The sequence below is a fragment of the Gordonia sp. VNK1 genome (assembly GCF_040049135.1).
Classification (GTDB): Bacteria; Actinomycetota; Actinomycetes; order Mycobacteriales; family Mycobacteriaceae; genus Gordonia; species Gordonia oleivorans.
The window spans coordinates 76385-133560 of the sequence record NZ_JBDZDJ010000007.1 but is presented as its reverse complement, the minus strand read 5'-3'; the positions used below and the strand labels follow the sequence as shown (position 1 = coordinate 133560).

General features: G+C 66.4%; 54 protein-coding genes and 1 pseudogene (2 of these 55 running past the window's edge). 21 read left to right on the top strand and 34 right to left on the bottom strand.

Annotated elements, in window-relative coordinates; genetic code table 11:
* A protein-coding gene (locus ABLE94_RS11070; protein ID WP_348808744.1) for a cadherin-like domain-containing protein crosses the window boundary here: on the top strand, nt 1-737 show its final stretch. The gene continues 2986 nt to the left of window position 1, outside the view; only the last 737 of its 3723 coding nucleotides appear in the window; its start codon lies off the left edge, out of view; the stop codon is at nt 735-737.
* 109 nt (nt 738-846) lie between these two features.
* A complete protein-coding gene (locus ABLE94_RS11065) occupies nt 847-1161 on the top strand; it encodes a hypothetical protein (protein WP_348804734.1) in 315 nt (104 codons plus the stop codon).
* A gap of 11 nt (nt 1162-1172) precedes the next feature.
* Here the strand turns inward: ABLE94_RS11065 and ABLE94_RS11060 are convergent, their stop codons facing one another.
* From ABLE94_RS11060 to cysD, 3 genes are read right to left on the bottom strand one after another with little or no spacing between them, the layout of a single operon-like run.
* Complete coding sequence (locus ABLE94_RS11060; RefSeq protein WP_348808743.1) at nt 1173-1931, bottom strand: 3'(2'),5'-bisphosphate nucleotidase CysQ; 759 nt, start codon at nt 1929-1931, stop codon at nt 1173-1175.
* A gap of 21 nt (nt 1932-1952) precedes the next feature.
* A complete protein-coding gene (gene cysC, locus ABLE94_RS11055; RefSeq protein ID WP_348804732.1) occupies nt 1953-3833 on the bottom strand; it encodes an adenylyl-sulfate kinase in 1881 nt (626 codons plus the stop codon).
* Nucleotides 3833-4768: a sulfate adenylyltransferase subunit CysD gene (cysD, locus tag ABLE94_RS11050; RefSeq protein ID WP_348804731.1), complete on the bottom strand. Its 936-nt coding sequence runs from the start codon at nt 4766-4768 to the stop codon at nt 3833-3835. Before cysD ends, cysC begins: the two co-directional genes overlap by 1 nt.
* 135 nt (nt 4769-4903) lie before the next feature.
* Between cysD and ABLE94_RS11045 the strand changes: the two genes are divergently transcribed.
* Genes ABLE94_RS11045 through ABLE94_RS11025 form a run of 5 tightly spaced genes read left to right on the top strand, consistent with a single transcriptional unit; the run spans nt 4904 to nt 9975 of the window.
* Nucleotides 4904-5731 carry an IclR family transcriptional regulator gene (locus ABLE94_RS11045; RefSeq protein ID WP_425476185.1) on the top strand — a complete coding sequence of 276 codons (828 nt, stop codon included), beginning with the start codon at nt 4904-4906 and terminating at the stop codon, nt 5729-5731.
* A gap of 56 nt (nt 5732-5787) precedes the next feature.
* Complete coding sequence (locus ABLE94_RS11040) at nt 5788-6705, top strand: enoyl-CoA hydratase (protein ID WP_348804729.1); 918 nt, start codon at nt 5788-5790, stop codon at nt 6703-6705.
* Nucleotide 6706: 1 nt separating this feature from the next.
* Nucleotides 6707-7873 carry an acyl-CoA dehydrogenase family protein gene (locus ABLE94_RS11035; protein WP_348804728.1) on the top strand — a complete coding sequence of 389 codons (1167 nt, stop codon included), beginning with the start codon at nt 6707-6709 and terminating at the stop codon, nt 7871-7873.
* A gap of 3 nt (nt 7874-7876) precedes the next feature.
* Entirely contained in the window at nt 7877-8848 is a 972-nt protein-coding gene (locus ABLE94_RS11030; protein WP_348808742.1) for an acyl-CoA dehydrogenase family protein, read from the top strand.
* Nucleotides 8845-9975 (top strand): acyl-CoA dehydrogenase family protein, encoded by a 1131-nt coding sequence (locus tag ABLE94_RS11025; RefSeq protein ID WP_348804726.1) that lies wholly within the window; start codon nt 8845-8847, stop codon nt 9973-9975. Before ABLE94_RS11030 ends, ABLE94_RS11025 begins: the two co-directional genes overlap by 4 nt.
* A 56-nt stretch (nt 9976-10031) precedes the next feature.
* Here ABLE94_RS11025 and ABLE94_RS11020 read toward each other — a convergent pair whose 3' ends face one another.
* The gene (locus ABLE94_RS11020) at nt 10032-10661 is read right to left on the bottom strand and encodes a TMEM175 family protein (RefSeq protein ID WP_348804725.1); all 630 of its coding nucleotides are present in this window, start codon (nt 10659-10661) and stop codon (nt 10032-10034) included.
* A gap of 31 nt (nt 10662-10692) precedes the next feature.
* Nucleotides 10693-11493, bottom strand: coding sequence for a helix-turn-helix domain-containing protein (locus tag ABLE94_RS11015; RefSeq protein WP_348804724.1), 801 nt, complete (start codon nt 11491-11493; stop codon nt 10693-10695).
* Nucleotides 11494-11559: 66 nt separating this feature from the next.
* On the opposite strand from ABLE94_RS11015, the gene ABLE94_RS11010 reads away from it, so the two are divergent.
* Entirely contained in the window at nt 11560-11916 is a 357-nt protein-coding gene (locus ABLE94_RS11010; protein ID WP_348804723.1) for a hypothetical protein, read from the top strand.
* Here ABLE94_RS11010 and ABLE94_RS11005 read toward each other — a convergent pair.
* Genes ABLE94_RS11005 through hsaA form a run of 6 tightly spaced genes read right to left on the bottom strand, consistent with a single transcriptional unit; the run spans nt 11871 to nt 17756 of the window.
* On the bottom strand, nt 11871-13013 hold the full coding sequence (locus tag ABLE94_RS11005) for a sulfotransferase family protein (protein ID WP_348808741.1): 1143 nt from the start codon (nt 13011-13013) through the stop codon (nt 11871-11873). The two genes, ABLE94_RS11010 and ABLE94_RS11005, sit on opposite strands and share 46 nt — an antisense overlap.
* Nucleotides 13006-13797, bottom strand: a complete 792-nt coding sequence (locus ABLE94_RS11000) for an SDR family oxidoreductase (protein WP_348808740.1) — start codon at nt 13795-13797, stop codon at nt 13006-13008. The genes ABLE94_RS11005 and ABLE94_RS11000 overlap by 8 nt, the downstream gene beginning before the upstream one ends.
* Entirely contained in the window at nt 13794-15002 is a 1209-nt protein-coding gene (locus ABLE94_RS10995; RefSeq protein WP_348804720.1) for a hypothetical protein, read from the bottom strand. The genes ABLE94_RS11000 and ABLE94_RS10995 overlap by 4 nt, the downstream gene beginning before the upstream one ends.
* Nucleotides 14999-15571 carry a 3-hydroxy-9,10-secoandrosta-1,3,5(10)-triene-9,17-dione monooxygenase reductase subunit gene (gene hsaB / locus ABLE94_RS10990; protein WP_348804719.1) on the bottom strand — a complete coding sequence of 191 codons (573 nt, stop codon included), beginning with the start codon at nt 15569-15571 and terminating at the stop codon, nt 14999-15001. The genes ABLE94_RS10995 and hsaB overlap by 4 nt, the downstream gene beginning before the upstream one ends.
* Before the next feature lie 10 nt (nt 15572-15581).
* Nucleotides 15582-16493: an iron-dependent extradiol dioxygenase HsaC gene (gene hsaC, locus ABLE94_RS10985; protein WP_348804718.1), complete on the bottom strand. Its 912-nt coding sequence runs from the start codon at nt 16491-16493 to the stop codon at nt 15582-15584.
* Between the two features lie 51 nt (nt 16494-16544).
* Nucleotides 16545-17756 carry a 3-hydroxy-9,10-secoandrosta-1,3,5(10)-triene-9,17-dione monooxygenase oxygenase subunit gene (hsaA, locus tag ABLE94_RS10980; protein ID WP_348808739.1) on the bottom strand — a complete coding sequence of 404 codons (1212 nt, stop codon included), beginning with the start codon at nt 17754-17756 and terminating at the stop codon, nt 16545-16547.
* A 272-nt stretch (nt 17757-18028) separates the two neighbouring features.
* Here hsaA and ABLE94_RS10975 point away from each other — a divergent pair, with 272 nt between their 5' ends.
* Both ABLE94_RS10975 and ABLE94_RS10970 read left to right on the top strand, forming a co-directional pair.
* Entirely contained in the window at nt 18029-19252 is a 1224-nt protein-coding gene (locus ABLE94_RS10975; RefSeq protein WP_348808738.1) for a 3-ketosteroid-9-alpha-monooxygenase, oxygenase component, read from the top strand.
* Between the two features lie 4 nt (nt 19253-19256).
* Entirely contained in the window at nt 19257-19637 is a 381-nt protein-coding gene (locus tag ABLE94_RS10970; protein WP_348808737.1) for a hypothetical protein, read from the top strand.
* A gap of 24 nt (nt 19638-19661) precedes the next feature.
* On the opposite strand, the gene ABLE94_RS10965 is transcribed toward ABLE94_RS10970, so the two are convergent.
* The 5 genes from ABLE94_RS10965 to ABLE94_RS10945 form a co-directional block, all read right to left on the bottom strand.
* Nucleotides 19662-20267 (bottom strand): DUF4276 family protein, encoded by a 606-nt coding sequence (locus ABLE94_RS10965; RefSeq protein ID WP_348804714.1) that lies wholly within the window; start codon nt 20265-20267, stop codon nt 19662-19664.
* Nucleotides 20260-21459 carry an AAA family ATPase gene (locus ABLE94_RS10960; protein ID WP_348804713.1) on the bottom strand — a complete coding sequence of 400 codons (1200 nt, stop codon included), beginning with the start codon at nt 21457-21459 and terminating at the stop codon, nt 20260-20262. Before ABLE94_RS10960 ends, ABLE94_RS10965 begins: the two co-directional genes overlap by 8 nt.
* Nucleotides 21460-21621: 162 nt before the next feature.
* Nucleotides 21622-22644 carry a zinc-dependent alcohol dehydrogenase family protein gene (locus tag ABLE94_RS10955; RefSeq protein WP_348804712.1) on the bottom strand — a complete coding sequence of 341 codons (1023 nt, stop codon included), beginning with the start codon at nt 22642-22644 and terminating at the stop codon, nt 21622-21624.
* Between the two features lie 66 nt (nt 22645-22710).
* The gene (locus ABLE94_RS10950) at nt 22711-23253 is read right to left on the bottom strand and encodes a hypothetical protein (RefSeq protein WP_348808736.1); all 543 of its coding nucleotides are present in this window, start codon (nt 23251-23253) and stop codon (nt 22711-22713) included.
* Nucleotides 23250-24362 (bottom strand): TDT family transporter, encoded by a 1113-nt coding sequence (locus ABLE94_RS10945; protein ID WP_348804710.1) that lies wholly within the window; start codon nt 24360-24362, stop codon nt 23250-23252. The genes ABLE94_RS10950 and ABLE94_RS10945 overlap by 4 nt, the downstream gene beginning before the upstream one ends.
* A gap of 100 nt (nt 24363-24462) precedes the next feature.
* Here ABLE94_RS10945 and ABLE94_RS10940 point away from each other — a divergent pair, with 100 nt between their 5' ends.
* On the top strand, nt 24463-25395 hold the full coding sequence (locus tag ABLE94_RS10940) for a LysR family transcriptional regulator (RefSeq protein WP_348804884.1): 933 nt from the start codon (nt 24463-24465) through the stop codon (nt 25393-25395).
* 62 nt (nt 25396-25457) lie between these two features.
* Nucleotides 25458-26258, top strand: a complete 801-nt coding sequence (locus tag ABLE94_RS10935) for a VOC family protein (protein WP_348808735.1) — start codon at nt 25458-25460, stop codon at nt 26256-26258.
* Between the two features lie 113 nt (nt 26259-26371).
* Here the strand turns inward: ABLE94_RS10935 and dmpG are convergent, their stop codons facing one another.
* From dmpG to ABLE94_RS10920, 3 genes are read right to left on the bottom strand one after another with little or no spacing between them, the layout of a single operon-like run.
* Entirely contained in the window at nt 26372-27448 is a 1077-nt protein-coding gene (dmpG, locus tag ABLE94_RS10930) for a 4-hydroxy-2-oxovalerate aldolase (protein ID WP_348804708.1), read from the bottom strand.
* Nucleotides 27445-28347 (bottom strand): acetaldehyde dehydrogenase (acetylating), encoded by a 903-nt coding sequence (locus tag ABLE94_RS10925; protein WP_348808734.1) that lies wholly within the window; start codon nt 28345-28347, stop codon nt 27445-27447. Before ABLE94_RS10925 ends, dmpG begins: the two co-directional genes overlap by 4 nt.
* 19 nt (nt 28348-28366) lie before the next feature.
* Nucleotides 28367-29155, bottom strand: coding sequence for a 2-keto-4-pentenoate hydratase (locus ABLE94_RS10920; protein WP_348808733.1), 789 nt, complete (start codon nt 29153-29155; stop codon nt 28367-28369).
* A gap of 149 nt (nt 29156-29304) precedes the next feature.
* Between ABLE94_RS10920 and kstD the strand changes: the two genes are divergently transcribed.
* The 3 genes from kstD (at nt 29305) to ABLE94_RS10905 (ending at nt 32459) form a co-directional block, all read left to right on the top strand.
* Nucleotides 29305-30987, top strand: a complete 1683-nt coding sequence (gene kstD / locus ABLE94_RS10915) for a 3-oxosteroid 1-dehydrogenase (protein WP_348804705.1) — start codon at nt 29305-29307, stop codon at nt 30985-30987.
* A gap of 9 nt (nt 30988-30996) precedes the next feature.
* Nucleotides 30997-31905: an enoyl-CoA hydratase ChsH3 gene (chsH3, locus tag ABLE94_RS10910; RefSeq protein ID WP_348804704.1), complete on the top strand. Its 909-nt coding sequence runs from the start codon at nt 30997-30999 to the stop codon at nt 31903-31905.
* A gap of 122 nt (nt 31906-32027) precedes the next feature.
* On the top strand, nt 32028-32459 hold the full coding sequence (locus ABLE94_RS10905; protein ID WP_348804703.1) for a DUF6918 family protein: 432 nt from the start codon (nt 32028-32030) through the stop codon (nt 32457-32459).
* A gap of 110 nt (nt 32460-32569) precedes the next feature.
* On the opposite strand, the gene ABLE94_RS10900 is transcribed toward ABLE94_RS10905, so the two are convergent.
* Nucleotides 32570-32701, bottom strand: coding sequence for a hypothetical protein (locus ABLE94_RS10900; protein ID WP_348804702.1), 132 nt, complete (start codon nt 32699-32701; stop codon nt 32570-32572).
* Between the two features lie 173 nt (nt 32702-32874).
* On the opposite strand from ABLE94_RS10900, the gene ABLE94_RS10895 reads away from it, so the two are divergent.
* Both ABLE94_RS10895 and ABLE94_RS10890 read left to right on the top strand, forming a co-directional pair.
* Nucleotides 32875-34587: an MFS transporter gene (locus ABLE94_RS10895; RefSeq protein WP_348804883.1), complete on the top strand. Its 1713-nt coding sequence runs from the start codon at nt 32875-32877 to the stop codon at nt 34585-34587.
* Nucleotides 34588-34605: 18 nt separating this feature from the next.
* Nucleotides 34606-35886 (top strand): ArsB/NhaD family transporter, encoded by a 1281-nt coding sequence (locus tag ABLE94_RS10890; RefSeq protein ID WP_348804701.1) that lies wholly within the window; start codon nt 34606-34608, stop codon nt 35884-35886.
* 389 nt (nt 35887-36275) lie between these two features.
* On the opposite strand, the gene ABLE94_RS10885 is transcribed toward ABLE94_RS10890, so the two are convergent.
* From ABLE94_RS10885 to ABLE94_RS10855, 7 genes are read right to left on the bottom strand one after another with little or no spacing between them, the layout of a single operon-like run.
* A complete protein-coding gene (locus ABLE94_RS10885; RefSeq protein ID WP_348804700.1) occupies nt 36276-37937 on the bottom strand; it encodes an AMP-binding protein in 1662 nt (553 codons plus the stop codon).
* 41 nt (nt 37938-37978) lie between these two features.
* Entirely contained in the window at nt 37979-39154 is a 1176-nt protein-coding gene (locus ABLE94_RS10880) for a lipid-transfer protein (protein ID WP_348804699.1), read from the bottom strand.
* Complete coding sequence (locus ABLE94_RS10875; RefSeq protein ID WP_348804698.1) at nt 39154-39591, bottom strand: MaoC family dehydratase; 438 nt, start codon at nt 39589-39591, stop codon at nt 39154-39156. Before ABLE94_RS10875 ends, ABLE94_RS10880 begins: the two co-directional genes overlap by 1 nt.
* A complete protein-coding gene (locus ABLE94_RS10870; protein ID WP_348808732.1) occupies nt 39588-40619 on the bottom strand; it encodes a bifunctional MaoC family dehydratase N-terminal/OB-fold nucleic acid binding domain-containing protein in 1032 nt (343 codons plus the stop codon). The genes ABLE94_RS10875 and ABLE94_RS10870 overlap by 4 nt, the downstream gene beginning before the upstream one ends.
* Complete coding sequence (locus tag ABLE94_RS10865; RefSeq protein WP_348808810.1) at nt 40616-41779, bottom strand: acyl-CoA dehydrogenase family protein; 1164 nt, start codon at nt 41777-41779, stop codon at nt 40616-40618. Before ABLE94_RS10865 ends, ABLE94_RS10870 begins: the two co-directional genes overlap by 4 nt.
* Nucleotides 41779-42885 (bottom strand): acyl-CoA dehydrogenase family protein, encoded by a 1107-nt coding sequence (locus ABLE94_RS10860; RefSeq protein ID WP_348808731.1) that lies wholly within the window; start codon nt 42883-42885, stop codon nt 41779-41781. Before ABLE94_RS10860 ends, ABLE94_RS10865 begins: the two co-directional genes overlap by 1 nt.
* 56 nt (nt 42886-42941) lie before the next feature.
* Nucleotides 42942-45131: an acyl-CoA dehydrogenase family protein gene (locus ABLE94_RS10855; protein WP_348808730.1), complete on the bottom strand. Its 2190-nt coding sequence runs from the start codon at nt 45129-45131 to the stop codon at nt 42942-42944.
* A 128-nt stretch (nt 45132-45259) separates the two neighbouring features.
* Here ABLE94_RS10855 and kstR point away from each other — a divergent pair, with 128 nt between their 5' ends.
* The gene (gene kstR / locus ABLE94_RS10850; protein WP_348804693.1) at nt 45260-45910 is read left to right on the top strand and encodes a cholesterol catabolism transcriptional regulator KstR; all 651 of its coding nucleotides are present in this window, start codon (nt 45260-45262) and stop codon (nt 45908-45910) included.
* On the top strand, nt 45907-46053 hold the full coding sequence (locus ABLE94_RS10845; protein WP_348804692.1) for a DUF1059 domain-containing protein: 147 nt from the start codon (nt 45907-45909) through the stop codon (nt 46051-46053). The genes kstR and ABLE94_RS10845 overlap by 4 nt, the downstream gene beginning before the upstream one ends.
* A gap of 59 nt (nt 46054-46112) precedes the next feature.
* Here the strand turns inward: ABLE94_RS10845 and ABLE94_RS10840 are convergent, their stop codons facing one another.
* A complete protein-coding gene (locus ABLE94_RS10840; protein ID WP_348804882.1) occupies nt 46113-47111 on the bottom strand; it encodes an alpha/beta hydrolase in 999 nt (332 codons plus the stop codon).
* A 296-nt stretch (nt 47112-47407) separates the two neighbouring features.
* Between ABLE94_RS10840 and styD the strand changes: the two genes are divergently transcribed.
* Together styD and ABLE94_RS10830 are read left to right on the top strand one after the other, a co-directional pair.
* Nucleotides 47408-48895, top strand: a complete 1488-nt coding sequence (gene styD, locus ABLE94_RS10835; protein ID WP_348808729.1) for a phenylacetaldehyde dehydrogenase StyD — start codon at nt 47408-47410, stop codon at nt 48893-48895.
* 49 nt (nt 48896-48944) lie between these two features.
* Nucleotides 48945-50057 carry an NDMA-dependent alcohol dehydrogenase gene (locus tag ABLE94_RS10830; protein ID WP_348804690.1) on the top strand — a complete coding sequence of 371 codons (1113 nt, stop codon included), beginning with the start codon at nt 48945-48947 and terminating at the stop codon, nt 50055-50057.
* Nucleotides 50058-50407: 350 nt separating this feature from the next.
* Here ABLE94_RS10830 and ABLE94_RS10825 read toward each other — a convergent pair whose 3' ends face one another.
* The 6 genes and pseudogenes from ABLE94_RS10825 to paaC all read right to left on the bottom strand — a co-directional run.
* On the bottom strand, nt 50408-52618 hold the full coding sequence (locus tag ABLE94_RS10825; protein WP_348808728.1) for an HNH endonuclease signature motif containing protein: 2211 nt from the start codon (nt 52616-52618) through the stop codon (nt 50408-50410).
* A 435-nt stretch (nt 52619-53053) separates the two neighbouring features.
* The gene (locus tag ABLE94_RS10820) at nt 53054-53995 is read right to left on the bottom strand and encodes an AraC-like ligand-binding domain-containing protein (RefSeq protein ID WP_348808727.1); all 942 of its coding nucleotides are present in this window, start codon (nt 53993-53995) and stop codon (nt 53054-53056) included.
* Between the two features lie 18 nt (nt 53996-54013).
* Nucleotides 54014-55329: pseudogene (paaK, locus tag ABLE94_RS10815) on the bottom strand (phenylacetate--CoA ligase PaaK).
* A gap of 34 nt (nt 55330-55363) precedes the next feature.
* Nucleotides 55364-56467, bottom strand: coding sequence for a 1,2-phenylacetyl-CoA epoxidase subunit PaaE (gene paaE, locus ABLE94_RS10810; RefSeq protein ID WP_348808726.1), 1104 nt, complete (start codon nt 56465-56467; stop codon nt 55364-55366).
* A gap of 1 nt (nt 56468) precedes the next feature.
* Entirely contained in the window at nt 56469-56978 is a 510-nt protein-coding gene (paaD, locus tag ABLE94_RS10805) for a 1,2-phenylacetyl-CoA epoxidase subunit PaaD (RefSeq protein ID WP_348804686.1), read from the bottom strand.
* Nucleotide 56979: 1 nt separating this feature from the next.
* Nucleotides 56980-57176 carry the 3' end of a 1,2-phenylacetyl-CoA epoxidase subunit PaaC gene (gene paaC / locus ABLE94_RS10800; protein WP_348804685.1) on the bottom strand. It continues 721 nt past the right edge of the window, so the window shows 197 of its 918 coding nt (coding positions 722-918); its start codon lies beyond the right edge, outside the window; the stop codon is at nt 56980-56982.

Below are 57176 nucleotides of genomic sequence, written 5' to 3'. Positions count from 1 at the left end.
ACGAGATCATCCACACCTTCCCCGCCGGCAGCTTGCCGAGCGATGCAGCGATCAGCCCCGACGGCACCACCATCTTCGTCACCAACACCTACTCGAACACCGTCACTGCCATCGACACCACCACCAACCAGATCACACAAACGATTCCGGTCAGCGAGAATCCGTACGCGATAACGATCAGCCCCAACGGCACCACCGCCTACGTCACCGGCCCCAACAAGGTCACCGTGATCGACACCACCACTGGCCACGTCACCGCCACCATCCCCGTAAGCGGCTACCCCCGCGAGATTGCGATCAGCCCCGACGGCGCCACCGCATACGTCACCAACTACTACTCGAACACCGTCACCGTCATCGACACCACCACCAACCAGATCACCGACACCATCGCCGTCGGTGACGGTCCATTGGCAGTGACGATCAGCCCCGACGGCACCACCGTCTACGTCATCAATCCCGGCTCGAACACGATCACCTTTGTCCACAATCAGTTCACCGGAACGATCGATGCGACCGACGCCGACCGCGACACCCTCACCTACGCGATCACCACCGCCCCGACGCATGGCACCGCCACCGTCGACCCCGCCACCGGCGCCTGGACCTACACCAGCAACGACCCCCTCGCGATCACCGACGACACGTTCACCGTCACCGTCTCCGACGGCCACGGTGGCACCACGCAGCAGGTGATCACCATCGGCGATACCCCCGCCGCCGGCGACGAGGTCTGAGCCTGACGAATTGACGGCAGTGCACCACTCTGGCAATGTCCGGTCAAGACCTCATCGCGGATGTTGACAGGAGTACGTCATCATTTCACTCGACGCGCAGATCACCGACGTGACCCACGACCCGCAGGCGCAACCGTTCGCCGCGTTGGAATCCCAGCTCCGTGACGCACAGCTCTTCGTGCGACTGACCCCGGAATCGGCGACATCCGGTCGGATCGCCCTCATGACCTCCGCTGCCGGTGGCATCGAGAACCTGGTGCAGGCCTACACGAGCAGGGTCCGTCCCGGATATGTCTACGGAGAAATGGATTGGCAGGCCATCGTCGACATGGTCGACAACGCCCCGGTCCTGGCCGGAATCCACATCATCAACGACCGGGATGACTGGGTGATCATCCGTCGCTCCGACCTCGGGCTGGTATAGCCAACACGATCTCAGCCTGCCGACGTCACCGCAATGATCTTGTCCCGCAACTCCGGTCGGCAGATGACGAGATCCGGAAGGTAGGTGTCGTCACGGTTGTACACCAGCGGCGACCCATCGATCCGTCCGCACCACAGGCCTTTTGCCTCTGCGACGGCGACGGGCGCCGCCGAATCCCACTCGTATTGACCGCCGGCGTGCACGTAGGCGTCGGCCTCACCGCGCACGACGGCCATCGCCTTGGCGCCGGCCGAACCCATCTGCAGTACCGTGCCGCCGATCGCGTCGGCGACGGGTTGCGAAAAGGCCGGTGGCCGTGAGCCACTCACCACCACACGGGGCCACTCACCTCTGGGCGACGACGCCAACCCGTCGGTCGGTTCGATCACCGAGTCGTCGTCGACGTAGGTGATTCCCAACGCCGGCAGTGCCACCGCGCCGGCGATCAGCGTGCCACCGCCCTCGGCCGACCACAACGCCACGTGCACTGCCCAGTCGGTACGCCCGGGCACCCCATATTCGCGGGTGCCGTCGACGGGATCGACGATCCACACCCGATCGGCGTGCAGCCGCGACTTGTCGTCGGCGGATTCCTCCGACAGCACCGCGTCGTCGGGACGTCGATTGGCCAACTGCGCCATCAGGAACTCGTTGGAGCGCATGTCGCCCTCCTTGCCGAGTTGTTTGCCCGCCAGTCCGCCGACGCGGATCTGCAGCAGCAGTTCGCCTGCCGCGGTGGCGAGGTCACCCGCGAGTGCGCGGTCGTCCATCACATCTCCTCCAGATCGGTTTCAGAGTCCCAGGTTGCGCAGCACCGCGTCGGCGGCCTCGGCCGGGGCACCGTCGTCGGGGGTGACGACGATGTCGGCGTGTTCGGGCCGCTCATACGGTGAGTCGATTCCGGTGAACTGACTGATCTCACCGCGTCGCGCCTTCGCATACAACCCTTTCGGGTCGCGTCGTTCGCATTCTTCCAGCGCGGTGTCGACGAAGACCTCGAAGAACGGCAGGCCACGTTCGGTGTGGATCTCGCGGGCCCGGGTGCGTTCGTCGGTGAACGGCGAGATCAGCGAGACGATGGCCACCGCCCCGGAGTCGGCGAACAGTGCCGCCACCTCCGCGGTACGGCGAATGTTCTCGCGTCGGTCGTCGTCGCCGAACCCGAGGTCGGAGTTGAGCCCGTGCCGCAGATTGTCGCCGTCCATCAGGTACGCGGGGCGTCCCTCGGCGACGAAGCGTCGCTCGAGTTCGGACGCGAGAGACGACTTGCCCGAGCCGGACAGGCCGGTCAGCCAGATCGTCGCTCCCGCGTGCGGTCGGTGCTCGCGGGTGACCTTGGTGGTCTGCCAGACGATGTGACTGTCGTGGCTCACCGGTGCGGTGATCATGCCCGCGCCGACGGTCTTGTTGTTCGCGGTGTCGATGAGGATGAAGCTGCCGGTCTCCCGGTTGCGCCGGTACGAATCGAACATCACCGGCTGCTGCGTGCGCAGGGTGAGACGAGCGATCTCGTTGAGCCGCAGCGATGTTGCCGACTCATCGCGGTGCAGGGTGTTGACGTCGAGCCGGTAGGTCAGTCCGGTGATCTCCACGCGCGTCGAGCGGGTGCCGATCTGCATCTCGAACCGGCTGTGCTCACCCAGGGTGGTGTCGTCGGCGAACCAGCACACCATCGCGTCGATGTCGCGGCCGACGTACGGCCGGTTGTTGGGACGCGCCAACATGTCCCCGCGGACGATGTCGATCTCGTCGGCGAGCTCGATCGAACACGCCATGGACGCGAAGGCCTCGTCGACCTTGGTGCCGCCGGGTCCCCAGATATCGGTGATGGTGGTGGTGAAACCTCCTGGCAGCACCACGATCTCGTCGCCGCGCGCGAAGACGCCACCGGCGACCGTCCCCGCGTAGGCGCGGTGGTCGGCACCGTCGGCACGCTGCGGACGGATCACATACTGCACCGGCATCCGCGCGTCGATGAGGTTGCGATCCGACGCGATGTGCACATTCTCCAAGTGCGACAGCAGTGTTCGGCCCCCATACCAGTCCATCTCCGACGACGGATCCACCACGTTGTCGCCGCGCAGCGCCGAAATCGGGATGAAGGTCAGATCACCGACGTTCAGCTTCGCGGCGAAATCGACGAAATCCGAACAGATCTCGTTGAACCGATCACGTGACCAGTCGACGAGATCCATCTTGTTCACGCAGATCGTCAGGTGCGGGATGCCGAGCAACGACGACAGGAAGGCGTGCCGGCGGGTCTGCTCCAGCACCCCCTTGCGGGCGTCGATCAGGATGATCGCGAGGTCCGCGGTCGAGGCGCCGGTCACCATGTTGCGGGTGTACTGCACGTGCCCGGGAGTGTCGGCGATGATGAATTTCCTTCGCGGAGTTGAGAAGTACCGGTAGGCGACGTCGATGGTGATGCCCTGTTCCCGCTCGGCACGCAGGCCGTCGGTGAGCAAGGCGAGGTTCGCGTACTCGTCGCCACGTTCGGCGCTGGTGCGTTCGATGGACTCCAGCTGGTCAGTGAAGATCGATTTGGCGTCGTAGAGCAGCCGGCCGATCAGCGTGGACTTGCCGTCGTCGACCGAGCCCGCGGTGGCCAGACGCAGGAGTTCGCCTGAGGCGCCGATGATCTCAACGCCGCCGGTGGGCGCATCCGTACTCATCAGAAGTAGCCTTCCTTCTTGCGATCCTCCATGCCGGCCTCGGAGATCCGGTCGTCGGCGCGGGTGGCACCGCGTTCGGTGACCCGGGTGGCGGCCACCTCGTCGATCACCTTGGCCACGGTGTCGGCGTCGGAGAGCACACATCCGGTGCACGTCGCGTCACCGACCGTGCGGAACCGGACGCGTTCGGTGTTGGCTTGTTCGCCCGGCAACCGTTCGAGAAAACGGGTGTCCGCCAACAGCATTCCGTCACGCGGGATCACCTGCCGGTCGTGCGCGTAGTAGATCGAGGGCAGCTCGATGTGCTGTTCGGCGATGTACTGCCAGATGTCGAGTTCGGTCCAGTTGCTCAGCGGGAAGACCCGGATGTGTTCGCCCTTGTGGTGGCGTCCGTTGTACAGGTGCCACAGCTCCGGACGCTGGGCTCGCGGGTCCCAGGCGCCGAACTCGTCACGGAAACTGAAGACCCGTTCCTTGGCGCGCGCCTTCTCCTCGTCACGGCGCGCGCCGCCGAACACGGCATCGAAGCGGTTCTCCGCGATCCCCCGCAACAGAGCCGTGGTCTGCAATCGGTTGCGGCTGGCACCCGGTCCGGTCTGCTCCACCACCCGCCCGGAGTCGATGTCGTCCTGCACCGAACTGACGATCAACCGCACGCCGGTCTGCTCGACCACCTGGTCTCGATACTCGATGACCTCGTCGAAGTTGTGTCCGGTGTCGACGTGCATCAGTGGGAACGGGATGGGCGCCGGCCAGAAGGCCCGGCGCGCGAGGTGGAACATCACCACCGAGTCCTTGCCGCCGGAGAAGAGCAGCACCGGCCGCTCGAACGTGGCCGCCACCTCGCGGAAGATGTACACCGACTCCGCCTCGAGGGCATCGAGGTGACTCAGTTCGTAATGAATCCGGCCCGCTGACGCCGACGACCCTGCCACTCCAGACTCCCTTGACACATCGAATATTCGACACCCAGTATTGACTATGTGACGGACACGCTAGGCGAGCGACGTTCCGACGGTCAACCGCCGGACCGCAGGTCCCCATCGCCACCCACCGGACGCACCGTCGAGATCGTGACGGTGATCGCGGACGACGGCCCACTGACCCTCGCCGACATTGTCCGCCGAACCGGGCACTCGCGTGCGACAGCACACGCGGTCGTCAGCGAATTGGCAGCCCGCGGCTGGGTGAACCGATCGGGCGACGGCCACTTCACCGTCGGCCCCGCCCTCGGAGACCTCGCGATGTCGATCGCGCACGCCGATCCCGTGAGCCGGTTCGCACGGCCGGTTCTCGAAGACCTCGCCGCGGAGCTGGCCATGGATTGCTTCGTCGCCCGCCGCACCGGCGGCGAGGTGACCATCGTCGAGAGCGTCTCCACCACCGCGCCATCCCGGCATCACGAGTGGCCTGCCACGGGTGCGACGATGCCGCTGCGCCCACCCGTCTGCCGCGAGTTCGTCGCCTGGGAGACCCCCGAGGCACGCGCCGCCTGGATCGCCCGCGCCCCCGCCGCCCTCCGGACGCGGCTCGGCTTGGCCCTCGACGCGGTCCGCGCCCGGGGCGTCGCCATCGAGCGGATGACCGACGAGCACGTCACGCTGCTGACCGCACTCGATTCCCTCGACTCGACCGATCTACCTGCCGGAATGCGTCGTCAGATGGGCGAGATCCTGTCGCACCTCACCGCGATCGACTACCTGTCCGACGAGCTACTCGATGGCGCGGACGCGACGATCTCCGCGGTGACCGTGGGCGCCCCGGTCACCGACGCGGCCGGTTCGGTGATCGCGTCGGTCGTCGTCTGCCCCTCGGGGAACCTGACACCGCCCGAACTCCAGCGCGTCGTCGACGCGGCACAGGCCGCGGCCGGTCGATTGTCGGCACCCCGGGGTTGACCGCGGCTCGCGCATCGAACTACCAACCAAGCACTTGCTAGGTTACGCTCGTGGACATGAGCGATGCCGTCATCCCCGCGCCGTTGAGCCCGAACGATCTCGGACCGGACACCTCCCCCGTCGCCTACGAAACGGGAGGGCCCGACGACGCCGTCGCGTATGTGACGCTCAACCGGCCGGAGTACCGCAACGCGCAGAACTCGGTGATGACGTACTCGCTCGACGCGGCGTTCCGTAAGGCCGTCGACGACCCGTCGGTCAAGGTCATCGTGCTGCGGGCCAACGGCAAGCACTTCTCGGCCGGTCACGACATCGGCACCCCCGAACGCGACTTCGACACGTTCTACGAGAACGCGGCGGTCCTGCATTGGGACCACACCGACAAGACCGGGGCCGATCAGCGCCTGGCCCGGGAGATGGAGGTGTACATGGGGATGTGCCGCCGGTGGCGTGACATCCCCAAACCGATGATCGCCCAGGTGCACGGTGCCTGCATCGCCGGTGGCCTGATGCTCGCCTGGGTCTGCGATTTCATCGTCGCCTCCGACGATGCGTTCTTCTCCGATCCGGTGGCCCGCATGGGTATTCCCGGCGTCGAGTACTTCGCCCACGCATACGTCCTCGGCGCGCGTCGCGCCAAGGAGATCCTGTTCACCGGTGAACGGTTCACCGCCACCCAGGCCGCCGACTGGGGCATGGTGAATCACGTCGTCGAGCGGGATGGCCTGGCCGGCAAGGTGAACGGCATCGCCGAGAGGATCGTCGAGATGCCGATGCAGGGCCTGTTCCTGTCGAAGAAGGCCGTCAACATCTGCGAGGACCAGATGGGCATGCGCAATGCGATGGACTCGGTCTTCGGCTGGCATCACTTCGCCCATTCCGCGAATGCCGAGTCCTCCGGCGGGGATTCGCTGGGCGGCATGGACGCCAAGTCGATGAAGACCGCCGCCTCCCCCAACGGCAGCGGAGCCTGACATGGATTTCCTCTTCGACGACGCCGCCGACGCCTTTCGCGCCGAGGTGCGCGCCTGGCTGACCGATCACGTTCCCGCACAGCCCCTTCCGTCGATGGACACCGCCGAGGGTTTCGAGGCGCATCGGCAGTGGGAGGCGACGATGGCCGCCGACCGGATGTCGGTGGTCAGCTGGCCGGAGGAGTTCGGTGGCCGTGACGAACCGCTCCTGCACTGGCTGATCTTCGAGGAGGAGTACTACCGCTCCGGGGCGCCGGGCCGGGTCAGCCAGAACGGCATCTTCCTGTTGGCGCCCACCCTCTTCGAGCATGCGCATCCGGACCAGTTGGCGCGGATCATGCCGCGGATGGCCCGCGCCGACGACATCTGGGGACAGGCGTGGAGTGAGCCGGAGGCCGGGAGCGACCTGGCTTCGCTCCGGTCGACCGCCACCCGCACCGACGGCGGATGGTTGCTCAACGGGCAGAAGACGTGGAGTTCCCGATCGAGCTTCGCCGACTGGGCGTTCGGCCTGTTCCGCAGCGACAAGGCCGCGCAACGCCATAAAGGGTTGACCTACTTCATGTTCGATCTGCGCAGCCCCGGCGTCACGGTTCGTCCGATCGCGCAGCTCGACGGCGAACCCGGATTCGCCGAACTCTTCCTCGAGGATGTCTTCGTCCCCGACGACCCCGGCGCACCAGCCGAGTCCGGGGTGATCGGCGAGGTCGACAACGGATGGCGGGTGGCGATGAGCACCGCCGCCAACGAACGCGGCCTGTCGCTGCGGTCGCCGGGGAGATTCCTGGCCACCACCGACCGCCTGGTCGAGCTGTGGAAGACCCACCGCGACGAGGTCCCGTCCACCGCGGCCACCGACAAGGCGGTCGCCGACGCCTGGATCGGTTCCCGCGCATACGAACTCTCGACGTATCAGACGGTCAGTCGTCTCGCCGCCGGCGGGCAGCTCGGCATGGAGTCGTCGATCAACAAGGTGTTCTGGTCGCAGTGGGACATCGCCGCGCACGAGACCGCACTCGACCTGCAGGGCCCACTCGCCGAGGTCGACGACCCGTGGATCGACGGCTACCTGTTCTCCCTATCGGGTCCGATCTACGCCGGCACCAACGAGATTCAGCGCAATGTGATCGCGGAGCGGCTTCTCGGCCTACCGCGGGGAGATCGGTGAGACATGGACTTCCTGTTGTCCGACATCCATGACGACCTCGCGTCGAGCATCGACGGCCTGCTGACCAAGGCCGACAGTCCCGCGGTCGCGCGGGCCTGGGCCGCCGGGGATCGCGAACCGGCGAGGGCGGCATTCGGCCACCTCGCCGACGCCGGGGTGTTCGGCCTGATGATCGACGAGGGCAGCGGGGGTGCTGGTGCCGGCGCCGTCGAAATGGTCGTCGCTGCAGAGCAATTGGGACGTCACGCCGTCCCCGGCCCCCTGGCCGAAACCCTCGCCGTCGTCCCGACGTTGCTCGCCGGGATCGACGACGTCGAGATGCTCTCCGGGATCGCCGAAGGCCGCCTGGTGACCGTGGCGGCCGCACCGTGGGCGCCGATGGCCGCCGACGCGGACGCCGCACACACGATCTATCTGCTGGCCGACGCGACGTTCTCGACCGCCGAGACCGTCAGCACCCATCGGTCCGTGGACCCGGCGCGCACGGTCTCCGAAGTCCGCGCCCGCGACACCATCCAGAGCGGGGTGGCAGGCGCACGGGCAGTCGATCTCGGCGCGCTCGCCACCGCCGCCCAGCTACTCGGTCTGGGGCAGCGCATGCTGGCCATCGCATCGGAGTATGCGTTGGCCCGCAAGCAATTCGGCCGCACCATCGGTACCTTCCAGGCGGTCAAACATCACCTGGCCGACGTGGCGATCGCCGTGGAGATGGCCCGGCCGCTGGTCTACGGCGCCGCCGTGGGCATCGACGGTGGCGCACCCGAGCACACCGACGTCTCCCGCGACGTCTCGGCCGCCAAGGTGGCCGCCTCCGACGCCGCATACCTCGCCTCGCGCAACGCATTACAGGTGCTCGGTGCGATCGGCTACACCGTCGAACACGATCTCTCGATCTACCTGACCAAGACCCGCGCCCTCGTCGGCGCGTGGGGTACGCCGGCACAACACCGGTCCCGCATCCTGGAGACGCTATGAGCACCACCGTCGACCAACCCGCTGTCAACAATCCTGCTGGAGCGGAGCCGATCTCCGCCGAGGATCGTGAGGCGCTACGCGAGTCGGTCGCCTCCCTGCTCGCGCAGCGCTCCGATTCCGCGGCGGTGCGACGGGCGATGACGCGGACACCGCGAATCGACCAGACACTCTGGCAGACACTGAGTTCCGAGATCGGTGTGGCCGCCCTACCGATCGCGGAGAACGTCGGTGGCGCCGGTGCCACCTTCGTCGAGACCGGTATCGTCCTCGAGGAACTCGGTGCGACACTGGCGATGGTCCCGGTGTTCACCGCGGCGCTGGCCACCGCCGTCCTACACGCCACCGGCGATGATGATGCGGCACAACGACTGCTGCCCGGGATCGCCTCCGGCGAGCAGATCGTCGCCACCTGCTGGGCCGGGCCGTCCGGCTGGTCGGGATCGCCGGGCGTGCGCGCCGAGGCCGGATTGCTTTCGGGCACCGCCCACTACGTCATCGACGGTGAGTGCGCCGATCACTTCCTGGTATTGGCCTCCACCGACTCGGGTATCACCGTCCACGACGTCGACGCGCACGCCGAGGGCGTCACCGTCGCCGCCTTGCCGACCGTCGACCCCACCCGGCCGCTGGCGTCGGTCACATTCGACGAGGTGCCGGCGACCACGATTTCGGCCGGCTCGGGCACCGTCGACCGGGTACGTGCGGCCGCGCGGGCATTGCTGTCCGCCGAGCAGGTCGGCGGCGCCGCGCGGGCGCTTGCGATGACCGTCGACTACAGCCGGGAACGATCCCAGTTCGGTCGGGTCATCGGGTCCTTCCAGGCCCTCAAGCATCGGATGGCCGACATGTACATGCTGGTGGAGACGGCTCTGTCGATGTCGCGGGCGGCGATCGACGCGGTGGCCGCCGACGCTCCGGACGCCCCCGATCTGGCCGCCGCCGCACATGTCTACTGTTCGGAGGCGTTCTCGTCGGTGACCGGTGAGGCGATCCAACTGCACGGCGGCATCGGCATCACCTGGGAGCACGACATCGGCCTGTACTTCAAACGCGCCCACGGTAGTTCGCAATTGTTCGGGCGGCCCCACGAGGTGGTGGGCGAGTTGGTGGCCGAGCTGCGTCGCTGAGCGGGATGATCGGACGACGTCACCCAGACGATCACGCAAGCCCGAGCCCGAGAACACTACCGCCGCGCGTGCGCCACCCGCGTCGTCACCGCGTTCGCGGGTCCGGCGAGGAACAACAGCAGCAATGACCACAGGCCCACGTTCGGAACGAGTGCGGTGACCGCGAATGCCACCGTCAGCATCACGATCGTCCCGAGGTCCGGTGGCGCCGAACGCCACGCATCTCCCTCCGGTGAGGTCTCCATCAACCGCGGGTGCCGTCGACCCCACAGCGACATCGCGATGAGGGTGGCGATCGACACCCACAGCACCACGATGTACATGAGATTCGCACCCTTCAGCTCATGTCCGCTGATCAGCGCCGTCGCGAAGGGCAACACCACGATGGTGAACATCCACACGAAGTGCAGGTCGAAGATCACCCGGTCATAGGCCCGGAAGTACTCCATCATCCGGTGGTGGTTGCGCCACAGTACCCAGATCACCGCGAAACTGATGAGGAATCCGACCACCTCGTCGGAGTGGTCGCGGTACACCTGCCCGACCGTCTCCCCCGCGGTGAGATCGCCGACGACGTCGACCAGTGGGAGGATCAGCAGCGTCAACGCGATCGCGACGACGGCGTCGGTGAACGCGATCAGGCGACGGAAACCCTCCTCGGTCCGTCGCTCCGGAGATTCGGCCATGTGCTCACCGTAGGCGCCCGACGCCTGTTCCTCACGCCGTGTCCGACCCGGCGCGGCGGGACAGGAACTCACGTGTGTGTGCGTCAGCGGGATGAAAGGTCTCGACGGTGAGCTCGGAGATGGTGACATCACGTGCGGAGGTCAGCGCCGCGGCGGTCGAGAAGAAGCGCAGTTCCCCATCGCGGTGCGTCAGGCGCAGCGGCAGGACCACCGCGTCGTCGGCAACCCCGGGTTGCGCATCGGCGTCACCGGTGCCGCCGTAGGTCGACAGTTCGCCGACGAGGCCGTCGAGGGCCGGGTCACCGGTCCGGTCGGCACGACGCCGGACCTGCCCGATCAGATGCGCGCGCACCTCGGCGAGATTGACGATCCGGGGTGCCATCCCTTGCGGATGCAGCGCCAGGCGAATCACATTGACCGGGGCCGCGAGCAGATCGGCGGCGCACCCGTCGAGCAGCACACCGATGGCACCATTGGCCTCCACCATGTTCCAGTGTCTGTCGAGGATCACGGCGGGCGCGGGTTCGACGGCTCGCACCATCTGCGAGAGCTGCCCGCGGACCGCGGCCAGTGCGTCATCGTCGAGGTCGTGATGTGAATATAGCGGCGCGTGTCCGGCGGCCACGAGTATCCGATTGCGTTCGCGCAGTGGGATATCGAGATGATCACTCAGGTGCACCACCATCGCGGTGCTCGGCGTCGAACGCCCGGTCTCGAGGAAACTCAGGTGCCGCGCGCTGACACCTGTCAGCGTCGACAGCGCCAGTTGTGACAGCCCGCTGCGATGTCGCCAGTCGCGCAGTATCTCTCCGGGCCGACCAGAGGTGTTCATGACCTCCAAGGTAATTGACCGCACGCGGCTCCGAGGGGTGCAATGGGCATGGCGAGAGGAGGCCCGATGGACACACCGTCACCGCCGTGGGAACCCGACGTCGCGGTCCCGCGCTGGCTCCGGATCACGATGCGTTCCGACCGGGCGTGGTCGTCGTGGTACATCGTGGCGAGTCTGTTCTTCGCGCCGATCCTGCTCTGGCTGGACACGTGGCCGGTGTTGCGCACCGTCGCGGTGATGGTGATCGCGCTGGCCGGTCTGTGGCTGGGCCTTCTCGGCATCGCGATGGCCACCGGCCTGGCCATCGTGCTGCACTCGGGTGCAGAGTTGCCGGAACACTACTGGCGCACCGTGTTCCACGATCTTCCGCCGACGGGTCAGTCGGCGAATGCCGCCGCCACCGACTCCTCGTCGAGTCCGTAATCGGCGAGCCGATAGGTGTGCCGGGGTGCCCGCGCACCCGAGCGGCTCTCCTCGTCGAGGGCGACCATCGCCGCACGCGCCGGCTCGGAGAAGTCGGCGCCCACCGCGTCATACACCTGTTCCACGACACCGAACGGATCGGATCGCAGGTCGGCGAAGTCGATGTCGAGGAACTGGCCTGGGTCGTATCGCTCGCGCGCGGAGGAGAATTCGCGCAGTCCCCGCGACCACAGTTCCAACTGTGACTGACCGATCCGGTCGCCGACGAAGGTCGTCGACCATCCCGGGGTGGCGTGTTCGGCGAGGCTGCACATGGACGCGATGATGGTCTCGGGTGCGCGGTGGGTCTGGATCACCAACGCGTCGGGGTAGGTGGCCATCAGCGCATCGAGGGCGAAGAGATGGCTCGGATTCTTGAGTACCCACCGCTTGTCGCGATCGTTGCTGCCGATCAGCTGCAGGTTGCGCTTGTGTCGCGCGTACGCGGGTGTCCAGTCCTGACCGGCCAGCCAGCGTGAGTAGCTCGGCAGGTAGGCCAGCGACTCATAGGAGATCGACATGATGCTCTGCCGCAACAGTTGCCAGCATTCCTCGACCTCGCCGGCGTCCATGTAGTGCAGTCCGAGGAACTCGGGGTTCTCGACGTGGTGTTGTGCGAAACCGGCGTTGATCTTTTCGTACACCGGGTTGTCGGCCCAGGTGTCGCGTGGCGGTCGGGGCTGGGGGAACTCGCACAGCCACATCTCGAGGCCCTGATGCGCGGGGTCGGCGGTGAGCAGACGATGCAGCGCGGTCGTTCCGGTGCGCGGCAGGCCGGTGACGAAGATCGGGCGGGTGATCTCGACGCCGGCATGGCCCGGATTCGCCTTCCACGACGCCTCGCTGAGCAGGCGCGCCACCAGCGCACCTTTGAGGAAGAACCGGAACATCTTGCTGCCCAGTTCGGTCAGCCCGGCCTCCTCGGCATAGGAGTCGAGCAGGATCTGTAGTGGTTCGCGGTAGGCGCCGTCACCGAAGTCGTCGAGACCCGTTGCCCGGATGGCCGATTCGTGGAGATCGTCGACGGTGCCGACCGAGGTCAGGGTCGATCTAGTCATGGTATTCCCCGCAGTTGACGTCGAGGGTGTGGCCGGTGATGGCGGCAGCCATCGGCGAGGCGAGAAAGACGACGGCGTCGGCGATCTCGTCGGGTTCGGGGAGCCGCTTGAGGTCGGATTTCGCGGCGGTCTGCTCGTACACCTGTTCCGGGGTGATGCCGTACTTGGTGGCGATCTCGCCGAAGTACCACTTGAGCTGATCGTCCCAGATGTAGCCGGGCGCGACGGAGTTGACGCGAATCCCCTTCTCACCGAGTTCGGTGGCGAGGGTCTGCGACATCGCGAGCATCGCCGACTTCGCGAGTTTGTAACTGCCGTAACGCGGTTCGGAGTGCCGGATCACCATCGAGTTGATGTTCACGACGGCGCCCGACCGCTTGGCGAGGGAGTCGGTGAACGCCTTGATCACCCGGAGGGTACCCAGCACCGTCAGGTCGAGACTCGCGGTGATCTGGTCGAAGTCGGTGCGCGACAAGGGTTTCATCGACGGCAGGGCGAACGCGTTGTTGACCAGCACGTCGACGCCACCGAACTCGTCGGTGACCGCGCCGGCGAGCGAGGTCACGGCGTCCTCGTCGGTGATGTCGGTGGGGACCACGAGGCTCGGGCCGTCGATCTCGGCGGCGACCTCCTTGAGCCGGGATTCGGTGCGGGCCGCGAGCACCACCGTCGCTCCGGCCGCGGCCGCGCGCAGGCAGATCGATCGGCCCAGTCCGGGACCCACGCCGGACACCACGACGACCTTGCCGGCGAGCAGTCCGGTGGCCGGCGTGGTGACGGTCATGCGAGCATCCTTTCGGCGAACTGCCGTTGCCGCTGTGCGATTCGCTCCGACCATCCGTGGTCGTCGATGCGGTTCTGTTCGAGGTGGGGCAGGTGATAGTCGAGGTCGCCGATGTCGATGACCTGTGCGCTCGGGCCGAGTTCGGGCGTGATCGGCGTGTCGGTGCGTTGCCACCGGAACTGCAGGATGCCGCGGCGTCGTCCGGTGGTCTCGATCCAGTTGGTGACGCCGGGGTTGCGGTGGGACACCACCATCCGGATCATCCCGTCCGGATCGACCTGTCCCTGAGCGGAATTGAGGCTGGTCTGGTGGTGGACGTAATCCAGCGAGATGTACCAGAGACTCCCGAGCTGGAATCCCTGATACGGCGCAACGGATTTCGGGACGGTGATCACCATCGCCTCGTCGTCGGCGAGCCGATAGTGACCGACCGAGGAGAACTGGGTGGCCAGACCGCCCGGGGTGAGCCGCGGTGGGGTGAAGGTGTTCACCGGTTCGTCGAGGTAGAACCACTTCGGGAAGTTGAACCAGGTGTTGACGCGTGCGGTCAGCATCTTCGCGGCCGTGCGATATCGGCGGACCACGCGGTCGAGGTCGGGTTCGGCGGGTGCCGTCCCGGCGGTGTCGACGCGTTCGATCGCGATCTCCCCCTTGCGGGCCGACCAATCCGAGTACACCTCGCGCACCGACAGTGTCGTCGCACCCTCGGGCAGCACGAACCGGCCCGGCCCCGGTTCGGAGCCGGCCGGCGCGAAGGTGATGTCGAAGTGGCCGTCGTCGTCGATACTCAGGCGCCGATCGTCGAAGGCGTCGTCGCCGCCGGGGACAGCGTCAGGGGTGTAATCCCCGCGCAGCACTTGGAAACTCAGGTCGGCGGTGGTGCCGCGCCGACCCCACACGCGGTAGGTTCCGGTGTCCTCGATGTCGGCGTGCCGGTAGAGGGTGTCCGGGTTGTCCAGGCCCATCTTGGTGTAGGGCCCGGTCGAGGTGACGAACACCGGGTGGGTCAGGTTGCGGGTCCGCACCAGGTGCAGGATCGCCGAGATGCTGCCGGCGAGATAGTCGTAGCCTTCGGCGAGATCATGCTCGTCGACGATGAATTCCGCCGAGGCGATCAACTTCTCGGCCTCGGCGATGGCATCGGTGAAAGGTCGGGTGACGTCGGCGGGGATCGCGACGGCCGGTGACTGCGCGGGGGCGCTCATAGCCAGGTGTCTCCTCCGGTCCAGGTGAGGAAGTTCTCCAACTCGGCCTGGGCCGGTGTCACCCGCGGATGCTCGGTGGACAGGTAACCACCGCGGTAGAACAGCAACGGCTTGTCCTGCAACACATCTCCCAACGTCTGGGCGCGGCCGATGACGATGTGATGATCGCCGCCGTCGGCGACGGTCTCGATGGTGCACTCCACCCAGGTGAGGCAGTGCCGGATCACCGGAAGCCCGGACGGCGACGGATCCCAGGTGACGCCGGCGAATTTGTCGTCGCGGGGCGCACCGAAGTTCGCGCTGACGTCCTGCTGCCGGTTGGAGAGCACGTTGACGCAGAACGCGCCCCGCTCCTCGATCACGCTCCAGGTACGAGAGGTCTTCTGCGGACAGAACAGCACCAGCGGCGGGTCGAGCGACAGCGCCGCGAACGACTGGCAGGCGAAACCGGTGGGCTGATCGTCGGCGGTCAACGTCGTGATGACGGTGACGCCGGTGCAGAACTGGCCCATCGCCGTGCGGAACTGGCGGGAGTCGAAGTCGGCGGAACCGTACGGTGTCGCGCTCATCGCCGAACGCTCAGTCCCGGAATCCGACCGTGAAATCGTGGCCCCAGAGGCTGACCGCGGTCGACTCCCGGGCGATCCAGTCACCGTCGTCGACCTGTCGTCCCTCACAACCGAATTCGACATCGAATCCTCCCGGGGTCTTCATGTAGAACGACAGCATGAGGTCGTTGACGTGCCGGCCGAGGGTGGCCGACATCTTGACCTTGCGGCGCAGTGCACGGTCGAGACAGAGACCGACGTCGTCGGAATTCTCCACCTCCACCATGAGGTGCACGATGCCGGTCGAGTTGGGGATGGGCAGGAAGGCCAGCGAGTGGTGGCGCGGGTTGCAGCCGAGGAAGCGCAGCCAGGGCACCTCGTCGCCCTCCTCGCGGCCGACCACCTGCGGGGGCAGGCGCATCGAATCGCGCAGGGAGAAGCCGAGCACGTCGCGATAGAACTCGAGTGCCGCCTTGTCGTCGTCGCAGGTGAGGACGACGTGACCGAGTCCCTGATCGCCGGTGACGAATCGATGTCCGTACGGGCTGACGATGCGTCGATGCTGCAGCGCCACACCGTGAAAGGCCTCGATGGTGTTGCCGGCCGGATCGGTGAAGACGATCATCTCCACGACCTGCCGGTCGAGGAGTTCCTCGTCCTTGGCCTCACGGAAGACCACTCCGGCATCCGACAGCCGATCCCGGACATCCTGCAGGGCAGCGGCATTGGCGCATTCCCAGCCCGACGACGAGAGTCGGTCGTGCTCACCGGGCACGATCACCAGACGTGCCGGGAAGTCATCCATCCGGAGATAGAGTGCACCCTCGGTGGGACCGGCGCCCTCGACCATGCCGAGCACCTTGAGCCCGTAGTCGCGCCAGGCGCCCATGTCGGTCGCCTCGATGCGCATGTAGCCCAGCGATCGGATGGGACTCTCGGTCATCTTCTGTGTCTCCTCGGAAATGTCAGGTGATCGATGCGGCGCGGATGCCCCTCACACCATGGTGTCGCCGACCGGAATCCCGAACTCGCCATTGCCGAATGCGACGTACGCGCGTTCCGGATCGTTGGCGGCGTGCACCCGCCCGGCGTGCGCGTCCCGCCAGAACCGCTGAATCGGCGAATCGATGTTGAGCGCACCCGCGCCGGAGTTCTCGAAGAGGCTGTCGACGGCGGCGATGGCCCGTCCGGTGGCCCGCACCTGGTCACGGCGGGCGGCCAGGCGCAACTCCATCGGGATCTCCTCACCGGCGAGGATGAGGTCGTATTCGGCCTGCAGGTTGCCGGACAGCTGGCGCCACGCGGCGTCGATGTCACTGGCCGCACCGGCGATACGCACCTTGGCGAACGGATCGTCCTTGGACTTCTCACCGGCGTAGGCGGCGCGCACCCGCTTGCCCTGATGCTCCACGTGAGAGTGATACGCGCCGTACGCCATTCCGACGATGGGCGTGGAGATCGTGCTCGGATGGATGGTGCCCCAGGGCATCTTGTAGACCGGCGCGGTGTTGCGTTCGAGTCCGGGACTGCGGTACTCGGCCATGGTGCGCATGCTCAGGACCCGGTGGGTCGGCACGAAGGCGTCCTTGATCTCCAGGGTGTTGGAGCCGGTCCCCTTGAGCCCGACCACATTCCACACGTCCTTGATGGTGTAGTCCGAGCGCGGCAGCAGGAAGCTGACGAAGTCGACGGGTTTGCCGCGCTTGATCACCGGGCCACCGACGAAGGTCCAGTCGGCGATCTCACAGCCCGAGGAGAAGGCCCAGTTGCCGTTCACCTTGTAGCCGCCGTCGACCACCTCGCCCATCCCCATCGGGGCATACGACGACGAGATCCGCACCGAGGTGTCCGAACCCCAGACGTCCTCCTGGGCCTGCTGGTCGAAGAGCGCCAGATGCCAGTTGTGGATGCCGATGATGCCGGAGACCCAGCCGGTGGAACCGCACGCGGTGGACAACCGCCGCACCGCCTCGTAAAAGGTGACCGGATCGACCTGATAGCCGCCCCACTGCTCGGGTTGCATGAGTTTGAAAAAGCCCGCACCTTCGAGGCTGGAGACGGTCTCGTCGGGAATCCGTCGCAGATCCTCGGTCTGTTGCGCACGCTGCTCGATCTCCGGCAGCAGTGCGTTGATCTTCTCCAGGACCTGCTCGGCCGCCTCGCTGCGCTGGTCAGACCCGCTCGATTGTGCTGGCATCTCGCCCATTCCTGTCCTCGTCGTCCCTGTTCCCGCCGTCGCCGCCGTCGCCGAAACCCCGGCCGTTGGACGGCTCCTGCTCTCAACTTCTTCCGAGACTAGAACACGTTCTCATTTATGTCGAGTACTGGGCCTTTGGCCTCATGTCCTGCCCATATCGAGTCCGCTAGCCTCGAACCCGTCACCATTTTTGTAACATGTTCTAGTATTGGCCGTGGGGCGATTCGCCAGAGCTTTTCGCCGATCGATACGCCACCGCCACGACGATGGGAGAGCGCCGCATGACCGCGACAGCCGACACCGGCAGCAGTGTCACCAGGAGCACGGTCACCGGGAGCACGGACACCGGCATCCGGGAGATCGACACCGGAACCCCACCGACGCGTTTCGCGCGGGGCTGGCACTGCCTCGGGCTGGTCGACGAATTCCGCGACGGCAAGCCCCACCCGGTGCAGGTCTTCGGCACCAAGCTCGTCGTCTGGGCCGACACCACCGGCGACATCCAGGTACTCGACGCCTACTGCCGACACATGGGCGGTGACCTGAGCCAGGGCACCGTCAAGGGCGACAACGTGGCCTGTCCCTTCCACGGCTGGTTGTGGAAGGGCAACGGACGATGCGGCGGCGTGCCCTACGCCAAGCGCAATCCCAAACTCGCCAAGACCCGTGCGTGGCCGACGATGATCCGCAACGGTCAGGTGTTCATCTACAACGATCCGGAGGGCAACCCACCGTCGGAGGACTGCATCATCCCGGAGCTCTCGGAGGTCGGCTCCGACGAGTGGACCACCTGGACGTGGAATCGGCTCGTCATCGACGGCTCCAATTGCCGCGAGATCATCGACAACGTCGTCGACATGGCGCACTTCTTCTACGTGCATTACGCGCTGCCGGACTACTTCAAGAACGTCTTCGAGGGCGAGACCGCGGCGCAGTACATGAACAGCCACGGGCGGCCCGACGTCGACTTCGGCAGCGGCTACGCCGAGAGCCGACTCGAGTCGGTGGCCGCGTATTACGGCCCGTCCTACATGCTCAACCCGATGGTGCAGTACTACGGCGACTTCGAGATCGAGACGATCCTGACCAACTGCCACTACCCCATCGACGCCAACTCGTTCGTCCTGATGTACGGGGTGATGGCGAAGATCCCGGAGGGACTCAACAAGGAGCAGGCCGCCAAGATGGCCGCGAAGATCTCCGCGGGCATCGAGGTCGGATTCCTCCAGGACGTCGAGATCTGGAAGAACAAGACCCGCATCGACAATCCCCTCCTCGTCGAGGAGGACGGACCGGTATACCAGCTACGCCGCTGGTATGAGCAGTTCTATGTCGACAAGACCGACGTCGTCGACGAGATGACGCAGCGTTTCGAGTACGAGATCGACACCACCAAGGCCGTCGAGAGCTGGAATGTCGAGGTGGCCGAGAATCTGCGGCGTCGACAGGAAGAGGACGAGAAGGCAGCCGAACAGGCTGCGGACGCCGCCGAGAGCCCGGTGTGATCCGGTGACGCGCGCGGTCGAGGAGAACACCTCGGGTTGGGCCAAGGCACCCGATTTCAGTGCCGACCCGGCCGACCTCGCACGCGTTCACGACGCGACCGCGCGCGACCGCGCCCACTATCTGCGCGGGGGCATGACCGAGATCGAATGTCGGTCATGCCACGCGTGCGTGATGGTGAAGAAGACCAGTCCGCATCACACCAGTGTGCAGTGGAACTCCGCGGCCGCCGCACGCTGCAACGAGTTGGCGACGATTCGGGAGTCCGGCGGCAATCCGGCGATGATGCGGACCTGTCCCCGCCTGTCGGCGAGTATCGATCACGGGGTGGCCGAGGGGATCATCCCGTCAGAGTCGCCGGAGTCCGATCCCGACGGGTACTGGTGAGAGCCTCTCCTTGATTTGTGGCGACTACTCTCGCACACCGCTTGTCCCACAGAGTAACTCGACGGCGTGAATCAATCTGCGCAACGATCTGCTCCGTGGCCCCGCCTGCTGCAGGTCGATGAGCGACGAGAATCGAGCTTGGTGAAGCGTCTCTCGATAACTCTCCGTCATCATGTCGCGCAGTCTGCCCTTCGCGTCGCGTGGCGACTCGGGGTCACCGAGGTATTCAGCGTCATCCCGCACGCTACTGTGCGACCTGAGCGAATCCATCGACGCCAGGAACCATGACTCATATTCCTGAATCGCGACCACGACCTCGACTCGTGCGTTCACCCCAGTGGAACTCGCGGCGCGCAAGCGATCTGCGATATCAACGCAGGTCATGTTCTTGTCGTCGCCATCGCGGAGCACGAGAACCCCGCCAACGGGACCTACCCGGGTGCTTTGGAAGGAGATCGCCCGAGCGAGTTCATCTGGCTTCATCATCTTTCCGGCGTCCAGCCGAAACGGCTTCGCGATCCTGGGGTAGACGCCTCGCTCTTGGGCGATCTTCCGGATGAGGATCGGCAGCGCGTCCTCTTCACCCTTGCCCTCGACTATCGGCGCTATCACCACAGCGGGTTCAGGCACCGAGCGCTCCTTCGTCCGGGAGCAGTTGATCTATCCGCAAGAGTTCGCCCGGGGTATAAAGCGATTCCCGAATCGCCTTCGCACCTGCAGGATCGAGACCGCTGACGATGGTTTCGCCGCCAACCGAACGAACCGCGAGTAATTCGCTCTCCTGAAACCCTCCTCGGTCCAGGAGATCTGCACTGTGGCTGGTTGCGAGCACTTGTCGGCGTTCACTTGCATCCCGCAGGGCGTCCATGAGAATGCTCGCAGCGGCGGGGTGGAGGGCACTCTCCGGTTCCTCGACACCGATCGGACTCAGCGTGTGTCCCGAACTCGCAAACAGAGCAGTCAACACCGCCAGAGCGCGCAAGGTTCCATCGGACACCGACTGGGCAGGAAATCTCCATGGGTGTTTCGCCCCTGGCACGTCCTGCGAGAATGTCACGGTTTCCCATTGCCCCAGCGGTTCTCGATCCACACTCCGCATCCCCGGCACGATCAGCCGGACATACTCCTCGATTCGATTCTTCACGGCCTTGTCGGCAGTGCTCCGATCGAGACGGTGTAGGACGCTGGCAAGGTTCGCACCGTCGCGGTGAAGAAACTCGCCGGCGTCAGGTGCCTGCGGCAGACGGATCGCGTCCGGGTTGGGGTTGTAGACGTTGATCCCACGGAATCCATCAAACACCGGTAGGAATTGGGGAAGTCCCGCGGCGGACACCAGATACAGTCGTTGACTACTCGAGGGAGGCATCACCGGCAGACTCTGCTCGACGAGCTTGCCATCGAGAACCTTGAAGAATTCTCGCGCACCCCCGTCGACAGCGATGTGGCACGCCTCGGAGGAGATGCGAAACCCACCTCCCTTCTCGGCCGCCACTCTGAATCCGTACTTTCCGGAATATTGGGCAGAATCGCGAGGGTCGCTCAGGTCGCCGGAATCACCTTCGAAACTGAGCTCGATGGAGAAATGCGTCGGATGCCCTGTCGAACGACGGCGAACCTCGGCCACTCCTCCCCGATTTCTCAGCGCCTGATCCAAGGAGGTCTCGAGAGACTCGGACACCAGTCGTAGCGAGTCGAGGAAGTTGCTCTTTCCCGACCCATTGGGTCCCACCAGAATGAGTAGCTTGCCGAGCGTCACATCCGCGGTGGCAATGCTCCGGTACTGGCGCAACGCCACGCGAGTGATCGCGAACGTGTTGCTCATGACCGCACTCCTTCAGGTGTCACGGGTGAACGCCTATCCACGGCGCACCAAGACAGTGGTGTCCCCGGTCTCTCGGCAGGGACCACGTCCACGATAAGCCACACCGGGTCGGACACAACTCCGCGACGTACGTCGCGTCGCCGTCATCGAACGGCCCGCCTCTCACACCGACAGCAACACCTTGGTGGCGCGACGTTCGTCCATCGCCCGGTAGGCCTCCGCGGCGTCGGCCAACGGCACGGTGAGGTCGAACACCTTGCCCGGGTTGATGGTTCGGTCCCAGATCTTCTCGATCAGTTCGGGCAGGAACCGACGCACCGGTGCCGGGCCACCGAGCAGGTGCACTTCGGCGAAGAAGACCTCGAGTCCTGGCAGTTCGACGCCGTGCGACACCCCGACGTAGCCGACGTGACCGCCGGGCCGGGTGGATCGGATCGCCTGCATCATCGATTCCTGAGTGCCCACCGCCTCGATGACCGAATGCGCGCCCAGACCGTCGGTGAGTTCCTTGATGCGGGCGACGCCGTCGTCGCCGCGTTCCTCGACGATGTCGGTCGCCCCGAACTCGCGGGCCAGCGCCTGCCGATCGGCGTGCCGACTCATGGCGATGATGCGCTGCGCACCAAGCTGTTTGGCGGCCATCACCGCGCACAGCCCGACCGCGCCGTCGCCGACGACGGCCACCGTCTTACCCGGTCCGGCGTCGGCGGCGACGGCACCGAACCACCCCGTCCCCAACACATCCGAGGCGGCCAACAACGACGGGATGAGGTCGGGATCGGGCTGCCCCGGGGTGGCGACGAGCGTGCCGTCGGCCAGTGGCACGCGGGCGTACTCGGCCTGGGTGCCGATGGCGCCCATGGGTTTGGCGTGCACACACCGGGATTGGTAGCCGTCGACGCAGATCTCGCAGGTGTTGTCGGAGGCGAAGAACGATCCGACGACGAAGTCGCCGACGTTGATCGTGGTGACCGCGTCGCCGATCTCGGTGACGGTGCCGACGTACTCGTGGCCCATCGGGGCGCGCTTGGTGACGTCCTCGATCCCCCGATACGGCCACAGATCCGAACCGCACACACAGGAAGCGGCGAGTTTGATGACGGCGTCGGTGGGTTCGACGATGGTCGGGTCGTCACGCTCCTCGACGCGGATGTCGCCGGGGGCATAGATCATGACTCCACGCATGCGGTGGGTCTCCTCTCGATGTGGACGTCTCGTCCTTCCACAGTGGCACGAGTTCGGCGTCGCGCACTACTGCGCAGGTGAGACGCCCTGACGCCACCGCAGCAGCGCCGCGATGACCGCACCGATCGCGGTGATCACCCCGACGACGAGGGTCGTGATCAGACCCCACCCCGGGCTCAGGATCGGGCCGGGTAGGTCGACCGCGTCGATGACGTTGGCGTCGAACAGCTTTCGGGCCGGATCGGCGACCACGACACCCGCCCAGACCGCCGTCGCCACCCCAGCGGCGACGATGATCCCGGCAGCGACCGCCACGGCGATTCGATTGGCACGGAACGGCTTCCACCAACAGAGGGTCGCGGCGAGGAAGATGACCACACCCGGGATGAGGGTGATCAGTCCCGGCCGGTGGGTCTGATCGGCGAAGAAGGCCTGGGCGTCGGCGGAATCGGCGGCAGTGGCGTCGACCCCACCGAGCCCGGTGATCCGCAACCCGATGCCCTCGTCGGAGAATCCCCAGGTGGCCTGGCTGCAGCCGACGATCACCACTCCGGCGATCACCAACGCGGGCCACAGAAACGGGCGGACTCTGTCGACGACGCTGTTCACCGCTCCAGCGTGCCACGAGCCGGTGCCGCCAGCAGCGACCCGTCGACGACGCCGGCCACGGTTCGCGCCGCCACCACCAGCCACGCCACCACCAGCGCCCCGAACGAGATCAGGGCCGCGACCGTGAACCCCACCCAGCCGTCGACCAGCGCCAGTGCCGCTGAACCGGTGACGAAGGTGCCCACCGGGAAGATGAACGACCACCAGGTCAGCGCGAACGGAAGGCCGCGTCGAGCGGTGTGGGCGGTGATGGCGGCGGACAGGACGATCCAGACCACGGCCAGAATCCACACCGGGATGGCGTAACCGAGGGCGAGGTCGTGCACCACCCGCGCGGTCGGGGCGTCGAGTACGCCGGCGGAGTTGTGTGAGAGCAGGCACGCCGCGGTGACGGACTGCCCGAGGGGACCGAGCACGATCCACCACGTCGGCACCAGCGCGGCGGGGCCGACGCCGTTCGTGAACAGGCGACGGCCGATCGCGGCGATGATCGGCGCACTCAGGGCGAGCGACAGCGTGAATGCGGCCACCCCGACGACGAGAAGGGTCTCGCGCGCACGTGTGCCGGTGACGGCCCCGGCGAGCACCGCGGCCGCCGACGCCGACACCATCGGCGGCACCACCGACATCAGCCATCCGCCGAAGGCGTCGCCGCGCCCGTCGCGTCGCAGATGACGCAGCGGGATGACGATCGCGGTGACGACTCCCCCGACGGTGCCGACGGTGAAACACACGAGATCGACGGCGAGCGCGGCGTCGTGGCCGATCAGCGACGTACCGGCGACGAGCGTCGAGGTCCCCACGGTCAGCGTCGCCATCGGCACCGCCCCATAGAAGTGGACGATCACCGGGTGGGTGTGATGGCCCCGCGCGGCCGCCGGGTGGGCCAGCCAGTGGACCGCGGTGGCCGCGACCACGGAGGTGAAGATCACGCAGGCCAGGAGCCAGAACACGATCGATACCGCCCCGAACACCGCCGCCCGATCGACCAGCGCATGGGCGGCCACCGAGATGATCCCGGTGCCCATGACCGCCGCGAACCAATTGGGCGGAACATGCGCGAAGCGGGCGGGTGCGACGATCGCGGTTCTGGTCACGGTGGTGGTCATGTCATTCACTGTCGCGGTCGCGATCGTCGCCCAGTAGAGAGCAATCTCCTGCAGGGGATACAACGACCGGTTGTACCCTGACGGGGTGTTGAGCTCCCGCATGCCCGATCTGGTGTCCCTGGAAACGCTGCTCGCGGTCGTCACCACCGGCAGCCTCAATGCCGCGGCGACCGAACTGGGGATCTCACAGCAGGCGACGTCGGCGCGGATGCGTGCCCTCGAGGCGACGCTGGGGGTCTCGTTGCTCGACCGTTCACCGACCGGCACCGTCCCCACCGAGGCGGGCACCCTGGTCGCCGAGTGGGCCGATCGACTGCTGACCCTGGCGGGCGAGTTCGACGCCGGCCTCGCCGCGCTGCGCCGGGAGCGTCGCGACCAGTTGCGGATCGCGGCAAGCCTGACGATCGCCGAACACCTCCTGCCCCGATGGCTGGTGACGTTCGCCGCGTCCGCCGACACCACACCCAAGGTCTCGTTCACCGCCACCAACTCCGAGCACGCGTGCGAACTGGTGCGCGGCGGCGACGTCGAACTCGGCTTCGTCGAAGGTCCGACCGTGGCCACCGGTGTACACAGCCGGGATGTGGCCGTCGACCGGCTGGTGCTGGTCGTCCCGCCGGATCATCGGTGGGCGCGACGGGAATCGGTGACCGCCGCCGAACTCGCCGCCACCCCACTGGTCACCCGTGAATCCGGTTCCGGCACAAGGAGGGTGCTCGAGACACGCCAGCGCACGGCGTTGGGTGACGACGTCGCGATCGCGGCACCGGTGCTCGAGTTGTCGACGACGGCGGCGGTGCGTTCGGCGGTGATCGCCGGCGCCGGGCCCGCGGTGCTCAGCGACCTGTCGGTGCGCGACGACATCACCGGCGACGGCGCGGGGCGGCGACTCGTCGTCGTCGACGTCGACGGTCTGGATCTGACCCGCATCCTGCGGGCGGTGTGGATCGGCGGCCGGGAACCGAGGGCCGGCGCGGCCCGCGACTTCCTCACGCACGTCACGAGATCGGTCGGTCCTCTCCACGGCCGATGAGTTTCGGGAAGACTGACGGTCTGTACTGCCGACACCATCGTCAGCACCGAAGGAGACACGTCATGGCCGAGTATTCCGCCCCGGTGGGCGCCCCGATCTGGTTCGACCTGATGAGCAGCGACCCCGACAAGGCCGCCGAGTTCTACGGGCAGATCTTCGGCTGGGAGGCCGAGGAGCCCCGCGAGGAGTTCGGCGGATACCGCAATTTCCGCCGGGGCGGCGCCCGGGTCGCCGGTTTGAGCCCGTATATGGAAGAGGCCGGCGGACCGGCCAACGTGTGGTCGTTCTACCTGCACACCGAGGATCCCGACGCGACCGCGAAGAATGTCGAGGCCGCCGGCGGTTCGATCATGTTCCCGCCGATGGCGGTCGGCGACGAGGGCACCATGATGGTGGCCATCGACTCCGCCGGCGCCGTCGTCGGCTTCTGGAAGCCCAACCAGCACCCGGGTTTCACCGAGTGGGGTGTGCACGGAGCGCCGTACTGGTTCGAACTGGCGTCGAACGATTACCCCAAGTCGATCGCCTTCTACAGCGAGGTGGTCGGCGCGCGCGCCGACACCGTCATCGACAACACCGGCATGGAGAATCCGCCGAGTGGCCCACTTCGATACTCGCAGTTGTTCTTCGGTGAGAGCGCCTACGGCGGGATCATGGACGCGAACGGGATGTTCGGAGACGCACCGTCGTTCTGGCAGATCTACATCTGCGTCGACGACGTCGCCGCGACGGTGGCGCTGACCGAGAAGCTCGGCGGGGAGGTGGTGATGCCGGGTGAGGACACCCCGTACGGCACCCTGGCCGTGATCAAGGATCCGCTGGGTGCGTTGATCTGCCTGGGGCATCCGCCGGCCGGGATGTAGGGCGTATTCGCGCGGGTCGTCTCGGCTCGCGCGGGTCCAGTTCATCGGCGCGGTCTTTGCAATGACCGCGCGAGTGAGCAGGAGCCGCGTGAACAGCGAGGACCCGCGCGAACCTACACCCCCGCGTTCGCGTCGGCCTTCTTCTTGAGTTCCAGCGCGATGTCGATGAGCTGATCCTCTTGCCCACCAACGAGTTTGCGGTTTCCGGCCTCGATGAGGATGTCGGCGGCGGAGACGCCGTAGCGTTCGGCGTGGTTCTCGGCGTGCTTGAGGAAGCTGGAGTAACAACCGGCGTAACCCATCATCATCGACGGGCGGTCGACGAGGCATTCCGACGGCATCACCGGGCGGACGACGTCCTGGGCGGCGTCGGCGATCTTCATGAAGTCGATGCCGGTGGTGATGCCGAGTTTGTCGCAGACGCCGACGAAGGCCTCGGTGGGGGTGTTGCCCGCACCGGCGCCGAAGCGGCGGATGGAACCGTCGATCTGCTGGGCACCCGCGCGGACCGCGTTGATCGAATTGGCCACGGCGATATCGAGATTCTCGTGTCCGTGGAAGCCGATCTGGGCGTCGTCGCCGAGTTCGGCACGCACCGCCGCGACGCGGTCGGTGACGTCTTCGAGGACCAGCGCTCCGGCCGAGTCGACGACGTAGACGCATTGGCATCCGGCATCGGCCATGATGCGGGCCTGCTTGGCGATGACCTCCGGCGGCTGACTGTGACTCATCATCAGGAAGCCGACGGTTTCCAGGCCGAGGTCGCGGGCCAGGCCGAAGTGCTGGATGGAGACGTCGGCCTCGGTGCAGTGGGTGGCGATGCGGCAGATCTGACCGCCGTTGTCCTGCGCGGCGCGGATGTCGTCCTTGGTGCCGAGCCCGGGCAGCATCAGGAAGGCGATCTTGGCGCGTTTGGCGGTGTCCGCTGCGGCCGCAATCAGTTGCTGCTCCGGGGTTTTGGAGAACCCGTAGTTGAACGACGAGCCACCGAGCCCGTCGCCGTGGGTCACCTCGATGACCGGCACACCCGCGTCGTCGAGGGCGCCGACGATCGCGCGGACCTCCTCCTCGGTGAACTGATGCCGCTTGTGATGGCTGCCGTCGCGCAACGACGAGTCGGTGATGCGGATGTCGAGGGTGTCGGAGTACTTGCGGGCGTTCGCCATCAGCTCCGGATGCGTGGTGGTCATGCCGAGACTCCCAACTTGGTCTTCGCGATCTCCTCGCCGACCTTGGTGGCGGCGGCGGTCATGATGTCGAGGTTGCCGGCGTACGGCGGCAGGAAGTCTCCGGCACCCTCGACCTCGACGAAGATCGAGACGCGGGCGTGACCACCGTTGATGATGCTGGGCGGGTCGAACTGCGGGTCCTGCAGCAGCCGGTAGCCCGGCACGTACTGCTGGATCTCCTTCTCCCGCTTGTGGATCGACTCGGCGATGGCATCCGTGTCGGCGTCGGCGGGGATGGCGCAGAAGATGGTGTCGCGCATGATCATCGGCGGATCGGCCGGGTTGAGGATGATGATGGCCTTGCCGCGGTCGGCGCCGCCGATGGTCTCGATACCCTTCGACGTGGTGCGGGTGAACTCGTCGATGTTGGCGCGCGTACCCGGTCCGGCCGACACCGACGCGACGGATGCAACGATCTCCGCATAGGGCACGGGCACAACCGAACTCACCGCGTGCACCATCGGTATGGTGGCCTGCCCACCGCAGGTGATCATGTTGGTGTTGGGGGCGTCGAGGTGTTCGCGCAGATTCGCCGGCGGCACCACCGCGGGACCGACGGCGGCCGGGGTGAGGTCGACGGCGGTGATGCCGGCCGCCTCGTACTTCGGCGCGTACTCACGGTGCACATACGCCGAGGTGGCCTCGAAGATCAGGTCGGGTTTGTCCGACGAGCCGAGGAGTTCGTCGGCGCCGCCGCTCATGGTGATGAGGCCGCGGTCGGCGGCACGTTTCATCCCTTCGGAGTCGGCGTCGATGCCGACCATCCATCGCGGTTCGATCACCTCGGATCGCTCCAGTTTGTACATCAGGTCGGTGCCGATGTTGCCCGACCCGACGATCGCTGCGGTCAGCTTCGCCACGGGGTGATCTCCTCTTGTCTCACGTGAAATCCAATGTCACCGAGCCGAGCCCGGCGAATTCGGCGACGACGTGGTCGCCCGGTCCGACGTCGAAGGCGCGCGTCGCGGTGCCCGGCAGGATCAGGTCGCCCTTGCGTAGTCGCACCCCGAAACTCTCCACCTTGCGGGCGAGCCAGCTCACCGCATTCAGCGGATGACCCAGTACCGCAGACGAATTGCCCTTCGCGACGATCTCGCCGTTGCGATGCAGCACGGCGTCGATGTCGCCGGTGTCGATCTCGCTGATCGGCACACGCTGCTCCCCCAGAATCCACCCGCACGACGACGCGTTGTCGGCGATGGTGTCACACAAGGTGATCTTCCAGTCCTTGATCCGCGAGTCGATCAGTTCGATCGACGGCACCACCCATTCGACCGCATCGATGACGTCGTCGTTGGTGCAGCCGGCGCCCGGCAGGTCCTTGCCGAGGAGGAATCCGACCTCGACCTCCACACGCGGGAAGCACAGCGTCGACGCGTCGATCGGGGTGGATTCGAAGTACTGCATCTCATCGAGCAGGTGCCCGTAGTCGGGTTCGTCGACGTTCATCATCTTCTGCATCGCCTCCGACGCCAGCCCCACCTTGTGGCCGGCGACCGTCGCACCCGCGTCGAGGCGCTTGCGGATGTTGATCAGCTGGATCTCGTAGGCGTCGACGACGTCGAGGTCGGGGTGGGTGTCGGTGGGCCGGTCGATGGCGGTCGCGGTCTTTTCGGCGTTCCAGAGATCAGCCGCGATCTGCTCGCGGACGTGCTGGTCAACGGCCATGTGGCGAACTCCTGGGTCGAGTGAACGTGTTCTAGTTTAGAACATGTTCCACCGATGCGGAACGGCTCGACCCACTGGCGCAGGAAATCTGCAACGTGTTCTAATTTGTGGATAGAACACGTTGCACCGCGGCGCACGAAGGGACATCCATGACCGACACGGCCAAGACAGACCCAGAGACCTACGACGTCATCGTCGTCGGCGCCGGCGCGGCCGGATTGTCCGCGGCCATCACCGCCGCCGCGCAGGGCCTGCGGACCGTCATCATCGAGAAGTCGGCCTACTGGGGCGGGTCGACGTCCCGGTCGGGCGGAGGTGTCTGGATTCCGAACAACTCCGTGCTCAAGCGCGACGGCGTGGACGACACCACGGCCAAGGCACGCGAGTACGTGCACGCCATCATCGGTGAGCACGCCCCTGCGGAGAAGATCGACGCCTACATCGATCGCGGCCCCGAGGCGCTGGACTTCCTGATGGCGCACGCGCCGTTGGACCTCGAGTGGGTCAAGAACTACTCCGACTACTACCCGGAGGCGCCGGGCGGACGGATCGGCGGACGCAGCGTCGAACCCCGGCCCTTCGACGCCCGTGCGCTCGGTGACGATCTGAAGACGCTGCATCCGCAGTACACCAAGGCTCCACTGAACATGGTTGTGCTGCAGTCTGATTACCGCTGGCTCAACACCGGCCTGCGGCATTGGCGGGGCCCGGTGCGGATGGCCAAGGTCGGCAGCCGGTTCTTCTGGGCCCGCTCGCGCGGCAAGAAGCTCATCGCGATGGGCGCCGCGCTGGCCGCCGAGTTGCTTCTCGGCGTCCGCAAGGCCGGTGTGCCACTGCGTCTCTCGACCGGCCTGGTCGATCTGGTGACGGAGAACGACCGGGTGGTCGGGGTGATCGCCGAGCACGAGGGCTCCCGGGTCGAACTGCGCGCCGAGCGGGGCGTGATCCTGGCGTGCGGCGGTTTCGAGCACAACGCCGAGATGCGCAGGAAGTACCAGCGCGATCCGATCGGGTCCGAGTGGACCACCGGTGCGCCGACCAACACCGGCGACGGCATCAACGCCGGTCTCAAGATCGGCGCGGCGGTGTCGCTGATGGACGACTCTTGGTGGGGCCCAACCATTCCCCTGCCCCGCGGGCCGTGGTTCGCGCTCTCCGAGCGCGCGGTACCCGGCACCTTCATGGTCAACGAACGCGGACAACGCTTCATGAACGAGTCACTGCCCTACGTCGAGGCCGTCCACCACATGTACGGCGGCGAGTTCGGTCAGGGCGACGGCGCAGGCGAGAACGTCCCGGCGTGGCTGGTCTTCGACCAGAAATGCCGCAACCGCTACCTGTTCGCCGGAGTCAACGCACGACAACCGCTGCCCAAGAAGTGGTTCACCTCCGGGGTGGTCGTCAAGGCCGACTCCATCGAGGCACTCGCCGAGCAGATGGGTGTGCCCGCCGACTCGTTGCGCGCCACCACCGACCGCTTCAACGGATTCGCCCGCCGCGGCGTCGACGAGGACTTCGGCCGCGGCACAAGCGGATACGACCACTACTACGGAGACATCACCAACAAACCCAACCCCAGCCTCGGAGCGGTCGAGAAGGGGCCGTTCTACGCGGTCAAGATGGTCCCCGGCGACCTCGGCACCAAGGGCGGCATCGACACCGACGCGAACGGCCGGGCGCTACGCGCCGACGGCTCGGTGATCGACGGCCTGTACGCCGCGGGCAACACCAGCGCACCGGTGATGGGCCACACCTACGCCGGTCCCGGCGCCACCATCGGACCGGCCATGGTCTTCGGATACCTCGCCGCACTCGATTGCGCTGGAAAGTAAGGAGATACGATGCCCATCGATCTGTCCGTCGCCCTGGGCGCCGAACTGCCCGAGACCAGCTTCTCGTGGTCGGCCTCCGACATCGCCCTCTATCACCTGGCCGTCGGTGCCGCCGCCGACCCGATGGACACCGCCGGGCTGGCCTACGTCGACGACGTCGCCCCCAAGGTGCTGCCGACGTTCGCCACCGTCGCGGCGTCGTTTCACGCCATCGAGGCACCGAAGGTCAGGTTCCCGGGCATCGACATCGATCTGGCGAAGGTGGTGCACGGAAGTCAGCAGGTGATCGCGCACCGCCCGATCCCCGCCGACGGCAAGGCCACCACCCGGGCGCGGATCGCCGAGATCCAGGACAAGGGATCGGCGGCGGTGATCATCACCGAGAAGGTCACCACCGACTCCGACGGCAACGACCTGTGGACCGAGCGGTCGTCGATCTTCGCCAAGGGCGAGGGCGGCTTCGGTGGCGATCGCGGGACGTCGACGAAACTCACCTACCCCGACCGCGAACCCGATCACCGGCTGACCGCGCCGACGTTGCCCAATCAGGCACTGCTGTACCGGTTGTGCGGCGACCGCAATCCGTTGCACTCGGATCCGGCGTTCGCCGCCCGGGCGGGCTTCCCGCGGCCGATCCTGCACGGATTGTGTACCTACGGGACGGTGTGCCGGACCGTCGTCGACGCCCTCCTCGACGGCGACGTCACCGCGGTGAGCGACTATTCGGCCACCTTCGCCGGGGTCGTCTTCCCCGGCGAGACGCTCGACATCGCGGTCTGGGAGGACTCCGGCCGCTTGCTGATCTCCGCATCGGTCGCCGACCGCGACGGCGCTCCAGCATTGGGCAACGTGGCATTGGGAAACGTGGCATTGGGCAACGTGGCCATCACGTCGGCGAAACCCGCTTCACCGGCCTGATGTGGGGCGATCGGCGGTCCGATGACGGGGCCTGTCCACCTTCGATATCGCACTGACCATACGGACGACGCCGGGCGTCTATTCTGCTCAAGGAAGACCCGTCCCATCCTTGAGGAGAATTGATGAGCGATTCGCTGCAGTCCTTGCTCGACACCAACCGATCGGCCGCCGTCGACGACCTGGTGGGGGTGATCGACTCGCAGGTTTCGGCTCAGAAGGGCATCGGTGGGGCTGCCGTCAAGGCCGCGTACGCCGCCGCACAGAAGGTCAAGCCCGGGATCGTGCGCAAGGCCACCGATCTGATGCTGCCGGACTTCGTCAACGCGCTGACGCCGTTCTGGGATTCGAAGCCCGCCGGAACGGCATTCGGCGATCACCTCGCCGCCAACGCCGACGCCGCGACTGAAGCACTGCTCGCCGTCACCGATGATCAGGTCGAGTCGGCCAAGGCGCCGCTGGTCAAGGCGTACAAGTCGCTGCGGGGCAAGGCGAAGGGATACGTCAGCGACGCCCTACCCGCGGTGGGTGCCGCGGTGGAACGCAACGTCGCATGATCGACGGTCGCGCCGCGTCGACTCGCAACGCGGGTCGGCGGCGCGGCCATGCCGCGCCGTCGCAGTCAGCGCTGTCGCGGACAGGACTGTCGCGATCAGCGCCCGCGCGGTCAGGCTGCGGTCGTCACGATGAGGACGAGCATGCAGACGACCGCGACCAGCGCCGCGAGCATCGCGAGAACGCGCCACACGTGCAGGCGCGGGGTATCGGCGGATCGGGAAGTGTTGACCGGTGCGGCCATGATGTCCCACTTTCAGTTGGCCGGGGCCGGTACCGAGGTGTGGTCACGATCCCCGTGTGTGCGACTTCAGTGATTAATGTGTCACACGTTGCATTTGATGTCGCGTCTTCGGGCCAGCGTGTCGCGTGCGTCACACAGCTGAGCCCCGGAAAATCCACAGGAAGGGCGTGACGATGCGCCGATTCACCTCCATCGATCTGCGATCGGCATGGCTCATCCTGATCTCATGCGCGGCCGTCAGCATGGTCGTGGCCGCCATGGCCGCCCTCAACACGGCCCTCGCCGACATCGCCATCGACATCAACGCCGACACCGGACAGATGACGTGGATCGCCGACGGATACACCCTGGCTCTGGCCGCGCTCCTGCTGCCCGCCGGCGCCATCGGCGACCGCCTGGGCCGGCGCGAATTGCTGATCGCGGGTCTGATCGTGTTCGCGATCGGTTCCCTCGCGGCCATCTGGACCACCGATCCGACCCAACTGATCATCACCCGATGTGTGGCCGGTGCCGGCGCCGCGTTCATCATGCCGACGACGTTGTCGTTGATCACCTCGGGCGTGCCGGAGGACAAACGCAGCATCGGCATCAGCATCTGGGCCGCCGTCGCCGGCGCCGGCGCCATCGCCGGATTCCTGGTGTCCGGGGTCCTGCTGAAGTTCTTCTCGTGGCATTCGATCTTCATCACGTTCGCGGCGTCGGCGGTGCTCACCGCGCTGGTGTGCCTGACGATCGGCACCTCCAAGGACTCCGAGCCGAAACCGTTCGACTATCTGGGCACGCTGGTCTCGATCCTGGCGGTCACCGGCATCGTGTTCGGATTGCTCGAGGCACCCCATCGTGGCTGGGATGACGCGCTCGTCCTGATCACGTTGATCGGCGGCATCGTCCTCGTCGCAGTGTTCTGCCTCATCGAGCTGCGCGGGTCACGCCAGCTCCTCGACGTCCGGCTGTTCACCAACCGCGCCTTCGGTTCCGGCGCATTGTCGGTGGCATTGCAATTCTTCGCCTCCTTCGGCGCGTTCTACCTTCTGCTGCAACGACTGCAGCTGGTGTTCGGCTACACCCCGCTCCAGTCGGCCTTCGCCCTGATGCCCATGGTGGCCGGAGTGAGCATCTTCGCACTCATCGGCAATTGGCTTGCGGTGCGCTATCATTCGCTGCGCTTCGTCTTGGCCGGCGGAATTCTGATCTCCGGGCTCGGCTTCATCCTCATCGGCACCATCGACTACGACACGTACTGGGTGCTGGCGGCGATGCTGTTCTGCACCTCCGTGGGTATCGGCCTGGCGACCGCACCGTCGACGACGGCCATCATGTCCAACACCCCGCTGGACAATCAGGGCGTGGGTTCGGCGGTGAACGACACCGCTCGCGAGATCGGCGCCGCCATCGGCATCGCCATCTCGGGAAGCCTGCTGGCGGCGGGCTATTCGGATCGCATCGGGTCGACCGCAGCACTGGCGCGTGATCAGCTCACCGCCGCCGGACAGCCACAGGCCGCCGCCGAAGCCGGCGAACGGATCTCCCGGTCACTCGCCGAGGCCACCGAGGTCGCCTCCAGACTGCCCGGAGAACTCGGTGCCCGGATCCTGCAGGGCGCGAAAGACGCGTTCATCGAACCGATGAACATGGCGTGTCTGGTGTTGGGGATCGTGCTGGTGGTCGGTGGCGTGGCGCTGGGATTCCTCGCCCCGCGTCGTGTGGTCGCACTCCATCACGACGGTCAACCCGAGTCCGGGGTCAACGAATTCGGCTGGTCCGGTGAGTCCGACGACGACCCTGTTTCGAACGACAACGCAGCGAGCGGGCCGACCGCGAACGAGCCTGCTGCCGACGGCCGCGACTCGAATGACCCCGTGGCGTCCGAGTCCGATTCCGTCTGATTCAACTAGGCTCTCGTCGTGCTCGATTCCCAGAGTGTCCTGGGCACCATCCTGGCTGCCTGCTGCCTGTTCGGTGTGGTCGGCGTTGCCGTATCGGCGCGCCGGATGAGTCCGGCCGTGGTGGCGGTCCCCGCCGCCGTCGTGCTGGTCGTGCTGGGTGTGGTCTCGTGGTCGCAAGCCGGGGACGAACTCTCGTTCATCGGACCCACCATCGGCTTCCTCGCGGCCATGTTCGTCGTCGCCGAGGTGTGCGCCCAGGAAGGCGTATTCGCCTGGATCGGTTCGGTTCTCGCGCGGGTCAGTCGAGGGTCACCGCAACGTCTGCTCGGACTGGTGTTCGTCGCCGCGGCAGTGACCACCGCGGTGCTGTCCATCGATACCACCATCGTGCTGCTGACACCGGTCGCCGTCGCCACCGCGCGTCGCATCGGGGCGAAGGTCGCACCGGCGGGCGCGGCCACGGCACACCTGGCCAACAGCGCGTCGACGCTGCTTCCGGTGTCGAATCTGACCAACCTGCTGGCCTTTTCGGCAACGGGCCTCGGATTCCTCACCTTCGCCGGATTGATGGTCGGTCCGTGGGTCGTGGCCATCGTCGTCGAATACGTGCTATTCCGTTGGTTTTTCGCGAGTGAGTTGCGGTCGGTGCGCGACGAGGCGACTTCGGATGGCCCCGCTCCGACCGCCCCCGCGGTGAGCCGCCCGGCACCTGTGCTGACCCTGGTGTTGCTCGGCCTGCTTCTCGTCGGATTCGTGGTGGCCGAACCGCTGGGTGTGCCGCTGTCGGTCGTCGCCGCGATCGGAGCGGTGGTGATGCTCATCGCTCCCCTGCGACGTGCTCCGCTGCCGACGGTCATCCGCGCCGGGCGCGCACTGAACGTGCCGTTCCTGGCGTTCGTCGCCGCGTTGGGCATCATCATCCTGCCGATACGGCTTGGCCCCGTGGGCGATTGGGTCACCACACTCATCCCGTCCGGCGAGGGGCTCCTCGCTCTGCTGGCCGTCGCGGCGCTGGCGGCGGTGGTGGCCAATCTGCTCAACAATCTGCCCGCCACACTCCTGCTCATCCCGCTCGTCGCGCACGAGCCGGGACTGGCGCTCGCCATGCTGCTCGGGGTCAACATCGGCCCGAATCTCGCCTACTTCGGCTCCCTGGCCAATCTGCTGTGGCGAGATGTGATGCGGCGCAACACCACTCCTCCGCCGACGCGGCGCTACCTCCTGCTGGGGGCGCTCACCGTCCCACCCACCCTGATCGCCGCCGTCGTCGCCCTATGGGTGGGGCTTCAGGTCGGCTGATCGGGGCTTGATCCGGGCTTGATCCTCCAGGCGTGCTCTGCGTTGACAGCGCTCTCGATTCCGTTGACAGCGCTCTCCAGTTCACTGACAGCGCTTGCCATCCCGTTGACAGCGCTCAGGTTCGTCGGCGCAGTAGTTGTCAACGTGGGTACTTTCCAGCGCACGCTGCGGAGGTCTCGACTCGCCGCTCGCCCTGGGGGCTCGCGACGGCTCGACCAACGGGTTGGCGAGCGCCGTCAACGTGGGCGAAGGCGCCGTCAACGGGTGACAGAGCGCTGTCAGCGTGGACACTTTCCAGCGCATCCTGCGGAGGTCTCGACTCGCCGCTCGCCCTGGGGGGCTCGCGACGGCTCGACCAGCAACGAAAGAGCGCTGCGAACGTTCCCGGGTCAGGCCGGGGCCGGCTCCGCACCCGCGGTGGCCGCGGCGTTCTTCGCCCACCGGTAGTCGGCCTTGCCTGCGGGCGTGCGCTTGACCTCGTCGACGAAGACGACGGTGCGCGGAACCTTGTAGCCGGCAAGCGATTCGCGGCAATGTGCCTGTATCTCTTCGAGGCTCGGTTCGGTGGCGCCGTCGGCGACGCGGGCCACCGCGGCCACGCGCTGCCCGTAGCGTTCGTCGGGCACCGGGACCACCAGTGCGTCGCCGATGGCCGGATGCGCGTGGAGTACCGCCTCGACCTCCTCCGCGTACACCTTCTCGCCGCCGGTGTTGATGCATTGGGAACCGCGGCCCAGGAAGACGATGGAACCATCGGCCTCGACGGTGCCCATGTCACCGAGGATCGAGATCCGCCGACCGTCGGGCAGGGTCGGGAAGGTTCGGGCGCTCTTCTCCTCGTCCTTGTAGTACCCGAGTGGCACATTGCCGATACGCGCGATGTACCCGACATCGCCCGAGCCAGGCTCGATCTGACGATGCCGCTCGTCGACCACCATCATCTTGTCGGTCGGCGGCACCCGGAGATTCCCGTTGTCGTCCATCAGGATCTCGCCGTCATTGCCCGATTCGGAGGCACCGAAGTTGTCGCGCAGGATGAGATCCGGCTTGATGGCGGCGAACCGCTCCCGATTGTGATGTGACCAGATGGCGCCGCCGGAGGTCACCGAGAACAGGGTCGAGTAGTCGACCTCGTCCTTGCGGCGTTCCATCTCCTCCGCGAGCGGCATACCCATCGCGTCACCGACGATGAGGATGATCTGGATTCCCTCGTCCTCGATGCCCTGCACGATCGCCGCCGGGTCGAAGTCGCGCATCAAGACCAGCCGCCCACCCAGGGTGAGGAAGGTGAACAGCGAGTACGACGCCGCGCCGTGCATGAGCGGCGCGGCGATGTTGAAGGCGATCGACCCGAATTCCTGGACAGCAGTTCCCAGTTCGGCGAGATCCTTGCGAGCCTCACCGTACGGGTTGCCGCCGGAGATCGGCTTGCGGAAGAAGTCGTCGTGACGCCACATGACACCCTTCGGATAGCCGGTGGTGCCGCCGGTGTAGAGCAGATACAGTTCGTCGCCGGTACGCGGCTCGAAATCGCGTTCCTCGGAGGCGTTCTCCTCGTCGGCGAAGGACACCACCGCAACCTCGCGGCCGTCGGGAAGCGCGGCGGCCGCCTCGGCCAGCTCCGTCTCGATCGGTCCGATCACGAAAACGGTGCGCACCAAGGGCAGGTCGCCGAGCAGCGCCGCGACGCTACGCTGATGTTCGGGGAGTTCGACGATGATCCCCCGTGAGTCCGAATTGTCGAAGATGTAGCGCAACTCGGTGTTGGTGTAGCGGTAGTTGACGTTGACCGGCACCGCTCGGATCTTGAGCAGTCCCAGCAGGCTCGTCACGTGCTCCACACTGTTCTTGAGGAACAGTGCCACCTGATCATTCGCCTCGATTCCGTTGTCCCGCAGCAGATGCGCGACTCTCGTGGCGAGTCGGTCGAGTTCGGCGTAGCTGATCTGCCGTCCGTCGTAGCTCAGTGCGATGCGGTCGGGCACCGAGTCGGCGACGGTCTCGAACACGTCGGCCAGGTTGAACTTGTGGGGCGCGTCCTGCGTGGTCACTGTCGAACTCCTTTGGGCTGATGATTGTCCGTACCCGAATGTCATTGCGCGGCAAGCACCAGGCCGCTGGTGGGGACTCCCGTCCCGGCGGTGACGATGACGCGTTGCGCATCGCTCACCTGGTTGACCGAGGTCCCGCGGATCTGGCGCACGCCCTCGGCGATGCCGTTCATCCCGTGGATGTAGGCCTCGCCGAGTTGCCCGCCGTGTGTGTTCAACGGCAGACGACCGCCGACCTCGAGCGCACCGGGTTCGGCGACGAAGTCCTTCGCCTCTCCCCGACCACAGAATCCCAGCTCCTCCAACTGCATCAGCGTGTAGGGGGTGAAGTGATCGTAGAGAATCCCGACGTCCATGTCGTCCGGCCGCAGCCCGGACTGCTTCCACAGTTGCCGACCCACCAGGCCCATCTCGGGCAGCGCGGCGAGGTCATCACGGTAATAGCTGGTCATGATGAACTGGTCGTCGGCACTTCCGGCGGCCGCACCCACGATCACCGCCGGCGGATGCGGCAGGTCCTTCGCACGCTCGGCCGAGGCCACGACGATGGCGACGCCACCGTCGGACTCCTGACAGCAGTCGAGCAGATGGAGCGGCTCGGCGATGTAGCGCGATTTCTGGTGATCTTGCAGGGTGATCGGCTTACCGAAGAAGAAGGCGTTCGGATTGACCGCCGCATGCTTGCGGTCGGCAACGGCCACCCGGCCGAAATCCTCACTGGTGGCGCCGTAGTCGTGCATATACCGCTGCGCCACCATCGCGACGAAGGCCGCCGGAGTCGACAGTCCGTGCGGGTAGGAGAAGGCGTTGTCGGTACCCGACGAGTTCTCCTGGTTCGCGACGGCCGAATTCACCTGTCCGAAACGTAGTCCCGACCGTTCGTTGAATGCCCGGTAGGCGACGACGACGTCGGCGACGCCGGTGGCCACCGCCATCGCGGCCTGCTGGACGGTGGCGCACGCCGCACCGCCGCCGTAGTGGATGCGCGAGAAGTACGTCATCTCACGGATTCCCACCGCACGCGCCACCGCGATCTCGGCGTTGGTGTCCATCGTGAACGACACGAGACCGTCGACGTCTGCCGGGGTGAGGCCGGCGTCGGCGATCGCCGCGGAGACCGCTTCGGCGGCCAGTCGCAGTTCACTGCGCCCGGAGTCCTTGGAGAACTCGGTGGCCCCGATACCGACGATCGCGGCCGCCCCGGAGAGGGTTCCCATCAGTTCTCCCCCGCCCTGTTGCCGCCGACCGCGTGACCGAGTCCGACGACCACCGTCGAGATCACATGCTTGCCCAGCGAATTCGTTCCCACCACCGACACCGTGACCTCATCCCCGTCACGCGCGGTCACCTCGCCGGTGAACGTCACCGAATCGTAGGCGTACCACGGCACACCGAGTTTCAGTCTGATCGAACGCACGCGCGCCGACGGTCCGGCCCAGTCGGTGACGAACCTCTCCACGAGGCCGGTGTCGGTGAGGATGTTGACGAATATGTCCTTCGAGCCCTTGGCCTGCGCCAGATCCCGATCGTGATGCACATCCTGGAAGTCACGCGTGGCCAACGCCGTCGCCACCACGAATGTCGGTGTCGCCTCAATGGTCAACGCGGGCAACGTCTGACCGACCTCGACGGTTGGTACCGCCTCGAGGGTCATGCGCTCACCTCCTTCTGACGCGGCTGCCAGGCATACAGCGTCCACGCCGGTGTACCGGCATCGTCGTCGGCCGGGAAGTCGAGATAGGTTGCCTCGACCGGCATTCCGATGTGCACCTGCTCCGGGTCCACACCACGGAGCTCACCGAGCATCCGCACACCCTCCTCGAGTTCGACGAGGGCGACCACGAACGGCAGCCCCCGTCCGGGCACCTTGGGGGCACGGTGCACGACGTAGCTGAAGACGGTGCCGCGGCCACTCGCGACCACGTAGTCGGTGGCCGGCACGATGCCGTCGGCGCCACGGGGCTTCCACGTCGCCGGTATCGGCGGGTGACGCAACGTACCGTCCTCGACGGCCTGGATGCGCAACTCGTGGGCGGCGATGCCCTCCCAGAAGAAGGCGGTGTCCCGGGAAACACCGGGCCGCAACATCATCGATGGATCGAGGTCATCGAACGAGGCGCCGGCCGGCGGCTCGGCGGGCGGCGCGGTGGCTCCCGCGCCGGGCGGCCGGAACTTCAGGATCCGGAAATCCATCTCGGCGACCACCTCGTCGCCCACCGACCAGGTGTTGCGGGTGGTGAAGAACCACCCCTCGCCCAGCGCGGTGTTCTTGGGACCGACGACGTCGACGAGTTCGGCGGAGATCGCGACCTGCTCACCGACCTCGACGTAGCGGTGATAGGTGGTGTCGCAGTTGGTGGCGACGACGGAGGTGTAGCCGGCCTCGTCGAAGAGTTCGGTGGCGCGGCCGAGCGGATCGTCGGCGGCCCGCGAACCGTGGAGGCCGCGCATCGTCCACACCTGCGCCATCGCCGGCGGGGCGACCACTCCCGGATGGCCGGCGGCCCGCGCGGAGGCGGCGTCGGTGTAGATGGGGTTGGTGTCGCCGATCGCCTCGACCCAGTTGTTGATCATCGGCTGATTCACCGGGTCCCGGCCCGCCACCGGCGCGCTGGGGCCGTCGCCCTTGATCTGCCGGGCGGCCGACTCGATGGCGTCGATCAGCGTCTGCGATCCGGTCATCGTTTGGCCCTCGGCAATCCGAGTCCGGCGGTGCCGATCATGTCACGCATCACCTCGTTGACGCCTCCCCCGAAGGTGATGACCACGTTGCGTTTCTGCTGCACGTCGAGCCAATCGACCAACTCGGCGGTCTGCGGATCGGTGAAATCGCCGTAGCGGCCGATGATCTCGTCGATCATCCGCCCCACCTTCTGAAGTCGTTCGGTGGCGAAGACCTTGGTGGCCGCGGCGTCGGCCATGGAGATGGCTTCGCCGGTGGAGGCCACCTGCCAGTTGAGCAACTCGTTGATACGCGCGTAGGCGTCGATCTCCGCGAGCGCGCGACGCACGTCGGGATGTTTGGCGATCACCGTGCCGTCCGGTCCGGGACGTGCAGCCCAGGCACGCACCCGCGCCGCGAGGCCGTCGATGCGGCCGGCCGGACCCAGCATCACCCGTTCGTGATTGAGCTGAGTGGTGATCAGCTTCCAGCCGTCCCCCTCCTCACCGACCCGCATCGACAGTGGCACACGCACATCGCTGTAGTAGGTGGCGTTCACGTGGTGCGCGCCGTCGGCGGTGATGATCGGCGTCCAGGAGTATCCGGGGTCACGGGTGTCGACGATGAGGATCGAGATGCCCTTGTGTTTGGGGGCGTGCCGATCGGTGCGCACCGCGAGCCAGATGAAATCCGCGTCGTGTCCGCCGGTGGTGAAGATCTTCTGCCCGTTGACGATGTACTCATCGCCCTCGCGGACGGCGCTCGTGGTCAGCGAGGCGAGGTCGGTGCCCGCGTCGGGTTCGGTGTAGCCGATCGCGAAATGCACCTCGCCGGAAAGGATCTTGGGCAGGAACCGATCCTTCTGCTCCGCCGTGCCGTGGGCCTGAAGCGTCGGGCCGACGGTCTGCAAGGTCACCGCCGGGAGCGGGACATCGGCGCGGACGGCCTCATTGGTGAAGATCTGTTGTTCGATCTCACCGAATCCCTTGCCGCCGAACTCCTTCGGCCAGCCGACGCCGAGCCAACCGTCGGCGCCCATCTGCCGCACGATCTTGCGGTAGGTCCGACCATGCCGTTCGGTGAGCATCGTCGCCGCATCCTCAGGGCCGATGAGGTCGGCGAAGTACTCGCGTACCTGCGCCTTCAACGCCCGCTGATCCGGCGTGAGATCGATGAACATCATTGCGCTCCTACCGATTCCGACAGCCCGGCCAGCTCGTCGAGACGAGCGTCGGTGCCGCCGACGAGCCGGGCGAGATCCTTGGCGATCGAAAAGTAGCGGTGCAGCGGGTAGGTGACGTCGACACCGATACCGCCGTGCAGGTGGGTCATGGTGCGCAGCGTCGCCGGCACCTCGGCGGCCATCCAGTACGTTCCAATACCCAGATCATGCTCGGCGTCCAGCCCTTCGGACAGTCGCCACGCCGCCGCCGTCGCCGCCAGAGACAGGGCCCGGCCGACGACGTAGATGTCGGCGAGTTGCTGGCCCACCGCCTGGAACAGCGCGATCGGTTTGCCGAACTGTTCACGTTCGGTCACGTGTCGCGCGGTGAGCGTGGTCGCCCCGGCCACCAGTCCATCGGCGTAGGTACACAAGGACATCCGGTAGAGGTCGCGCAGGACGCCGAGGTCGGCGGTGAGTACGTCGGCATCGGCGACGGGAACATCGTCGAATCGGATCGTGTACTCACCCCAACCGCTCGACGACGGGGTGCGCCGCATGCTGATTCCCGGCACATCCGATCGCACGGCGAGAACCCCGATATCGGTGCCGACGAGCAGCGCGGTCGAGCCCTCGGCATGCAGCACACCGGATTTCACGCCGACGAGGCGACCGTCACGAACGGTGGTCTGCGGGGTGGAGGTGAGCGCGTCACCCGGTTCCCCCAGCGCGACCGCATGCCAGGCACCCTCGGCCAGCGTCCCGGCCCACCGCCGTCGCAGGCCGTCGGCGGTTCCGGGGTCGACGGCCCGCAACACGAGCGCCGAGGTCACCGAGCCGAGAACGGGCACGACGGCCGCCGCCGCGCCGAGCCGGCGGAGCAGCGGGGCCACCGCGGTGACCCCGAGATCGTCGCCACCCAGTGATTCGGGGAGTGCGAGCGCGTTGAGTCCGGCATCGGCCATCTCGGCCCACAGCGCGTCGTCGAGCCCACCGACGCCGTCCTGGTCACCAGCGCGCAGTCCACGCCCGAACTTCGTCTCCCAGCGGGTCTCGTGCCGGGAGAGTACGTCGTCGGCGACGTCACCGACCGCGACCGCTTCCGCGTCGAGGGCAAAGTCCACCCCGGTGCCTCCTGTTCAAAAAGTAGAACCTGTTCTAGTTGTATCAGACGGGAGCGTCAGGAGCGGGGTAGTCCGAGAATCCGCTCAGCGGCCGCGGTCCGCAGGATCTGGGTGGTTCCGCCGGCGATCGACAGGCACCGGTTCTGCAACAACAGCTCCGACGCGTCAGTCGCCGCGACGGCGTCGACACCGAGCAGGTCGACGGCGAGTTCCGGCACCGACTGACGATGGGCGACGCCGATCAGCTTGCGCGCACTCGACAGCGCCCCCGGGTCGTGTCCGGCCAGGCGTCGCGTGACCGCCCGGGCATCGAGGACGCGGCCGATGTGGGCGTCGGCGACGAGTCGTCCCAGCCCGGACATCTCGGCGTCGGTCAGCGGCCGGGACATCTGCGCGATCTGCCGGAGCAGCGCATCCATCTCCTTGCCCAGACCCGACCCGCCCATCGCGACACGCTCATTCGCCAGGGTCGTGCGGGCCAACCGCCATCCGCCGTTGACCTCACCGACCACACAGTCGTCGGGCACGAACACATCGTCGAGGAAGACCTCGTTGAAGTTGGCCCGTCCGGTGAGTTCGCGCAGCGGCCGGATGTCGATGCCGGCGGCGGCCATATCCACCAGAAAGTAGGTGATGCCCTTGTGTTTCGGCGCGTCGGCGTCGGTGCGGGCCAGACAGATCCCCCACTGCGCGTTGTGGGCCTGCGAGGTCCAGATCTTCTGCCCGGACAACCGCCAGCCCCCGTCGACCCGGGTCGCCCGGGTACGCAGCGCGGCCAGGTCGGAACCGGCCTCGGGTTCACTGAACAGCTGGCACCACACGATGTCCCCGTGCAGCGTCGGCGCCACGAACCGCTCGCGCTGCGCGTCGGTGCCGTGTTCGAGGATCGTCGGGATGGCCCACGCCCCGATGACCAGATCCGGCCGGATCACCGCGGCGCGGTCGAACTCGGCGTCGATGAGCAGCTGCAACGCAGGGTCGGCACCGATCCCGTGTGGGGCGGGCCAGTGCGGCATGAGGTAGCCGGCATCGGCCAGCAACCGGCGTTGCCCGGATTCGTCTGTCGCCGCGACCTTTTCGGCCACGTCACGAACCTCGTCACGACGGTGCTCGACCGCCGACAGATCGATCTCGAAGTCGCGTCGGTCACCCCGCAGGCCCCGCCGGGCGAGCTCGGCGCGGGCCGGGTGCCCCTGTCCCAGCAGGGCGCGGGCGACCATCGCCGAGCGCAGGTACAGGTGGGCGTCGTGTTCGAAGGTGAAGCCGATGCCACCGAGGATCTGGATGCAGTCCTTGGTCACCGCGACGGGCAGGTCGGCGACGAGGATCTCGGCGGCGAGTCTGCTCAACTCGAGTTGCTCGCGGGCCCGCTCGCCGGCTGCATCGTCGGGTGCGGCCGCCATGGCGTCGTCGACGGCGCGCGCGAGATCCCACGCCGCCGCTTCGACTTGCTCTGTGCGACACAGCATGTCGGCGCAGATGTGTTTGACGGCCTGGAAGGACCCGATCGGCGCACCGAATTGAGTGCGCACCGTGGCGTAGTCGACCGCGGTCGTCAGGGCCCACCGGCACACGCCGCTCTGGTATGCGGTGCGAGCCGCACTCAGCACGCCGGCGATCACCGGGCCGCCGCCGCAGTCGATCAGGTCGTCGGGGCCGACGCCACCGATGCGCACGCGGGCGGTCGGGGCGGCACCGTCGACCGGCGTCTCGACGTCCACCACCCGCTTCCCGACACCGGGTGGGATGACCCACCAGGAACCGGGCATCGTCCCCGTCACCGCCGGAAGCAGGATTGCGGCGCCGTCGACGTAGCCGGGCACCACGCCGAGGTCGACTTCGCCATCGCCGACCGTGAACGCCTCGATGTGCGCTCGCGCCGGAACGACGCCCGGCGTCGCGCCCGCGATCACGGATTCGAGCAGCGCGGCTGCGCGGGGATCGTCGGCGCGGGTCAGCGCGAGCGCGGTCGCGACGGTCTCGGCGATCGGACCGGGTACCAGCGACCGGCCGCAGCGTTCGACCATCGCGGCGACGTCGGCGCAGGACGCGCCCAAGCCGCCGTGCGATTCTGGGACAATGGCCGACACGACACCGAAGTCGGCGAGTTGGGCGAATAGCTCGCCCACCTGATCGTCGGGTTTGTCCAGGTGCGCACGGGCGATATCGGTGGTGCCGACCTTCGCGGCCCAGGCCGCGATGGCCTCGCAGACGGCGATCTGTTCGGGGGACGTGGCGAGTGTCACGGGAATCCTCTGTGCCGATTAGGTGACCAAGAACTAGAACCTGTTCTAATATGCCATGAGTACTGTACGCGCGGTAGCCATCCCGCCATCAGTCCGCCGACCACCGACGTGAGGAAGCCCGAGAGCACATGGCCGCATCTGACAATGCCGTGACGGTTCCGGAATCCGGCACCGCAGACACGGGTTCCCCCACCGAGAGCGGATCGGCCGCCCAGCGAGACCGGCGTCGCCGCATCCTCGACGCCACCCTGGCATTGGCATCCAAGGGCGGCTACGACGCGGTGCAGATGCGGACGGTCGCGGAGAAGGCCGACGTCGCCGTCGGCACCCTCTACCGCTACTTCCCGTCCAAGGTGCACCTGCTGGTGACGTCGTTGGCACGCGAGTTGGCCCGCGTCGAATCGCGCGTCGACCGGTCACAGTTGCGCGGCGACAACGCCATCGAGCGTCTCCGCCACGTGCTGGACATGATCACCTTCGCGATGCAACGCGACCCGCTGCTCACCGAGGCGATGACGCGGGCATTCATGTTCGCCGACGCGTCGGCGACCGCCGAAGTCGACCAGGTCGCCTCGATCATCGATCGACTCCTCGCCAACGCGATCGTCGACGAGGGCGAACCGACCGAGGAAGATCTCGCGATCGCCCGCGTGCTCGCCGATGTGTGGATGTCGAATCTCGTGCAGTGGCTGACCCGACGCGCGTCGGCGACCGACGTCACCAACCGGCTCGAACTGACCGTCCGCCTGCTCCTGAAGGATCGGGTGAGTGCCTCGTGAAAACGCGGCTGACCTGCCCCTGCGGCGACATGCTGCGCGGCGCGGACGAAGACGAACTGGTCGAGATCGTGCGTAAGCATCTGGCGGAGAACCATCCCGGGCACGAATACTCGCGCAACGAGATCCTGTTCATGGCGTACTGATCTGCGGCGTACTGATACTTGCGGCGCCTGGCCGGCCCAATCGCGACCGGGTGCGCGGCCTATTTCGCCAGATCTGCGGCGATCATCGGCCAGGTGTCGTGCAGATCCTGCTCCCAGTAGGCCCAGGAGTGCGTGCCGACGGGCCGCAATGACACCCGGTTGACGACGCCGAGCTCGTTCATCCGCTGCGCCATCTGCACGGTGCACTGGTTGACCGCGGCCTCGATGACCCCACCCAGCAGAATCTGATTGCCCAGGGTGACCGGGTTTCCGTCGATCAGGGGTGCGTTCAGCTGATCGTTCGGCCCGGGCAGACCCGATCCGCTGGTCATGTAGACCTTGGTGCCCTTGAGCTTGCCGGCGTTGATGTAGGGATCGTTGGCCACCCAGCCGGGTCCGCCGGGGGTGCCCCACATGTTGTTGATATTGCCGCGGCCGCGGTCGCCGACGACCATCCGGATGTAGGTCATGCCCAGCGGGTCGCTGGTTCGGGCGCAACCGCTGTAGGCCGCGACGGACCGGTACAGGTGCGGGGCGGCGATCGCGAGGTTGAGCACCGACGTGCCGGCCATCGAGATGCCGGCGATGGAGTTCTCCCCGGTGGTGTCGAATTCCCTGTCGATCAGCGGGGGCAGTTCCTTGGTCAGGAAGGTCGTCCACTTGTTGCGACCGAGTACCGGGTCGTCCTGCTGCCAGTCGGTGTAGTAGGAGAAGGCGCCACCGATCGGCGTGACGACGTTGACATGCTTGTCGGCGAAGAACTGCGTGTAGCTGGTCTTCGCCGCCCAGGTGGCCGAATCCTCGCCACCGCCGGCGCCGTTGAGGAGATAGAGCGTGGGTGCGGGCTTGCTGGTGTCCTTGGGGCGCAGAATCGTGACCGGGATCAGCTTGTTCATCGACGCCGAGTAGACGATCGCGGTGACCTGCTGAGCGGAGTCGTGCACCAGCGTCTCGATCTTGGAGACGTTCATCGGCGCCGGGTTCGACGGGTTGGTGGGTGACGTACCCGTGGGGTCTGCCGCAGCGACGCCAAGTCCCGTGCCCGTCGCAATCACCATCGCGGTCACCGACGCCACAAGCGTACGAGTGATTCCCTTACGCACCATCAACCCCTTTAGTCACAACAGCCCCAATCCCGGCAAGTTTATCCGGCATGGGTCAGGTCTCGGAAATCGAGACTGCCGTTGTTAGCCAGTTGTGACGATAACCGAGACCGTCTCGCCTCACCGTGCGCGTTCCGTCAACCACTCATGCGCAGACGTGCAAGTAATAGCTCTCGCCGATTCGCAGACTTGTGGCAGCAGTCACATCGCGTTCGCCGAACGGGCGGGCTCACGACAGAAATGGAGAGGTCATGACGGCATTGGACACGACCATCGTCGACAGCGCACTACCCGACGGGGTGCACACCGAGATCCTCATCGGCGGCGCCTGGCGACCGGGCCGAGACGGCGCCACCTTCACCGACCTCAACCCGGCGACCGGCCTGCGACTGGTCGAGGTCGCCGCCGGATCTGCCGAGGACATCGATGACGCGGTGCGTGCCGCCCGGGCTCAGCTCAGCGGCGACTGGGCCGCCGCGCCAGGAGCGGCTCGCGGTGCGATCCTCCATCGCGTCGCCGATCTCATCGAGCGCGACGGCGACCTCCTCGCCCGCCTCGAGGCCCTCGACATCGGCAAGCCGATCGGCCAACCGTCCATGCTGGACATCCCCAACGCCGCCGGCACCTTCCGTCACTTCGCCGGGTGGGCCGACAAGATCACCGGTCAGTCGATCCCGACCGCCGGATACTTCGGACGGCCCACCCACTCCTACACGGTGCGTGAACCGGTCGGTGTGATCGGCGCGATCATCCCGTGGAACACACCGCTCATGATCGCGGCCTGGAAACTCGCACCGGCACTGGCCGCGGGCAACACCCTGGTGGTCAAGCCACCGGAGGACGCACCGCTGTCGATCCTGCATCTGGCATCGCTGTTGATCGAGGCCGGGTTGCCCGACGGTGTGGTCAATGTGGTGCCCGGTCTCGGTGAGGTGGCCGGCGAGGCGCTCGTCGCCCACCCGGACGTCGACAAGATCAGCTTCACCGGCAGCCCTCGCGTCGGACGCCACATCCTGAAGGTGGCGGCCGACACCTTCAAACGCACGACCCTCGAACTCGGTGGCAAGTCACCGCAGATCATCCTGGCCGACGCCGACGTCGAAGCTGCGATCAACGGCGCTGCGATGGGCCTGTTCTTCAACCAGGGCGAGGTGTGCGCCGCCGGAACCCGTGTGCTGGTACACCGTTCGCACTACGACCAGGTGGTCGAGGGTCTCGCGGCCGCCGCCGCTGCTCAGGTGCTCGGCGATCCGTTGGACCCGGCCACCACGATGGGCGCCCTCGTCAACGCCAAGCAACGCGATACGGTGCTCGACTACATCGAGGCCGGGCGCACCGACGGAGCACGACTGGTCGCCGGTGGAGAGCGCGGTGGAGTCGAGGGATTCTTCGTGCAGCCCACCATCTTTGCCGACGCCACCAACGACATGCGTATCGCCCGCGAGGAGATCTTCGGCCCCGTGGGCACGGTGATCCCATTCGACGATGCCGACGAAGCCATCCGCATCGCCAACGACACCGCCTACGGCCTGGCGGCCAGCATCTGGACATCAGATGTGGCCCAGGCCCACTCGCTCGCCGGGCAGGTGCGCGCGGGGGCGGTGTGGGTCAACGGTTGGGCCGCAATCGATCCGGCACTCCCGTGGGGCGGCATGAAGACCAGCGGCGTCGGCCGCGAACTCGGGTGGGCGGGCATCGTCGCCAACACCGAGGAGAAGGTCGTCACCGTCGTCCTGTGAAAGCACAACTCTCCAACCCGTCAACCATCACCAGAAGAGGAAGTCACTCATGAAGACTCAGGCAGCGGTCCTGTGGGAACCCGGTCAGGACTGGAAGATCGAGGAACTAGAACTCGACGCCCCAAAGTACGGCGAAGTGAAAGTGGAACTCGCCGCGTCGGGAATGTGTCACTCCGACGAGCATGTACGCGACGGCAGCGTGCCTGTCGGCATGTACCCCTACATCGGTGGACATGAAGGTGCCGGCGTGGTCACCGAGATCGGGCCGGGCGTCAAGTCCGTCGAGGTCGGCGACCACGTGGCACTGGGCTTCATCCCGGCGTGCGGTCGGTGTCCGTCGTGCGCCAAGGGCATGTCAAGCATCTGCGATCTCGGCGCCAATCTCCTTGCCGGGGTGCAGCTCTCCGACGGAACCGCACGCCACCACGTCAACGGTCAGGACGCGGGCCTCATGTGTCTGCTGGGCACTTTCGCCCCGGTGACGGTGGTCAACGAGGCATCGTGTGTGAAGCTCACCAAGGACATCCCCCTCGATAAGGCCGCCCTCGTCGGCTGCGGCGTCACCACCGGATGGGGCTCGTCGGTGTACGCCGCCGGCGTCTCGGCGGGTGAGACCGTTGTCGTGCTCGGTATGGGTGGAGTGGGTTGCGGTGCAGTACAGGGGGCTTCGCTCGCCGGCGCTCGGCATGTGGTTCTCGTCGATCCCTCCGAGTTCAAGCGTGAACAGGCGAAGATCTTCGGCGCCACGCACGCGGTGGCCACGATCGACGAAGCACTGACGCTCTTGCAGAACATCACCTGGGGACAACTCGCCGACAAGGTCCTCATCACCGTCGACGTGGCGCGCGGCGACCTGGTCGGCCCAGCCATGAGTCTGGTCGCCAAGGGCGGTGTGTGCGTGCAGGTCTCGGTCGGTGACCTCACCGCCACCGACGTCACCATGAGCCTGTTCGACCTGACCGCCATGCGAAAGACCCTCAAGGGCGCCTGGTTCGGCAACGCCAACATCCGCTTCGACATCCCCCACCTGCTGCGGCTGTATATGGAGGGTCAGCTCAAACTCGACGAGATGATCACCCGCACCTACACTCTCGACCAGGTCAACGACGGATACGCGGCAATGCGCAGGGCCGAGAACGTTCGTGGCGTGATCATGTACTGATCCGGCGAGGCGAGTGTCCTCGACCTCGACCCGTCGCCCGTCGGATAGGCCCGCACCTTCATCACTCGGGCCCGGCTCGACCGCACCGCCGGCGAGCCGGGCCCTTGATCCGCTGGTCGAGTCGCCCACCTCGCCGGTCGAGTCTCTACCCGTCGGTCGAACCGTGGCGAACCCCCAGGGCGAGCCGCGAGTCGAGACCTCGCAAGGAAAGTCTGGAACTCCCCACCACCACAACGTTTCTGTGGCAGTGCGGCCCGGTCAGTACCGGTGGGCGGGGCTGGTTCAGGAGGTGTCGAGCCGGTGGTGGAGCCGGGCGGCCAGGACACGTTCGATTCGGCTGTTGCGTGGGTTCATGCCGATGGCGGCCAGTTCCTCGAGCTCACGTTCGACGTCGACGCGGCTGGCACGGATGCCGCCGAGACGGATGAGGCGCTCGCGTGCCCGTCCTTCGGTGGCCGTGTCACTGACGTTGATACGGGTGCGTGAGGCACGTTCCAGCCCGGCAGCAGTGGCAGGGTCGTCGGGATCGTCGGTGATCGGAACACCGTCGCCATCGAAGATGACCAGGTCGATCTTCCCGGTGTTGGTGACACCAGGGTTGTCGGGTGCTCGTCGCCGGTGGCGTCGGGCCCGTCTCGCTGGTCGGATGGTCGGGGCTCAACCGGATCGGATTGGTCTGCGCCTGAGTCGTATTCGTCGACGGCTGGGCCGGGCTGATTGCAGATGTCGGCATCGTGGTCGTCGTCCTGGTCGATGCGGTCTGCGTTGTCGATCGTCGAGGAGTCGGCGGTCGGAGCCTGATGGTCGCTCGAAACACCACGGTCGGAAGGGGTTTCGGCCTTGACGGTCGGTGCCGCGTCCTCGTGTGCGTAGTCGCTGTCAACGTCGGACTCGGCCGGTACATCGTCGTCGATGGTGGCGTCCGCATCGACCGACTCGGCCTGACCACCTGCGTCAGCGTCAGCGTCAGCGGCGTCGGCTTCGACGTCAGCAGTTTCGGCATCGACTACTTCGACATCAACCACGTCGGTGGCGTCGGGTTCGGTTGCGCCGGCACCACGATCGGTGGCGGTGCCGCTGGTGTCATCGCTGTGGTCGCCGTGGATCTGTTCGCGGATCTGGTCGAGTTTCTGCTCGTACAGGGCGGTGATGTCGGGATGGTCGTTGACGATCTTCGGGTTTGCCGGCATGCCGGGTGCGGCGTTGAGTTGCCACCAGCAGCGTCCCGCGAGGGGGCCGTTCTCGTAGATGCCGGTGGTGTACTGGCCGGGGTTGGGGCCGACCATCCGGTTGTGCGGCCCGCACGCGGGGGCGAGGTCGGTGATGTCGGTTTTCCCGCCGTTGGCCCAGTCTTCTTTGGCGTGATGCATTTCCGAGTGGGAGGCGGGTTGCCCGCAGCCGGGGAACGAGCACACCTCGCCACCGGTGCGGGAGAACGACGCGATCCGCTGCTCGGTCGACGCCAACCGTCGGGACCGCCCCAGATACAACGGGAGGTCGATGGCGTCGGAGAACACCGCCAGGAACTGCTGCAGATCGTTGGGATCCTTGATGTCCCCCAACGCACTCAGAAGATCGGGAATCGGAATGGTCGAACCAGAGGCGGTGGTGGCATACCCGGCGCCGGCGAGGAGATCTTGCAGGAAGGTTTTGATGATCAACGCGACCGGCAAACCCCGATGCGTCTTGCCGAGCACGCCTTCTTTCATCGCCGACACCAACAGGACGTGCATGGCATCATGATTGCGTTGCGCTTGGGAACGGTCGTCACGTTTGACCGCCGCCGCGAGTTGGTCGGGGTCGGCGTCGCCGATGGCGCCGGTCGGCGATTCCGCATCTCCAAGATTGTTCATTCCCGGTTTGGCCCAGGCGTCGAGCATGGTGTCCCACAGGGCGCGGGTGATGGGGGGTAGGTGCCCGTTGAGTTTGGCCATTCCATCGACTCGGGACTGGTTGATCCACAGGTTGCGGCGCTGTTGGCGTTCTTTCTCCTCGACCAACTGTCCGTCGGGGTCGAGGTGCGCCAGGATCCGGGCACCCATCTTGGTGATGTCGGCCGGGATGTGTTCGGTGGCTTTCTCACCGAGGGTGGCTTCGGCCGCGGCTTTCTTGTCGTGCGGGACGGCGTTGGGGATGTTGTCCAGGGCTTCGAGTGCCGCGGACAGGTGGGTGTGACCGATCAGGCCCTTCTCATAGGCGGCCGACAGGGTGGGGTATTTCGGTTCCTCGGGTTGTCCGGTCAGTCCGTGGAATCGGGCGGTGGCCTTCATATGAGCGATGCGCATGGTGGGTTGCGCGATCCGCAGATCGTAGTTCAGAAAATTTGACAGGCTGACTTTGCCGACCTTGCGGTGCACACCACGATCAGAGATTTCCAGGATCGCCCGGTCACCTTGGAAGTGAGTCCGCATGGCGATCTGTTCGGAGAGTTTCGCTGCCTCGATGACTTCGGTGTCGGAGCAGGCGGTCATCGGGGTGGTGGCCAGTTCGTCGAGCAACGCGGTGATCTGGTGCATCAGCGCCAGTGGTCGCGACACGAGATTGTCGGTGGTGTCTGTCATGCTGATGTCACCTCCCCCGAGAAGGCCGTTGTGGCGTGTGTGTTCTATTCTAGCCTTTCCCTACATCGCTCGCAAGTATTTTCTATTCACAGGGTGCGGATGGGTGAATGTGTCTGGGGTGGTGTGGTTCCCGGCGTCGGCTTGCGAGGTCTCGACACGGGCTCCGCTAGCGCTCCGCCCGGCTCGACCAACGAAATAGGGGTCTCGGTCTGCAGGACAGAGGCGAGGCGCGAGCGGCGAGATAGAGGCACGGTCTGCAGGATAGAGGCGCGATCGGCGGGATAGAGGGCTTCGCCAGCGAGATGAGGGTGTGCGACCAGCGGGAGTGAGGGGTCTCGACTGGCGGAATCATGGTGCGCGACTGCAGGATGGGTGCGCGACCGGCGTGACGGGGTTTCTCGACCGGCGAGATGAGGGTCTCGACCAGCGGACAGGTCAGTGGACCGACAAGTGGCCGTCGCGGTACTGGCGCGGACTCATCCCGTAGGCACTCTTGAACAACCGAGAGAAGTGCGCGGCATCAACGAGACCGTTTGCTGCACAGATCGATCCGACGCTGCGATGCGCTTGCGCGGGATCGGCGAGGTCTCGCCGGCACCGGTCGAGACGACGCTGCCGGATGAAGCCGGCGACACTGTGTCCGTCGTGTTCGAACAGCTTCTGCAAGTAGCGCAGTGACACATGGTGGTGCGCCGCGACGGCCGACGGCGTCAGATCTGCGTCGCAGAGGTGGCCGTCGATATACGAGCGCGCCGACAGCAGGATCGTTTCGCCCGCACCCAATGACTCATCCGGCGCACAGGCCCGCAGCGCCGCGCTCACCAAATCGGCCACGGCATCGGTCACCAGGGTTTGCCCCACTGTTCCGGAGTCGTCGGGTGACGACGCCCGCAGGGCTATCAGCATCGGGTGCAGTAGCGCACCGACTCCCGACGTGGTCGGAATCGCCCGGGCTGTGGCGTCACGCAACTCTGAATCGCTGATACGCAAAGAATCTCGCGGTAGCACCGCCACCAGCATGTCGAAGGAGCCGGCGAGGGCGAGATCATAACGCTCGCTGGTGTCGTAGACGGCCAGGTCACCGGGACCCAGCGCGGCCTGACGTTCATACTGGGTCACCGTCGACGTGCCCGACATCTGTAACGCGACCTTGATCACGCCCGGATCGGAACGCCGAATGGTGCTAGGAGATCGACGAACATGCGCCGACGATCCCAGCACCTCCGACAATTGCAGGTCACCGAGTGAGCGACTGTTCAGCCCACCCTCGAACGATCCGAATCCGGGAGTGAGTGGCGTCGCATCGAGAGGGACGAACGTCTGCGAGATCGCCTCGCGCCATCCTTCGAAATCCAGCGGCCGGTCGCACATCGTCATCGGGTCACACCACTCTCGTCAAGCCTTCGGCCGGTTGTCCACCAATCGCTTTGCCTTGCCCGTCGACCGCTGAAGGGTACCCGGTTCGGCAATGGCCACATCCACGGTAACGCCGATCCGATCCTTGATGAGCTTCTTCAGCGAATGCGCAGCAGGTTCACGGTGATCGGCGGAGACATCGGGACGATACTCGACATGCACCGTCAGGGTATCCATCCGGCCGGGCCGGTCGAGCACGCACTGGAACTGCGGGGCCAGCGGCGGCAACGTCAGGATGAGTTCCTCGATCTGGGTGGGAAACAGGTTGACCCCACGCAGGATGATCATGTCATCGGTGCGTCCGGTCACCTTCTCCATTCGACGCATCGTGCGTGCGGTCCCTGGCAAGAGGCGTGTCAGGTCCCTGGTGCGATACCGAATGATGGGCATCGCCTCTTTGGTCAGCGAGGTGAAGACCAGCTCTCCCTCCTCACCGTCGGGCAGTACCTCGCCGGTGAGTGGGTCGATGATCTCGGGATAGAAGTGATCTTCCCAGATGTGTAGTCCGTCTTTGGTTTCCACGCACTCTTGCGCCACCCCGGGGCCCATGACCTCGGACAGGCCGTAGATATCGACGGCATCCATGTTCAGCTGCGCCTCGAGTTCGGTGCGCATCTGCTCGGTCCAGGGTTCGGCACCGAACACGCCGGTGCGCAGCGACGTCTGCGCAGGATCGATACCCTTGGCGATCATCGCGTCGACGATCGTCAGCATGTACGACGGGGTGACCATGATGGCGTCCGGGGCGAAGTCCTCGATCAGCTGGATTTGCCGCTCGGTCATGCCACCCGACATGGGATGACGGTGCAGCCCAGCCGCTCTGCGCCGTAGTGGGCGCCCAGGCCACCGGTGAACAGTCCGTATCCGTAGGCTACGTGCACCTTGTCCGACGGCCGCACACCCGCTGCGGCGAGGCTGCGCGCCACCAGATCTGCCCAGTTGTCGAGGTCATTGGTGGTGTAACCGACGACGGTGGGTCGACCGGTGGTTCCCGACGACGCGTGAATCCGCGACACCTGATCCTGGGGCACCGCGAACATGCCGAACGGATAGTTCTCCCGAAGATCTGTCTTCGCGGTGAATGGGAACAAGGCGAGATCGCCGAGTGACTTGAGGTCAGACGGGTGAACGCCCTTCTCGTCGAACGCCTTTCGATAGTGCGGCACGTTGTCGTAGGCGTGCTGCAACGACCACTTCAAACGGGTCAACTGCAGATCGGCGATCCGGTCGCGGCTCGCGTGTTCGATGTCGAGGGTATCCGGTCCGCCGGCGGGACTGCTCAGGGTGCTGGTCATGGTGGACTCCATGCTTCTGTGGTGGGCTGGGGTTCTAGGCGTCGAAATCGACGGTGACGTCGTCGGATAGCGGATAGGACTGGCAGGTCAGGACGAAGCCGGCGGCCACTTCGGACTCGTCGAGTGCATAGTTGCGCCGCATGTCGACCTCGCCGCAGGTGACCTTGGCACGGCACGTCCCGCACACTCCGCCCTTGCAGGCGAACGGCAGATCCGAACGCAGGTCCTCGCCGGCGTCGAGGATCGTCTCGTCGCGCGGCAGAGTGCCCGCCACCGACCTGCCGTCAAGGACCAGGGTGACCTCGCTGGTCGGGCCTGACGCGCCACGTTCACGATGACGATCCATCGGTGGTGGAGTGGCCTCCACGTAGAAGAGTTCTTGGTGGATACGGTCTTTCGCGATCTCCTGCGAACGGAGAACCTCCTCTGCCGTCTCCACCATGCCCAGCGGGCCGCACAGCCAGAAGTGGTCGATGTCGGCGGTGGGCACCACCGTTGTCAGGATCTCCTCGAGCCGTCCGCGATCGAGCCTGCCGGTGAGCAGCTCGGACTCGCGGGGTTCCCGGGACAGCACGTGGATGATGTCGAATCGCGGACCGTGAGCGTCCTTCAGGTCGGCGATCTCCTCGGCGAACATCACCGACCGTGTCTTGCGGTTGGCGTAGATGAGGGTGACCTCGGCGTCGGGGTTGGCCAGCATGGACGCCGCGATCGACAGCATCGGAGTGATACCAGAGCCCGCCGCGATCAGCAGATGTCTGCCACCCGAATCCGGGTCGGCATGAAAGGAACCGGTCGGCGGAGCGACCTCGATGCGATCGCCGGGGCGAACATCATTCACCAACCAGCTTGAGAACAGTCCACCGTTGACCTCGCGCACCCCGACACGTGGCGCCGTACCCGCCGGGGCACAGATCGAGTAGCTTCGGCGGTGCTCCACACCGTCGACGGTGCGGCGCAACGTCAACGACTGACCCGGACGAAACACGTACTCGTCGTGCAGTTCCGGCGGCACGGCGAAGCGGACGGCGACGGCATCATCGCACAGCGACTCGATATCGGCGACGGTCAGGGCGTGAAATCCCCTACTGCGCGCGGGGACGGTCATCGGGACGGCCGTGGTCGTGCTGGTCGTCATGTCAGATCTCCTTGACGTGGTCGAACGGCTCGGCGCAGGCCAGACATTGGTAGTGCGCCTTGCACAGGGTGGCACCGAACTCCGAGATCAGCTGTGTGCGAGCGGAACCGCATTGCGGGCAGGCGACGGCGCGCGGACGGGCGGTCAAAGTCAGCGGGATGGGTCCCGCCGACCGGCGCGGCGCCGCAGCCGGGGGTGAGTATCCGGCCGCGACGAGCTTCTCTCGACCCGCCGACGAGATCCAGTCGGTGGTCCACGGCGGGGTGAGACTGGTGCGGATGTCGACGTCGCCGAATCCGTGACGCGTCAACGCAGAGGTGATGTCGTCACGGATGGTGGCCATCGCGGGGCAGCCGGAGTACGTGGGCGTGATGGTGACCGTGACCCTACCGGTCGCGTCGATCTCGACGTCACGAATGATGCCGAGATCGTCGAGGGTGACCATGGGCATCTCCGGATCGAGCACGTCGGCGACGATCGCTCGCGGTGATTGTGTTGCGACGGCGGTCATCTCACCACACCCCTTCCGGATGTCGCCGTGCCACGCTCTGCATCTCGGCGAGGATGTAGCCCATCTGCTCGGTGTGCAGCCCGTCGCGGCCGGCCCGTCCGCCGACCCGACCGATTCGGCCCACCTCGGGTGTCTGCACCTCCGCGGCGCGCAACACCTGTCCGATGACCTCGTCGAATTCACCTCGCACGGTGGCGG

Excerpts from the sequence above, each read along its gene's own strand:
- ABLE94_RS11035 (WP_348804728.1), top strand. The coding sequence starts at position 6,707 with ATGGATTTCCTCTTCGACGACGCCGCCGACGCCTTTCGCGCCGAGGTG.
- ABLE94_RS11025 (WP_348804726.1), top strand. The coding sequence starts at position 8,845 with ATGAGCACCACCGTCGACCAACCCGCTGTCAACAATCCTGCTGGAGCG.
- ABLE94_RS10920 (WP_348808733.1), bottom strand. The coding sequence starts at position 29,155 with ATGGCCGTTGACCAGCACGTCCGCGAGCAGATCGCGGCTGATCTCTGG.
- ABLE94_RS10840 (WP_348804882.1), bottom strand. The coding sequence starts at position 47,111 with ATGGTGATTGCGACGGGCACGGGACTTGGCGTCGCTGCGGCAGACCCC.
- chsH3 (WP_348804704.1), top strand. The coding sequence starts at position 30,997 with ATGCCCATCGATCTGTCCGTCGCCCTGGGCGCCGAACTGCCCGAGACC.
- ABLE94_RS10895 (WP_348804883.1), top strand. The coding sequence starts at position 32,875 with ATGCGCCGATTCACCTCCATCGATCTGCGATCGGCATGGCTCATCCTG.
- ABLE94_RS10955 (WP_348804712.1), bottom strand. The coding sequence starts at position 22,644 with ATGCGTGGAGTCATGATCTATGCCCCCGGCGACATCCGCGTCGAGGAG.
- ABLE94_RS11060 (WP_348808743.1), bottom strand. The coding sequence starts at position 1,931 with ATGGACGACCGCGCACTCGCGGGTGACCTCGCCACCGCGGCAGGCGAA.
- ABLE94_RS11040 (WP_348804729.1), top strand. The coding sequence starts at position 5,788 with ATGAGCGATGCCGTCATCCCCGCGCCGTTGAGCCCGAACGATCTCGGA.
- ABLE94_RS10820 (WP_348808727.1), bottom strand. The coding sequence starts at position 53,995 with ATGACGATGTGCGACCGGCCGCTGGATTTCGAAGGATGGCGCGAGGCG.
- ABLE94_RS11010 (WP_348804723.1), top strand. The coding sequence starts at position 11,560 with ATGGACACACCGTCACCGCCGTGGGAACCCGACGTCGCGGTCCCGCGC.
- ABLE94_RS11005 (WP_348808741.1), bottom strand. The coding sequence starts at position 13,013 with ATGACTAGATCGACCCTGACCTCGGTCGGCACCGTCGACGATCTCCAC.
- ABLE94_RS10870 (WP_348808732.1), bottom strand. The coding sequence starts at position 40,619 with ATGACCGGATCGCAGACGCTGATCGACGCCATCGAGTCGGCCGCCCGG.
- kstD (WP_348804705.1), top strand. The coding sequence starts at position 29,305 with ATGACCGACACGGCCAAGACAGACCCAGAGACCTACGACGTCATCGTC.
- kstR (WP_348804693.1), top strand. The coding sequence starts at position 45,260 with ATGGCCGCATCTGACAATGCCGTGACGGTTCCGGAATCCGGCACCGCA.
- ABLE94_RS10975 (WP_348808738.1), top strand. The coding sequence starts at position 18,029 with ATGACCGCGACAGCCGACACCGGCAGCAGTGTCACCAGGAGCACGGTC.
- ABLE94_RS10880 (WP_348804699.1), bottom strand. The coding sequence starts at position 39,154 with ATGGGAACCCTCTCCGGGGCGGCCGCGATCGTCGGTATCGGGGCCACC.
- ABLE94_RS10875 (WP_348804698.1), bottom strand. The coding sequence starts at position 39,591 with ATGACCCTCGAGGCGGTACCAACCGTCGAGGTCGGTCAGACGTTGCCC.
- cysC (WP_348804732.1), bottom strand. The coding sequence starts at position 3,833 with ATGAGTACGGATGCGCCCACCGGCGGCGTTGAGATCATCGGCGCCTCA.
- ABLE94_RS10945 (WP_348804710.1), bottom strand. The coding sequence starts at position 24,362 with ATGACCACCACCGTGACCAGAACCGCGATCGTCGCACCCGCCCGCTTC.
- ABLE94_RS11015 (WP_348804724.1), bottom strand. The coding sequence starts at position 11,493 with ATGAACACCTCTGGTCGGCCCGGAGAGATACTGCGCGACTGGCGACAT.
- ABLE94_RS10940 (WP_348804884.1), top strand. The coding sequence starts at position 24,463 with ATGCCCGATCTGGTGTCCCTGGAAACGCTGCTCGCGGTCGTCACCACC.
- ABLE94_RS11020 (WP_348804725.1), bottom strand. The coding sequence starts at position 10,661 with ATGGCCGAATCTCCGGAGCGACGGACCGAGGAGGGTTTCCGTCGCCTG.
- ABLE94_RS10935 (WP_348808735.1), top strand. The coding sequence starts at position 25,458 with ATGGCCGAGTATTCCGCCCCGGTGGGCGCCCCGATCTGGTTCGACCTG.
- ABLE94_RS10905 (WP_348804703.1), top strand. The coding sequence starts at position 32,028 with ATGAGCGATTCGCTGCAGTCCTTGCTCGACACCAACCGATCGGCCGCC.
- ABLE94_RS11030 (WP_348808742.1), top strand. The coding sequence starts at position 7,877 with ATGGACTTCCTGTTGTCCGACATCCATGACGACCTCGCGTCGAGCATC.
- hsaC (WP_348804718.1), bottom strand. The coding sequence starts at position 16,493 with ATGACCGAGAGTCCCATCCGATCGCTGGGCTACATGCGCATCGAGGCG.
- ABLE94_RS10900 (WP_348804702.1), bottom strand. The coding sequence starts at position 32,701 with ATGGCCGCACCGGTCAACACTTCCCGATCCGCCGATACCCCGCGCCTG.
- styD (WP_348808729.1), top strand. The coding sequence starts at position 47,408 with ATGACGGCATTGGACACGACCATCGTCGACAGCGCACTACCCGACGGG.
- ABLE94_RS10825 (WP_348808728.1), bottom strand. The coding sequence starts at position 52,618 with ATGACAGACACCACCGACAATCTCGTGTCGCGACCACTGGCGCTGATG.
- hsaA (WP_348808739.1), bottom strand. The coding sequence starts at position 17,756 with ATGGGCGAGATGCCAGCACAATCGAGCGGGTCTGACCAGCGCAGCGAG.
- ABLE94_RS10960 (WP_348804713.1), bottom strand. The coding sequence starts at position 21,459 with ATGAGCAACACGTTCGCGATCACTCGCGTGGCGTTGCGCCAGTACCGG.
- ABLE94_RS10830 (WP_348804690.1), top strand. The coding sequence starts at position 48,945 with ATGAAGACTCAGGCAGCGGTCCTGTGGGAACCCGGTCAGGACTGGAAG.
- ABLE94_RS10995 (WP_348804720.1), bottom strand. The coding sequence starts at position 15,002 with ATGAGCGCCCCCGCGCAGTCACCGGCCGTCGCGATCCCCGCCGACGTC.
- dmpG (WP_348804708.1), bottom strand. The coding sequence starts at position 27,448 with ATGACCACCACGCATCCGGAGCTGATGGCGAACGCCCGCAAGTACTCC.
- paaE (WP_348808726.1), bottom strand. The coding sequence starts at position 56,467 with ATGACGACCAGCACGACCACGGCCGTCCCGATGACCGTCCCCGCGCGC.
- ABLE94_RS11000 (WP_348808740.1), bottom strand. The coding sequence starts at position 13,797 with ATGACCGTCACCACGCCGGCCACCGGACTGCTCGCCGGCAAGGTCGTC.
- ABLE94_RS10865 (WP_348808810.1), bottom strand. The coding sequence starts at position 41,779 with ATGTTCATCGATCTCACGCCGGATCAGCGGGCGTTGAAGGCGCAGGTA.
- paaD (WP_348804686.1), bottom strand. The coding sequence starts at position 56,978 with ATGACCGCCGTCGCAACACAATCACCGCGAGCGATCGTCGCCGACGTG.
- hsaB (WP_348804719.1), bottom strand. The coding sequence starts at position 15,571 with ATGAGCGCGACACCGTACGGTTCCGCCGACTTCGACTCCCGCCAGTTC.